The sequence below is a fragment of the Pseudoalteromonas sp. NZS11_1 genome, from assembly GCF_015864275.1.
GTDB classification, from domain to species: Bacteria; Pseudomonadota; Gammaproteobacteria; order Enterobacterales; family Alteromonadaceae; genus Pseudoalteromonas; species Pseudoalteromonas arctica.
This window is the reverse complement of record NZ_JADYXK010000030.1, coordinates 1-46,647: the sequence shown is the minus strand read 5'-3', so window position 1 is coordinate 46,647 and position 46,647 is coordinate 1. Positions and strand designations below refer to the sequence as shown.

Genomic DNA, 46,647 nt, shown 5'->3' with positions numbered 1-46,647 from the left:
CGTATCAAGTAACCAATGACTAAGCATAAAAATACCCTCATAATCAAAAGATGATAAGGGTATTGTGAAGCAACCAAAAGATCGGTCAACCGATCAAAAATACCTTAACTGATCGGTGTTATCACTTTGTGAGGCTTTTTTGTGCTAAATGTATAGGAAATAATAACACCTCAAGCACCTCAACAATGATCAAAACATTTACCTTTTCGTTGCTTAGTGTATTAGCAATTTTTAACGCTAAAGCACAAGAGCTAAAAACCATCGATGAAATTCACAGTGCATATAAAAATAATTCTATTAATGCACAGCAACTCACCCAAAATTATATAGATCGAATTAATAAACTTAATCCACACTATAATGCGGTTATTAGTTTAGAGCCTACAGCTATTGCTCAAGCTAAAACGTTAGATGAACTTGCCGCCAAAGGAACTTGGGCTGGGCCATTACATGGAATACCTGTACTTCTTAAAGATAATATAGAAACTAAAGGCACACTTCCCACAACGGCTGGCTCTTTAGCACTTAAAAATAACGTTACTGATAATGATGCTTTTGTTGTTAAACAACTACGTAATGCGGGCGCTATAATTTTAGGTAAAGCTAATTTAAGTGAGTGGGCAAATTTTCGTTCATCCTATTCATCTTCAGGCTGGAGTGCCTTAGGCGGACAAACACATAATGCGCACGATGTAACACGTAACCCATGTGGTTCTAGCGCAGGTTCTGCTGTTGCGGTAGCACTTAACTTTGCGCCTATAGCATTAGGGACTGAAACAGACGGTTCAATTACGTGCCCTGCCTCAGTAAATGGAGTTTATGCAATAAAACCGAGTATGGGCCAAGTATCACGCTCAGGCGTTGTGCCTCTTTCAAGTAGCCAAGATTCAGTAGGGCCGATGGCGCATTCACTTAAAGATTCGCTGCTGGTTTTATCTGTTTTGCAAGGTGAAGACTCCCTTGATGCGACAACTACAGGGTTTGAATTAAAAACAGGTAATATAAAATCAAAATCGTCACTTATTATTGGTGCACTGCCTAGCGACAAATTTACAGTTGAAACGCAGCGCCTTTATGCCAAGCAGTTACAAGCATTACAACAGGCTGGACACACTGTTATAAATGTAGATATTACTGATAACTTAGATACGCTATTTGTTGATGAATACTATATTTTACTTTATGACTTCAAAGCCGAAATTAATCACTACCTCGCAAACACTCCAACACAAGTGGCTGTTAAAAGCCTAAAAGCACTTATTAATTTTAATATTCAAAATAAAAAAACAGAAATGCCCCACTTTGAGCAAGACATCCTAGTTCAATCGCAGGCTATTGATTTAACCAACAAACAAAAATACCAGGAGACTAAAGAACGCTATCGCACTTTAGCAACGACAGCCATTGTTAATGTATATAAAAACAACAAGCTTGATATTGTTATAGCGCCTACAGTATCCCCCGCCTGGAAAACTGACTTAGTTAATGGTGATAATTTTAATGGCAGTAGTAGTTCGTTATCTGCTATTGCTGGCACAACGCACATAACCCTACCGGTCGGAAAAGTAAGTGGTTTACCGGTTGGTTTGTCCATAATAGCAAATAAAGAGGGCGAGCAAGCGGCTTATGTATACGCAAATATTATTGATGAGGTGTTATCATCAGGCACAAAAAAACCTGAGTAAACTCAGGTTTTTTTAAACTAAACGGCGTTAACTATGACTTTTTAAGTGACAGTTTTTCGCCTTTTAAGCTTTTACGAACGCTTGAAATACGTGAGCGATTTACTGCTCTCGCTTCACCGGTTGCTTGCCCTGATAACTTGTTAGAACGTGTACGGCGTAAATGCGCTGGTTTTTTACCAATTTTATCAATTAGTACTTCACGGTTACTTACTTCGTAACCTTCTAAATATACACGTTTGATTTTCTGGCCGATTAACGTTTCAATTTCAAACAAAGTGTTTTCTTCTTCGCGGCTAACAAATGAGATTGCTTGACCTTGACGACCAGCACGACCTGTACGGCCAATACGGTGAACGTAATCTTCTGCAAGCCATGGTAAATCAATATTAATTACACGAGGTAAACCATCAATATCAATACCGCGAGCAGCCACTTCTGTAGCTACTAATACACGTACTTTGCCTTCTTTAAATTCACGTAAAGCACGACGACGGTTACCTTGAGATTTGTCACCGTGGCAAACGCCCGCCGGAATACCATCAAGGTTAAGCTCTTTAACAAGCTCGTCAGCCGTTTCTTTCATGTTTACAAATACAAGCACTTGTTGCCAGTTTTTCTTACCAATCAATTCAGAAAGTAGCTCTTGCTTACGACGTTCTTCAACAGGGTAAACAACATGCTCAACAGTACTTGCTGTACTGTTAGTTTGATCAACACGCACTATTTCAGCTTGTTTTAATACTTTAGATGCAAATTGTTTAATTGCTGCAGGGAAAGTAGCAGAGAAAAGTAAAATCTGGCGCTCTTCTGCACAGCTTTTAATCACGTTTTGCATGTCTTCAATAAAGCCCATATCAAGCATACGGTCGGCTTCATCAAGAACAAGGTGTTTTACACTTGCAAGGCTTAAGTTACCTAAGCGAATATGATCAAATAAACGACCTGGTGTTGCAACAACAATATCTACACCTTCTTTTAAAGCATTTGCTTGGCCGGCGGTACTAACACCACCAAATAAACTTACGACTTTAAGTGATGTATGCTTTGCAAAATCTCTAAAATTATTTGCAATTTGTTCTGCAAGTTCACGCGTTGGAGCAAGTACTAATGCATGAGGTGCATTAGTTGTGCTGAGTTCAGACTCAACCAATTTTTGGATGATAGGTAAAGCAAACGCGGCAGTTTTGCCGGTACCAGTTTGTGCACTGGCTAAAACGTCTTTACCTTTACGAACAGCAGGAATTGCTGCGCGCTGAATGGGCGTAAGGGTGTGATAGTTAAGTTCGTCCAACGCCTGGATGATTTCAGGAGCGAAACTAAAAGATTTAAAATTCATGCTGTATAACCTACGGCCACATTATCAAGGGTCGCAAATTATACAGTAAAAACGAGCTAACAGTTAGTCATAACTTATCTTTTAACGTGTTTAATCTACTTTATACCGTTTAAATATTAAAGAGGTGTTAATACCACCAAACGCAAAGTTATTACTCATCACGTAATCGGTATTAATCTCACGCCCTTGATGCCTTATGTAATCAAGCTGAGCACATTCGTCATCAACGTTATCTAAATTAATTGTTGGTGCAAACCAGTTATCTGCCATCATATTAATGCTTGCCCATGCTTCTATTGCACCACAAGCACCTAATGTATGCCCCAAATAACTTTTTAACGAGCTAATAGGTTTGCTGCCCAATGCTTTAAACGTTGCGTGAGACTCGGCAATATCACCTTTATCTGTTGATGTACCATGAGCATTAACGTAACCAATTTTTTCTGGTTCTAAATTGGCATCTTGCAGTGCCATTTCTATCGCTAGTTGCATTGTTTTTGATGTTGGTTGAGTAACGTGCTGTCCATCAGAATTACAACCAAAACCAACCACCTCAGCTAATATTGTTGCTCCGCGCGCTTTTGCATGTTCGTATTCTTCTAAAATAAGTGTACCCGCGCCTTCGCCTATCACTAAGCCATCGCGATTTTTATCAAAAGGTCTTGGTGTTTGTTTTGGTGTTTCATTTTTTGTAGATGTTGCATAAAGCGTATCAAATACGGCGGCTTCAGTAATACATAACTCTTCAGCTCCACCAGCCACCATTATTTTTTGTCGGCCAAACTTGATCGCTTCATAGGCGAAGCCTATTCCTTGAGATCCCGATGTACAAGCAGAGCTTGTTGTTATAACACGCCCTTTTAAACCAAAAAAAACACCAACATTTACAGGGGCAGTATGCGCCATCATTTTAATGTAACTCGTGGCTGTTACACCTGACATCGACCCCGTTTCCATCATATTTGCAAAGGCGAGTAATGGCTCAGTAGAGCCAGTAGATGAGCCATACGCTATGCCCGTAGAGCCATCTGTTAGACTTTCGTGCTCGAGTAGTTTGGCTTGTTCAAGTGCGCATTCAGTAGCACGAGTTGACATAAGTGACACTCGCCCCATTGAACGGATTTGTTTTCGTTTGTAATGACCTGGTCGCTCAAAGTGTTTAACTGGCGCGGCTAAACGAGTATTGAGGTTGTCAGCTATATCCCACTCTGGCATAGTAACAACAGCATTTTCGCCTTTAATTAAGGCTTGTTTGAATTCAGACCAATCATCGCCCAATGCAGTGACCACCGACATCCCTGTTACAACAACGCGTTTAATCAAACCATGCCACCATTAACCGAAATCACTTGGCGTGTTATGTAAGCTGCATCATCAGACATTAAAAAAGCGACTGTTCCCGCAACTTCTTTAACGCTCCCCATGCGTTTAAGGGGTATCATTTTCATCATTTCATCAATAGGTAATTCATCAGTCATCGCGGTTTCTATTAAACCAGGTGCCACACAATTAACTGTGATTTTGCGTTTTGCCAATTCTAATGCAAGTGCTTTAGTGGCCCCAATAATACCGGCTTTTGCTGCACTATAATTTACTTGTCCTCGGTTACCTGCAATACCTGACACCGATGACATTGTAATTATTCGCCCACCTTTACGGCTTTGTACCATAGGCATTACAGTTGGGTGTACTACATTATAAAACCCATCAAGGCCTGTACGTATTACACAATCCCAGTCTTCCCCTTGCATAGCAGGAAATGCCATATCGTTAGTAATACCTGCATTACACACCACGCCATAATAAGCGCCATGCTGAGCTATATCTTCTATTATTTGTGCTTTGGCCTGCTCTCTGTCGCATACATCAAATTGTAATAAACTGGTGGCTCTACCTAATGCATTAATTTCATCGCATGTTGCTTGAGCTTGCTCAACACCCGCTCTGCAATGTACTGCAATATCAAACCCTTGCTCAGCAAGTTTTAACGCAATAGCTTTACCAATACCACGGCTTGAACCCGTAACTAAAATTCTTTTTGTCATTGATTTTCTCTTATAAATTCCAACGGGTTTTCAGGCTGAAATACATTAATTTTTGCTTGGCAAAGTAGAGTTTCACACACGAGTATTTGACATTCAAATACACTTAAACCTGACTCTTCTTGATATAGCTTTTTCACTTCAATAGTCAGCTTACTGCCGTTTTTAAAACACGGTTGATAAGTTTGATATTTTCGCGTGCCAATTAAAAAACCAATTTTTACAGGTTTATTTTCATCATTCGCTAACGCACCAGCGTAAGCGGCAATAGACTGCGCCATGTACTCAACACCAATATAGCTAGGTACGCCGTTAATTGCAGGACTAAAAAAAGGGCTTTGCTCAGTGATAGTAACGCCGCATTGAGCTTCATCTTCGCTGTGTGTTAAAAGGCTATCTATTAAAATCATAGGCGCATCATGCGGGACTACTTGCTCTATAGGGTAATTAGTCAACGTTAACTCCCAATATTAAGCTGGCATTATTACCGCCAAACGCAAATGAATTAGATAAGCAGTATTTAAGAGCGGGCTTAAACGCTTGTTTTATTATTTTTATATCAGCCAAATCACTGCCTTCTTTAATCGCGTTATACGGCAGCATATGTTGGCCGCTGTCTTTTAATAATAACCAACATATACCGGCTTCAATGGCGCCTGCAGCACCAAGAGTATGCCCTGTTAAATGCTTACTTGAGCTAAGCGGGGTATTGTTGCCAAACACGCGATTAATTGCAAGTGCTTCCATTTCGTCATTTTTTACAGTAGCCGTACCGTGAGCGTTAATATAATCAATATCACCACAGGATAACTTTGCGCTTTTTAGTGCTTTTTCCATTGAGGCTTGGGCGCCCATCCCATTAGGATCGGGGGCTGACATATGATGCGCATCTGAGCTTTCGCCACTGCCTAATAACATAACGCCGTTATTTGTTATTGGCTTATTTTTAGTCATTACAAATAAAGCGGCCCCTTCACCAATATTAATGCCGTCTCTGGTGCTAGAAAAAGGCTGGCATAAACCCGAGCTTAAAGAAGCGAGCGAGTCAAAGCCATTAATTGTTAATTGGCACAAACTATCCGCACCACCACAAATTACCACATCGGCTAAATCAGCATTTAGCAAAGCTCGGGCGCTAATTAACGCTTTGCTACTCGACGTGCACGCAGTAGAAATACTGTAACAAGGCCCTAGAGCCCCTATTTTATGTGCAATATAATGAGCGGGTGTTGCTAACTCTTGATCACTGTAACTAAAGTCATCAGGCCAGAGTTTTGTACTTTCATAGCTTTTACGCGCTCTTTCGCCATCATGAATACCTGATGTACTAGTACCCATTACAATTGCGATACGCGACTTATTAATATGCGAAAGTTTATCTAAGGTTGGCTTAATCTGCTCTAAAGCTAGATCAATAAATGTATTGATACGTTTATTATTTGATAAAGCAATAGACTGAACTTGCCCGACATACAGCGGAGTTTGCTCAGCACTTAAACTTTTATTTAAAGTTAATAAAGGAGTTGCAGGGTTATATTTATTTAAGCTTGTTGTGGTTGCATCTTGGCCTATGCCCATCGCACTCACAATGCCTAAATCATTCAGCCAATATGTCACTGTTCTACCTTTTTAAATGTTATTTGATACTGATGTAAAATATTGTTCAACGTTGTCGACTCATCACTATAGTCAATGGTGATAAATGTACCCTCATCGTTAAATACCTGCCGATTAGAGCCAACCTGCTCTATTAAAGCACCCTCTAACTGCTTTTGTAAAAATGCTACTGGCCAATGTACTAATGCAATATCCGCCAAAATATAATGAGGGTCTATCCCTTCTACCGCCAGCATATTTCGTGTTTTTACTGGGCCATTTAAAGGTTTTTCAAGCTCCATAATCGGAAAGCTTTGCACTGTCATTAACAATAACTTAATTGCACCTTTGTCATTTATAGCTAATTGGGCAAATACAGTGTGTGTTTTTTGCTGATTCGTAATATACAAAACATGCTGCCAAGACTTATCAAACATTTGTGCTGGCACGCTATTAATATTTAATTGAATATTAGGTGATAGATACACTCTATTTTTAGATGCTGTAAAACTCGTACATGCGCTCAATACAGCAAATATAAATACACTACACACCGCATACTTAATTAATTTTGACATAACTGAGCCAACACATTTAAACGGCGTTCACTTTGTGCAACAAATGGGTTATTTGTATCCCATGCGTAACCCGCTAAAATAGCACTAATCATTTCTCGCACCTGAGTATTTTGTTCAGAGTAAAATATCACATCCTGAAAACGCGTATCGTACCACCCTGTTACAAATGTTCTAAAACAATCGACCCCAGCTTGTAATGGCTGTGCGTAGTGAGCGTCAAAATCGACGACTTCGTTTTTTAAATAGCGATCAACAAGTGGGGCAATTAAATTTGCAGATTTGAGTGCAATTGTTACACCTGATGAAAATACCGGGTCTAAAAATTCCCCCGCATTACCCAATAAAGCAAAGTGCTTACCATATAACTTACTCACATTTGCCGAGTAGCCTTTTATATTTTTTGCTGGAGTTAATAACTCACGCTGTGCTAACAGTGTTTTTAAATAAGGGTCTTGCTCTATAAATTGATTTAGTAAATCGCTAGATTCATCATCATTAAAACGCTCTGACTGCGCCACAACCCCAATACTCGCAGTACCATCACTAAAGGGAATAAGCCAATACCACACGTCTGAATATTGAGGGTGTACGGTAATCAAAATTTTATTTCGATCGAAGCTTGTATCACTAATATTGTCTTTAAAGTGACTAAAATAAGCGCTTCGAACAGGAAAGTTAGAAGGAAGCTCTAAATCTAACAATTTTGGTAATACACGCCCAAAGCCACTTGCGTCCAATACAAATCGGGCATTAACGCGATAAGCTTGCTGCTGCTCATTGTGTACCACTAATGATGCACCATTTGGCTCATCACAGTAGTCAACCACCGTGTGCTTATATCTGATTTCTACGCCTTGTCCTTGTGCTTTGTCTGCTAATAATTTGTCAAAGTCGGCTCTTTTCACTTGATACGTAGTGCCTGGGCCTTTAGTAAATTTTTCAGTGAAATTTATAGTTGTATTTTGCCCTGCCCGATGAAAAGCAGCGCCATCTTTAAACTGAAAACCTAAAGCCGCTGCATTGTCATGTAGTGTATCGATTAAGCCCGCGTCTTCTAAGTACGCCATACATTGCGGCAGTAAGCTTTCACCAATTGAAAAACGTGGAAACACCTGCTGTTCAAGTACCAGTACCCGCCATCCCTTTTGAACTAAAAGACTACTAGCCAATGCACCCGAAGGCCCAGCGCCAATAACAACAACATCGTACTGCTCAAGGTTATTCAAATTATTGTTCCTTTTGAGGCTTTAAAACACTCAGCGGTGATAAAAAGTAAATAGCTAAAATCCCTACCATTACACTCAGCCCAAAGCTAAAAATAGCGGGTGTATCAGATGCACTCAACATGCCAAATACCCACATAGATGACGCAGCCGATAAGCTAATCGCTAACACATTTTTGGGCTCTAACTTATTTATTTGATAAAAAACGAGGTAATCAATTGCTAAGGCAATAACAAGTAACGCACCGAGTAAATTAAATAACGACAAGCTACCTTGAATCGCATTACATACCCAAAGCATGCTCAACACCACAACAGATAAAATGGTCACCTGCAGCAGCGCTATCTTAATCGTAAATCGCCAACTAAAAAGCAGCCAACTAATAAAACCCGCAAACACTAGGCTTAATAGTAAATATTCACGGTAATCACTTAATAAAGCACTAATTTGTTTAGGTTTATTATAAATATAAACACCTTTACTTTTTTCAACTTCATTAATTAATTGATCAGATGAAATACCCGAAATAGACATCCACGTTATCGATTGTTCTGACTCAACAACCATTTGAGAAAGCAGTAATGGTTTAAATGTACACGTGGCGAGTGTTTTATAAGTTAATAACGGTGCCTTTGTACTTGTTAACGCTTGCCCTGTAACGCGCTCTGCAATATCCAAAGTCCCTTTATTTTTAGCCTGTTCAAACAAGGCTTGGTTATCGCTCTGCTTTTGTAAACTAGGCAACCAATGGCTAATGCTATTATGTTTAAAATTAGGGTTTAGTTGGGTTAAGCGTTTTAAAAATTGCTCTTGTTTTTGTAAAAGCGCTTCGTCGCTATCTGCAAACATAAAAACAATTTGGCTATCCCATTGCCCAAGTAATAACAAATGCTTTTTTTCGTTTAGCATTAAATGTTCGGAGCTTGCATTTAATAGCTTTACATCATCATTAAAGCTAATGGGTTTTATTAAAAATAACGCACTTATAAGGGCTAATAACGTAATGAGTATCGGTTTTTTTAAACTATTGCAGTATAAAAAAACCTTAATGAGTTTTTGACTCATCAATAAACTCGAAGGCGATAACCTGAGTGTAGATTGCCACAATGGCAAAACTAAAACTGTAAATAGCCAAGCACTCACTAAACCCGCAATAACAAACACGCCAACTTGAGATAATAACGTTAGTGGCGCACCTAGCAAGCAACAATAACCCAACGTAGTCGTAATAAGAGACAGCAAAAGCGCAGATTGTGTCCCTTTGCTGTAGCCTTTTTCATGCTCTTTTTTGGCTAAATCAGTCATACCATGAAATGCATAATCAATGGCAATACCAATCAAGGTAACTGCAAAAACAAGCGTTAATAAATGAATAGTCTTAAACAGCAACACCATAGCGATAGCGCCGCCAATAAGTGCACTCAGTACGGTAAAGCTTGCTAATAAAATACTGTTTAAACGCCTAAACACCCAAAATACCATAGCAATAAGGGCTAATAAGCTAATGCCACCAAACAGGCTCATCTCGTATTTAGCTTGTTTAGCATTTTCAGCCGTATGAAATAGCACACCAGAGTAAGTAATGCTTAAATCAGGGTAGGTTTTATTAAGTATATTGATCTGTTTAATTATCGCGCCAGCTAAATCAATTGATTTATTAACCCCTAAATTTTCGGGCGCTAAGTTTGCCAAAATGACACGGTATTCAACGCCTTTTAAACGTCGAGTTAAACGACCTTGTTCAAGCGTAAACAATTGGCTTTGTTTTAAGTTATCTTCTATAAATGCCGCTAGGCTCAAACTTGTATCTTTGCTTAAGGTAGCACTTACAAATGGGTTGCCTAACTGATTTAATTGCTCAAGGTAATAATGTTCAAACGTTGTTTTTTTGCTTAATGTTTGCTTGTAAGTATCACTTAATAACGCATGTTTGAAAGGTGAGAATGTTTGCGCTAAATCGTTAACGGACGGAAAGTTAAATGTGCTTTTAATTGCATTATCGTCGAGCCATTTTTGGAAATCATCAAATGCTTTATTTTTATTATTTCCTGCAAACGAGAACATAATACGGTTAGCATTTTGCTGAAAAAAAACATCTTCCGCATGTGCAATTTGGGAGTGCGACTTTGGCAATAAGCTAAACATATCGGCGCTAAACGTTGGTTTAGACAGCCAAAAAGCTGCAGCAAAAAGTAAAATTAAACTGCTAAACCACCCTACAATAACGGTAATTCGTTTTGTCACTGCACTATTCCCTTAATTAACCACTGCATTATTTAAAAACATAATTTTATTTGGAATAAGTAAACTCAATTTTTGTGTTATTTCCTGAGTGCTCATTTAGTGTAATACTGCTCACTTGCTTAGCAGTTTCACATAAAATAAAATCACTAAATAATTGCTGTAGCATCGCTTCTTTTGGTATTAACTGTGTGCAACTGTCTTGCATTTTAGCAATGTCAAAACGTGTTTCCAGAGCACTCATATTTACGCTAAGTAAGTCACTCAGTAATCCTACAAATTGCTCGCTACCGGGTTGTGGTATTAACTCACCATTGGCATTTTGTGCAAGCACTTTGCCGTTTTCTATTATGAGCATACTCTCAACAGGCATTTTCACTTGCCAAATTAGCTTTTCATCAATTAACGAAAAAACACCCGACGAAATAAAAGGCTTAGCAAATCCATTAAATTGCTTATATTGCTTAAACTCACCTTTAATAGCTGCTGCATTTACTACAGAGCAAAACAGTAAAAAGCTAATGGCTATGCTCAATGTAAAACATTTTAAAAAATTCATTTAATCGCCTATAAAATAAAAATTTAATTCAAAACCGCTTTTAACTTATTAAATAAAATAGCGGGTGATTCAAATTGCATTTCTTTGGAGCTAACCTCAACCGCAACTTGCGTGGTTGAGGCTTTAGTAAGGCGCTTATTAGTTAGCGAGTCAGTGATTACGTAATCAATCCGTAGTCGGTTCTCGTATTCTTTTAAGTAAGCCGCTACTTTAATTTTTTGAGTAAATACCGCTGAGGCAACATACTTTATTTGCATATCAACAATTGGCCACGCGTAGCCCGATTCATGCATTTGCGGGTAATCATAATCAAATAAACGCAGTAACTCGCAGCGCGCTACTTCTAAATAACGTGGGTAATTACCATGCCATACAACATTCATTGGGTCGCAGTCATGAAATGGAATTTCAATTTCTACCACATGCGTTAATAATGCACCTTTACTATTCATACAACGCCCAACGTTTAGTTTGAATATACCCTATTGTTTGCCTTAGCACGGCTTCCATTGGTCTATCCTCAGTGAGGTTTTCAAAGTAATCAGTTATATCGGTATACATGTTTTGCATATCTTGCGTTAAAGTCGAAAACTCAAGATCGCCTTGTTTTATACGCAATCTAACACCTTGAATACTGGCTAATAACGTACTTGCTAACACTTGTTCTGTTAGCTGCAAAATACGTAAACAATCGCGAGACGCAATAGTCCCCATACTCACTTTATCTTGATTATGACACTCCGTAGAGCGAGAAAAAACGCTGGCCGGCATGGTTAGTTTTAATGCCTCTGCTGTGTAAGCACTACAGCCAATTTGAACCGCTTTAAAACCATGATTAATATAACGGCGCTCTGGTGCGCTATCAGACAAGTTTGAAGGTAGCCCATTGTTGTACTTAGTATCAACCAAAGAAGCGATTTGTCTGTCGGCTAAATCAGCAAGGTTTGCAACGGCTGTTTTCATGCTATCCATTGCCATTGCAATGTGGCCTCCGTAAAAATGCCCGCCGTGTAATACATGCTCACCTTGGCCGTCAATTATTGGGTTATCGTTTGCTGAATTAAGCTCGTTTTCTATCATGTGCCTAAAAAACGGCAGACTGTCTTGCAGAACACCAATAACATGGGGTGCACAACGGATTGAATACCTATCTTGAAGTCTGTCTGCATTACGAGGGTGATCGTGATGGTTTAAATCGTCTCTTATCCAACGTGCAATTTGCTGCTGCCCAGGATGTGGCTTAACTGAAAATAATATCTCATCAAAATGATGGCTATTTCCTTTAAGCGCTAAGCTTGATAATGCAGTAATACGGCTCGCCAGTTTAGCTAAGTAATTAGCCCTATCAAACGCTAAACACGCTAATGCAGTCATTACCGCTGTGCCATTCATAACGGCAAGACCTTCTTTTGGCCTTAGTGTTAGTGGTTCTAAGCCAACTTCTTTCATAACTTCTGCACTGTTACGTACTTGGTCTTTGTAAAACACATCACGCTCGCCTACCATCGCACCTGCAACGTAAGATAACGGTGTTAAATCGCCACTGGCACCTACTGACCCTTCTTGCGGGATCACAGGCACTATATCGTTATTTAAGTAATCTTTAAGTAGGTGCAGCATTTCCCAGCTAATACCAGAGTAGCCCTGTGAAAGTGATGTTAAGCGGGTCGCTAAAATTGCACGCCCTTGCACTTTATTAAATACATCCCCAAGTCCACAGCCGTGAAAGCGAGTTAAATGCAGAGGTAATTCATCAACTAAATCAAGGGGTACAGCCACCGTTACAGAATCACCGTAACCAGTAGTAACGCCGTAAATTACGCCATCTTCTTTTAAAAGTGTGTCTAAAAAACGCAAAGCGCTATTAATTTTAACGCTAAAATTTTCACAGCTATTTAATTGCACTTGTGTTTTATTAAAGGCAACTCGAACAATATCTTCAATTGATAATCGCTGATTGCCAAAAAGCTGTATATTTTGTTCAGTCACACTTATTCTCCATTGATTGATCGCGCACTACCTGCTGATCACTTTTCCAAAAATCGTAAAAATTAAACCACTGATAAGGATATAAAGCTGCGTAATAACTCAAACGCTGTGCATAGTCAGTAATAATAAGTGTTAGCGCCTGCTGTCGCTCTCGTCGAGGCATTTTTAATGATTGGCTGTAATGTTCAAATATCACTTGATACTTTTTGCTTTTTTTATCTTTTAAACAAAACAAAAAGTAAACAGGGCAATCAAGCAGCGCGGCTAATATAAAAGGCCCCTGTGAAAATGGGGCATTTTTGCCTAAAAATGGTACCTGTACCGACCGAGAAGCCGTTGTTGTGCTTGTTCTGTCGCCAACAATAACGATTATTTCTCCCTGCTCTACTTTTTCTTTTAGTAAAATAGCTAAGTCAGGCCCCATATCAGTCACTTGTATTAAATTAACCGACACATCTGGGTTAATCTTTTTAAGCATTTTATTAAATTCAACAGCGTGATGGGTAAACACCAGTACATTTATTTTTTTACTGCTGCGGTGCTGGCTAAGTGCCCTGCACACCTCTAAATTACCCAAGTGGGAACCTATAAAAATAGCCCCTTGATTTTGCTCATCTAGCTCAGCAAATAAATGCTCATTAGTGTATTTAATATCACGTTGAGTTATTCGCCCAAGCCAAGCATCAATTTTATCTAATGCGCTATCTGCAAAACTGCAAAAGTGCGTTAATTGCATTTTAAACGTAACAGGTTGTTTGCAGCCTTGGTAAACATTAACCTGCGCTAAAAACGCTTTAGATGCTACACGCGCTACTTTTCCTGTTAAAAAAAGATAAAAAACCACAGGAAACAAAACAATCCACAGCCCTTTTCTACCCAGTAATTTATGAGCAAATAACAGTATTTGAATACCTAAGAAATTACCGCGCTCTTGCATTTTAGACCAGTGTTTAGCGGCCATAACGCCTCTTTAATTTATGCCAAATTAACACAGGAGAGCGAATCAACATTCCAAAAAATAAGCGAGTGTGCAACCACGAAATACGCACGTTATCGTGTAATGGCTGAAAATGAGAAAGCCCATTTTCGGGGTAAATTACTTGGCTAGGTAAAAATACAAAAGGCACATTGCGCCAATATAAACGCACTAAAATTTCGGGGTCAAAATCCATGCGTTTTCCAAGCGATACCTCATCAATTAGCTTTGTACTTGGCTCAAGCGGATATACTCTAAAGCCACACATTGAATCTACAATTGTAAAACTTAACGTTTCAATCCATACCCAAACATGCGTTAAATAACGTGCTAAATAACGGTGTTTAGGCACTGAATCGTCATATATTGGGCAACAGCTTATAAGCGCTTTAGGCTGAGCGTTTGAAAGCGCTATTAGTTTTTTAATATCAGATAAGTCATGCTGACCATCAGCATCAACCTGTATCGCATGCGAAAAACCTAGCTTATATGCTTGCTTTAAGCCGGTTTGTACCGCGCCGCCTTTGCCTTGATTATCGTCGTGGGTAACTACACTCAACTGCGCGTGTTTTGCATCAAGCTTACTAAACACATTTTTAGCTTCGACGTTGCTTGCGTCATCAACCATAATAATAGGAAGATTAAATGACGATAATTTGCTCAGTACATCATCAATAACCGTAATGTGATTATAATTTGGGATAACAATACAAAAGTTATTCATTTATCAGGCTATCAAAAATAACACGGCCAGATGCATGCTGTCCTTTGTTTGAATTATACGAAAAGGTATATTTATTCTCTGCTTTTTGCTCTAGCAATAATTCGATTGTTATACCTGGGGTAATCACTACCTGAAATTTTAATACTTCAACATTTTTAACAGGTTGCTGAACATTATAATATTTACAAATTGCAGCCACAGCCCAGTCTAATTGCACAACACCTGCGAGTATTGGGCCATCCGTAAAATGTCCTTTGAAATAATCTAAATCATGAGGAACTAATAAGCTTAATTTATACTTTTGCTCTGCTTTTTCACAAGACAGTAAATCAGGCTGTGTTTTAGTCAACTTTTGCAAAAAGACTCTCCAATGCTTTTAAATTTAACTTTGCCTGTGAGTTGTATGGTAATTGCTCTACAAAACGCCACTTTTTAGGGATACAAATTCGCTCAAAGCGCGCTAATGCATGCGCTTTTAATAAATTATTTGTAGCTAACTTACCGTCACCATTAAAAAACATCTGCCCTTTATGCTTAAGCACAACAATAGCGCCTACAATTAATCGCTCACCAGGCAGGGCGATTACTTTAGCTTCACTTACCCACTCACTAGTACACAAATGTTGTTCTAGCTCATCTAAACTTAATCGCTTTTCTTCTAATTTTATAATTCGGTCGAATCGGCCTAATAATCTAAATTGACCATTTTTAAGTACTTCGCCTCTATCATCTAAAGGGTAATTTTTGTCGCGAACGAGCGGTGAGTTTAAAATTAAACGCTGATCGTCCAAAGCCCGTACTTTAATACCCGAAAATGGCTGCCAAAGGCTAACCTTTTCAAGTGAAGTAACTTGTCGATATGCAATACCACCGGTTTCGGTACTACCAAAAACTTGTGTAACTGGTTTATTTAATTGCGTAAACAACGATACAGCATCTTCGTTTAATAGCGGTCCACCTGATGAAAAAATCCATTGTAAATGAGACTTATCATCCACTAAAACATTATCAATACATAACCGTTTTAACTGCGCTGGGCTTGAAACAAACACTACTTTTTTAAATAACTTGAGCTTTGTAGCTATATGTTCTGGGTAATGCAATAGCTCTGTATTTACAACCTTTCCTGCACGTAATGGCCACAATAATCTAAACAATAAGCCGTATATATGCTGATGCGAAACACTCGCTATAAAAATAGGATTATCAATCAGTGCGTAGCTATTAATTAATGTACTTAATTCTTTATTTATTACCTGCCACGTTTTTACAATTGGCTTTGCTTTACCCGACGAGCCCGACGTGTAAAAAACAATTGTGCCTTCTTGAGGCCATTTAATTGTTTCAATAGATACAAAGTGGGGTTGATTGACTAAGGTTCCTATATCTAAAAAATCAGCCTCTAAATGGGCTACTAATTCAGACTCACCAATAAAAAAAGGTGTTTGTTTAAGCAAGGAGTTTAACGTTGCAGGTTGCCCATTAGGCGGCAAAATCACTGTATTTCCGTGTAGTGCCAAAGCAAATAAGTACACGGCAAATTTGTAGGTGTCTGTGGTGTATAAAACAACCGATGATTTAGCATTTAACGTTGATAGCTTTGCTAAAACTTCGTTTATATCACTAACAAACTGACGCTCCGAAATATCATTATCAGTATGATTAAAACATGTTCTTATCGCATTACTTTGAAAAGCATTAAACACCGGCGTTCCTTTTTACTTTTTGTCTGACTAGCCATTCTATAGCAAACAATGTGCCCATAGCTAAGTAAGCAATAAAACCATTATAAAAAGCCCAGGTTTCTAGGCTACTAAAAATACTGGTGTACAGGGCAATACCACCGTTTAATACAAAAAAAACACACCACACTAGCGTTACTTTTTTTGTATAAATTACACCGTTTTCATCAAGTGAGGGCTCAGTAATGCGCGCAAAGGTTTCAATAATAGAAGGCCCTTTATACAAAGAATACGCAAACACAACTAACATAACTAAATTAATGATTACGGGATACAAACGCAGCCCTAAGTCGCTATCCATTATCTTGGAAATCAAAATAGTAATGGCTGCTAAAAATGTAGCGGGCTTTAACCACGGCATTTTATCAAACAAGGCTCTGCTTAACCAAAGTCTAAGCCCGAGTAAAAATAGCAGTAATACTGTAATAATCTGACTATTAAAACGCGTAAGGCCTACGTACACAATAATAGGGTAGCAAGCCAAGCAAATCATAATTAACGTTGTTAAAACTGCTTTTAACATAGTATTAGTTAACTAACTTTTCTATTTCGGTGACTATGTCTTGCACTGTGCGCACAAGCTTAAAGGCATCAGGCTCAATTTTTTTACCTGTGATTTCTCTTAATTTCACAACTAAGTCAACTGCATCAATACTGTCTAAATCAAGATCTTGGTACAGGTTAGCCTCTAAGCTAATATCTTCTGGGTCTATTTCAAATTCGTTTTCTAAAATGCCGTGTAATACATCATAAATTTCAGCAGCGGTTTTCATCTTTCTTCCTACTTTTATATATTAAGAACGTGCTTGTTCAATAAATTTTGCTAAAGAATTAACTGAGGCAAAGTGCGCTTTAGTTTGATCAGAGTTTGCATCTATTTTCACATCAAATTGCTTCTTTATCGCAAGACCAAGCTCTAATGCATCTATGCTGTCTAGTCCTAGGCCATCTACAAATAAAGCGTCATCATCTTGTATGTCAGCAGTGGTCATGTCTTCAAGGTCAAGGCTTGAGATAATCAGTTGTTTTATTTGTTCTTTTAATTCGCTCATATATTTTTTAGCTCTTGTGTAAAATAATGTTGTAAATCTTTAGTCAATTGGCGTGATTGCATCGCAGGCATATCGCTGTCGTACGTTGCACAATTAAACTGCTGGCTCGCAAGCCCCATTGTAAAATGCGCCTGATATGGCGCGACTTTATACCAAGGTGTGCCTTTGGTTAAAGTGTTTGGCTTCATTTTAATTAAAAAAGTAGTAATGGGCGCATGACATCTAATTGCAATATTTGCAGCGCCTCGTTTAAACTTTAATGTTTTGTGAGGCTCTGTCCGTGTCCCTTCAGGAAATACAATTAAGTTATTACCCTTTTGCAAACTGCGCTCGCATTCTCGTAATAGCTCCTGCGGATCGTCATTACTTATATAGCCGGTGCTTTTAATAACGCCGCGCATAAAAGGATTTTTAAATAAATGCGCCTTTACTACGCAATCTGCATTTTTTACTACCGAAATTAAAACAACAACATCAATTAAAGAAGGATGATTTGCTAATATCAGTTGCCCTTTTAAGCCTTCAATTTTTGCTTTATCGTTGACATGAAATCGAATAACGCCCGTTACATGCATTAAACTAACAAACCATTTGAAGCTGTAATGTACTGTTTTTCGAGCCTTAATCTTTTGTTTAACTGAGTCACTTTGAAATAGGCGCTGAGCAGGAAAAACAATAAAGGCTAATACTAAACCACCAACCCCAAAAACTGAAAAGCAAAATGCAGTAGCAATAATCCGCCAAATCAACCCACATAACCTTTGTACATTTTTAAGCATGGTATGTAAGCTGCCAATCGTGCTCAAGCGTGTTATGAACAAGTAATATATTGCTTCGCTCATACAAAGCTTTAGCGCATTGAATACTCATTGGTAAGTCGCTTTTTTCCATGCCCGTATTAAATACTTTGTTTAAACTAAAATGGGGTTCGCCTTTTTGCGGCGCTCTTATTATTAAACCAATAGAGTGTGCTATTTGCTGTTCATCGGCGTACTGAGCGTAAATATCGGGGAGAGTCTCGTCGGTATGAACTATTAACATGTGTTGCTGATCGTTATCAGCAAGTCTTACAAAGCCATCTACGAGTGCATGAATAAAGCTTTCGGCTCCTGCAGCTATAGCATTTGTAGCACTTGTATTACCCTGTATTATCCCAAAAAGTCCCGATGCGGCATTATGCACACTTAACCCAAAACCAGTGGGCGACAGTGGCTGATCATTTACTACATCAATAAGTAAGTTAGACGTTTTGTGAAAATCACCGTGGCGAGAAGAAAAAACACTCGGTAAATTAACATAGTTACCTTGAGTGCTTACTTGATGAGCACTAAAGAGTGCCATTTTAATAAAGGAAGTCATTCGGCGTCGCTGCATAGCAGGCACCCAACTAAGATTTAATACGGAGGAATCAAACCAATTACTCTCTTTTATTTGTCGCTGTTCGGGCTTTATCCATATAGCGAGTTCTTCAACAACAAATTTCACAGCTCTGCATATTTTATAAGATATAAGGGAGGGAATTTTACCGATTTTAGCAATAGAAGTAAATAATCATTAACAAAAAGCACTGAACTAACACTTTGTTCAGTGCTTGCTCATATTGCTAGGAAAGGAGGGCTATATCGTCCTGCTTTATACACTTAGCTGTGCCGCCAACAACATCGTTGTTATTTAACTCATTAATTAATACTTCGCCTTGAGCTTGCTGCTCATCACTAAGCGGTAAATACGGTAATCTAAATACTGGGTTTACAGCGCCAGTCATCATCAATGCGGTATTAATAGCAATCGGGTTTGGTTCACAGAACAACCAGTTCATCAATGGTTGTAACGACGCATTTAGCTCGCTACTTGGCGTATCCATTAACTGACGGAACAAACCAGGTATAAGGTTAGAAGTAACCGAAATAACACCGTGCGCTTTATGTGTGTGGCGCGCATCGTGACTTTCGTCATCGTTACCCGACCAACATGCAATACCTTGTTGTTCATAATGGGCAATACGTTCATTACCGCCACACTCTTTTACACCAATAAAATATTCATGTTTAGCGAGTGGCTCAATAATATCAGGTGTTAGGTCTTGACCTGTTCGCCCTGCTACGTTGTAAATAAAGGCAGGTCCAATATCAAGTACGCGCTTAAAGTGCTCTTTAACACCCGCAATAGACGTACGTCCGTAATATGGATTAATTTGCAGTGCTGCATCCATACCGCTGGCAAAGCCATATTTAGTTGCTTTAATCGCTTCACGGGTGTTGTTACTACCGGTATTACCGACAATAACCAGTTTGTCACCATGCTTGTTTGCACTGTGCGCTATAAGCATTAAATGCTCTTCCCAGTTCATTAACTGGCCTTCGCCTGTTGTGCCACCAACTACAATGCCGTCAACGCCTGCTGCAATTTGTATTTCTACGAGTTCATCGTACTTTGCTAGGTCTATTTCACCGTTTGCTAAGTATGGCGTTTTAATAGCTGTAATAAGGCTTGCTTGTTTAATTTGGTCTAGGGTGCGCATAAAAAATCATTATTTATAAAACTTGCGCTATTTGTAACATAATTGCCGGTACTTTTGGAGGTGTAAGCCTACATTTAATTATAAAATTTCTTGTGTTATTAAGTTTGGTAATACAAAATGAACAGCTGTATATATGAACAGTATTTTATTTTTAACGATACCAGAGGCTTTATGCGTTTATCTGACTACTTAGCAACTCATTTTTATAACACCGATGAACTGTGCCAAGCATTAAATATAGATGCAGATACACTTTTAGCTTGGCAAGAGCGAAGTGTTTTCCCAAAACCAAGTTACTGTATTAAAAGTCAACTCAGCTGCAGCTCATATTCAGGTTTGTATGAATGCGAAGAGTATGACGACTATTACCCACGCGGCTGTGTTAATTGGGGTCAAGGTCTTTTAAAACAAAAAATAGAATCATCAAGCCATGCTTTTAATTATTTTGCACAGCAATATACTGCAAGCCTAACTAAACTCGCTCAGCAAGGATTTACGTTTAGCGAAGAGCTATTTGGCTGCGAAATAGACGAGCACTTGCAGCAAATTTGGCAACAGTTTTTATGCAGTAAGTACGGCGTGCTTACTCAAAATGGATTAATAGACGAAATAGTCTCGGTAGATATTGGCAGGCTATTAGTTGACGACATTACAGAACTGCGCAGTAAAGCGAGCTTAAACCAAGAAGAAAGAGCGCTACTGCACCCCGCCATGAAGCTTTTAAACAAAGCATTAGGGCATGGCGCCGATCATGAAAAACAACACACATTACGCACCCGCTATATAGATGCACTTATTTTAAAATACGATTTATCTATAAAATAGTTTTGCATTAGTTTGATTATTTATCATTTTAGGATTATTTTACGAAAAACAAGATCTGTTAACTTAATTGTTACGTAAAACATGATTTAAAGGCACTGACTCAATGACAATCAAAACAAAAATAAGTGTAATTTCTGCTGTAATCACTATCCTGTCTTTTAATACGCTAGCTAAAGCTAACAACGAAATAGCAAATGACGACATAATAAAAATGCAGCGTGCAGCACTTGCTAAAAACACTGCGAATAAAGGCTTTGGCCCACAATCTCCACGCAATATTGATAATTATAAAGGCGAAAACACCGTAGTTTTCTCTCATGCCCCAACTTCATCAAATATGAACTTATGTAATATACACTTTCATAAAAATGCTGAACATGCCGGTGGTGAGTTTAGTAAATATGCCGGAAATGGTAATGGAAAAGGCTTTAAAAGTGGCTACTTATATTCAGGCTCTTTAACTAAAAGTGAAAGTAAACCAGCAAAAATTGAAATTTGTCCAAGCGATCACGGCGCGCTTTTAGTTGGCGATACCATTGAGGTTCATAACGTTCATACGTCAGCAATTGTAAAACCAGGCCCTACCTTGGGTAGCTGTTTAAGTGATTCGATTAAAAATCCGCAACTACGTGTTGAAGCTCAAGTATATGTATTAGTAAACGATGCTAACGCACTTGATTTTGCTGAAATAAGCACCGTGTCATCTGTTAATGGTTACTATCAAGCTATTGCTACACCTACAAATACGGGTAAACCGGTTGTTTATAGCGGTTCAACTACTGGTCCTAGTTACAATGAGACAGGCTCTCCTTTTCAAGTAACATGGTCAGTTAAACCAAAAGTAGCAAAGGTTGATATAAACAGTGTTGGCAAATGGTGTGAAAGTAACACCTTTGATGAAGATCATGCTCACGGCGTACGAAATCTCGTAATAAATCCTGCATTACTCTCTAAAATCAATAATTAAAATTTAGCCAAATAAAAAACAACCCGCTAATTAGTGGGTTGTTTTATTATGACCGTTAAAATGAGTATTACGCTTAATGGGATAAAAATGTCACATTAAATGTATCTAAATCTTCATATGTAATACATGTTTGCTGATTGGTATTAAGCTCAACAACACCACAATAAGAGCCTGTTATAAACACTTGCCCAGTTTTTAAATTAATTCCCTTTGCTGATAAGTAATTAACCGCCCAATAAAGTGGAAGCTGCGCAAGTTCTGCAGGATGCACACCTGCCAAGTTTAACTCCAGCTCAGTTTGCTTAACGTTAATATTTACAGTATTTGCGTTATACGCTTTGGCTTTATCTATTTGTGGGCCTAAATACACGCCTTGATTAGATAGGCCATCAGCCAGCTTTTCAATGTGAGTGCTTGGAGTGTCTTCATCAAACCTTTTTTGAATAAGCTCAAGTGCTAAATGGGCGCTGGCAAATGCAGTATCTACGTCTTCATTTGTATAGGTTTTATTACTTGGTAAATCGCTTTGTAAAATAAATGCAATTTCTGGTTCTATCAGCGCTTTGTTATTTGTTGTATACAGTGGGCAATTTTCAGCTTGTTTTATAGGTGCATGTAAAAGAGGCGCTAATATAATTGAGCCATCATCTAAAGGCAGCATACACTTCCAGCCATATACAGTTTGATCATTTAAATAAATCATCAACTTTTGTACTTCTACTGCATCGTCAGTCGTGTCTAGTACTAACTCTTTAGGAAAGTTTGAACACGCTGGATTTTCTTCTCTTTGTGCTAATAAGTGAGTAGCAATTAGTTTTAGCTGTATTGAGTTGTTCACATAAATCTCTTTAAAATACGTTACTGGTTAAGCAGTAAATAGGAAGGATTACATTATTAATTTAGGCATTAGAACATAATGTTAAATGCCTATAATTGGAATTATATTTGAAACAAAGCGCGGTAATTATTTAAGTATCAATAGATTTAAGCGATCGTAAAAATAGTCCTAAGCCGCCAAACGCTAAAATTATAATAACAATCAAATCAAACGATGTCATAGTTCGCATACTAAATCGAACACTCGATATAACGCCAAATATGAGTGCGGTTAACGAACCTAGAGATAGCACCCAGCCTAAAATATTTTTAGAATTGTAAAAAATCAAACCCACACCAAAAATAAATGGGATCATAACCATGCCGCCTGTAACGCCAAAGCCACCTAAAGCATTAACACTATAAATGCGAGAACTTAGTCCAAAATTAGAGATCACCGAAATTGCGTTTAGCAGCATATAAAAGCCACCGCACATCATAATTAAACCAATAAAAAAATGCCCAATACCACCAGAGCTTCCACCAGCGCCTTTCATTATTAATTATTCCTTTTATATTTTTAGCTTAATTGTTTTAAATGGTAATTGCTCGACTATTAACATTGACCGCAGCCTACATAATCAATCTGTGCACCCGCGAAAACACTTATCGCGTAATTACATGCCAAATAACATAAAACCAAGATAAAAAACCGTGCAAAATAGCCCATAACACAGACTCATTAGCACTCCATGAAATAGCAATTGCTAAGGCCGTACCGAAGGATACTCCGTATTTTACTATCTCATTTCTTGAGTTTCTCATTAATTACATTCCTAATTTTTAACTTATACCAATCTGCTTATATATGGGGTCTATTTAACGTTAAGAAAATTACGCTAGAACTAGGCAAAAATTTTTATATCTAGTTGTTCTAAATAAAAAATTTTTAACGACGTTATAGTGCAATTTAATTCGTTAAGTTGATCAAAGATTTATGCAGGCTGGTATTGTTAACTACCTGATTTGCTTACTAAAACCGAAAGCCCTTTACCATCAATGTTGATACTTGCTTCTTTGCCTAGCTCAACAACTAAAGAGGGAGCCATGTGTTTTCCACCTAGCTTCAGGTCAGTTGCTAAACTAACAGTAGAATCATCAATTGGCGTTACTATAAGAGCAAAACTATACGAACTATCAACTGAAACTGATGCCTCTTCATTTGAGTTTACAACTAAAGTAGGTGAGCCAATTAGGTTTTTATTATCATAAAATTTGGCGTTCACTACAAAACTATCATTTGCTTGTGCAAATGAAACAAAGCCTAACAACACTATAATTGCGATTAATTTTTTCATTATTATTTCCATATAAATTGATACAGCTTAAAGCTATTAAGGCTTTATTGGCTATGATTTTTCAGCTAGCAATTCACCAGCTAATGATTAAAAAAACTTATGTTTTAGCTCTGATGACATAACCAACGCCCAGTGGACTAACATAGAACAACACTCCAAATACACTAATATCAATGAGTAGCTTTAGAATGTCAAAAGTATCTGTAAACACAAGATACTCAAAAGCAAATAAGTGAAATATAACTTTGATCCGAAATATGCAGTTAATAAAGGAATTACAAAAATAAGAATAGATTGATTAGATTTATTAATTTCCATACCCATGTCTCCATTATTAGTTTAATTAACTCAGCTGTAAAATAGGTGAATACTGAAGGACGAAAATTGCCAGCGGCTAACCTCCCTTCTCGCCTTAATTACTTATACGGTGCTACCTTGAATTCTCTGCTTTGTAATTCATGGTAGTTATTTATCTTTGCAACTGCATTTTTGACTTGATCAAAAGTTGCACTTTTACAGAAGTATAGAACATATCCTCCCGTAATATCTTTATTAGAACTGAATTCATATTCAAGACCGAACTTTTCACACAATACGTCTTCAATATAATCCTTGTGATCGTAATCAATTAATTCAATTGATGCTCCCCATTCAACGTGTTCTTTAACTTCAATTTTTGACAAGATATATCTGAATTCATCAAACATGTCACGTATACCTTACGTCTCATAATAGAAAGTGGTTAGTTAAAATATGCAGAAGTAAGGAGCCTATTAACAACTACCAGGCTTATAGTTAAATTACTACCTAAGATTTACCCTACTCTAATTCCCATCGTCATAGGTGGATAAACATGTCTGATAACAAAATTTTTTCCATCATTAAAAGTTAGTGTAAATTGATTTACTGCGTCTTCGCCTAAATGATCGCTTTCAACAATGTCGCATATTCGGCTCGGCAGTTTTGAAATATTAAAAGGGTACAATAATTCAATTCTTTCTACAGGTTCTATACTCAATCCTAAACTTGGGTAATAACCAATAGCGTCAACTTCACACGGTTTAATTAAATAAGTTTTGCCATCTTCAAATTCTAAGGTTATTTCATAGCAAATCAAAAAACCTTCATTACTCTTATCTTGCCATGCCTGGTGAACTTTTTCGTGAATATGACTTGATGAAACAGCTATAAGAACTTTTCCTTTCAAACTATTCAAGTCGAACATATATGCTTAATGCCTTAAATTACATCTTTCTATATTTACACCAGAGTACTTTAATGTAAACAACAAATTAAATGTGTTCTTTATTTGGGTGGGTTGTTATACCAAAACGACTTTTAATAAAGATTTAAACCTCTTTTGATTTCGTCGCCTACACATTAACAAAAAAGAGTCCTGATAGGTTTCATTGATATTGGGGAAGTTGAGTATTTAAGTAGGTTGGAGTGTAAGAATAAAAGGTGATGTAAGTTGACAGCACCTGTTTGGGTATTTACTTTACAATATGTAATTTAGCTAAGTATTTTAATACATACAATAATAGGCACTATAAAAAGAATTTAACCAATTGATTTATATACATCAATACTACTATTGGTCAAAAGCCCAGTAACTTGCGTACCAAACGCTTTAAAGTGTGGCTCGTTTTTATGCGCTTCAAAGTGCTCATCAGACGCCCATTGTTCGCTAACTACATAGTCTGTATGTTCATCATCACTTTTTACCGATAATTCATAACGTAAGCACCCTACTTCTTGGCGCGATGACTTTTGTAAGTTTTCAAGTGCTGTAAGCATGACATCTGCATCAATATTCTTGCACGACAGTGCAGCTATAACCGTTAACATGTGTATTCCTTTTTAAAAGTTAAGGTGTAGATAATCTACACCTTAGAATATTTAGTTTAACTTTGCGTTTGAGGTAAGTTTACTGATCCCACTGCGGCGCAAATTCTGGTGTTGCTTGGCGGTCGCCGCAATCAAGACCATCAATACGGGCTATGTCTTCATCATCTAATTTAACGTGGTCGTTAAAGTTATCTTCTAAGTTTTTACGCTTAGTTGATGATGGAATTGTCGTCATGCCATTAGCGTTTACCCATGCTAGAACAACTTGTGCTGGACTTGCATCGTGCTTTTTAGCAATGTCGATAATGGTTTGATCTTTAAGTACTTTACCTACTACAAATGGCATATACGCCGTTACGTGTATATCGTGCTGAGCACAGAATGCACGCAATTTAGTATTAGTTAAGTACGGGTGAACCTCAACCTGATTGGTAAATATTTCACGCGAGTCGAGCGTTTGCTGAGCCAAGTTTAAATTTGCAATGGTGAAGTTTGATACACCAATGTGTTTAGTTAAACCAAGCTGCTTAGCTTTTAGTAATTCAGTAAGGTATTCACTCATTGGCTCGTCGTTAGCAGGCGATGGCCAATGAATTAACAGTAAGTCGACCGAATCAACTTGTAGCTTTTCAAGTGACTTTTTAACGCTTGGGATAAAGTCACTTTTATTTAATTTGTTATTCCACACTTTGGTAGTTAAGAATATTTCACTGCGCGGAATATTACTATCTTTTATGGCTTGGCCTACTTGCTCTTCGTTGCCATAAATTTGTGCGGTATCAATATGGCGAAACCCAACTTCGAGCGCCATTTTTACTGAGTTATAGGCAGTGTCGCCCTCTAAGCGGAATGTTCCCATACCGAGTTCTGGCATTTCTATTACACGTTTTGTCATGGTTTATCCTTATAAAATAATCGGTTTTGAAATACAAACTTCACTGAAGTTTTACGAAATACACCTTTTACTTCTCATTTTGACTGTCACTTAACAATTAATGACATCATAACAAGTATGAGGTCATTAATTTTAGTTTCAAGGTTAACAGCTAAGACTTTATGCTTGCTGAATCTCGAATTTATCTTGTAGGTTATGGTAACGAAGGGCTAAATATTTTATACAGGAGAAGAAGCAACTAAGCTTTAAAACATGCGCCAGACGGTAAGTTACGTATAAATGCAGTAGCTCTTTTATGCTGCATCATCTTACTTTTTTAATTGGCAATTTTGCTAAGCAATACCTGCATAAAACGCTTGATATAACTTCTCACTACAGCATTATTGGTTTACTTGAGCACACAACCGATTAGACAAACTCTATTAGTAATTTAAAAGATTTAAAATTGGCGTTCGTAAACTGGCTATTCACCCAAGTAGATGACTTATTAAATCACACGTAAATACGCAACTAATGATGAATCAGTGTTTTATTCTCCAAATAATCAAAGCCATGTATTATAAAAAATAGTGCGGTATCATCGCGAATTGTGGCTTTTTTAGATTTCATAAAGCCTAGGCCTAGTTTATAAGTTCTGTATATTAATATTGATATGCTTATTAAACGTTTTAACCGATTTTTTGACGCTTTTTAATAATCAAAAAGTATAAATAATAAAAGTAGTAATTAAAGGTATTAATCAAAATGGATTCTTTAACGCAGATAGCATTAGGTAGTGCTGTAGGTTATGCGGTATTAGGCAATAAAATAGGTCGAAAAGCCGTTTTGTGGGGTGCCATTTTAGGCACACTTCCTGATTTAGATGTATTTTTGCCTTATGGCGGCTCTGTAGAAGCGTTTACTTATCACCGTGGCTTTAGCCATTCGTTATTAATACATTTATTAATTAGCCCGCTCATTGTATGGCTAATATTAAAAGTACACGCGGGAATGCAAATTTATAAAGTGCGCTGGTTTTGGCTAGTATTTTTAAGTTTATCTACACATGCCCTATTAGACAGCCTAACGGTATACGGTACACAACTACTCTGGCCTTTTACTGAGTACCCCTTTGCGGTTTCTAGTGTGTTTATTATTGACCCCGCTTACACGCTTCCTTTATTAATTGGCGTAATATGTACGCTAATACCCAAAATAAAAGCAGCAACGGCTTATCGTATAAATGCAGTGACCTTAGTTTTAAGTAGTCTATATTTATTTTGCGCTTTAATTTTAAAAGTAAATATTGATGACAAAGTAAAAACGGCTCTCAACAACAGACAAATACCAGTCAATGCGTATGTTAGTACGCCTGCTCCGCTAACCACTTTGCTGTGGCGTATTGTTGTGATGTCTGACGGACAATACTACGAAGGTTATGCATCAGTATTTGACGCGCCCAGCGATATTACATTAACGGCTTATCAAACAACGCCTTCACTGTTAAATAATATTAGCGATGAATGGGCTATAAAACGCTTGCAGTGGTTTACTAAAGGGTTTTATTCGGTGCGCCAACAGCAAAGCAATATTGTACTTTCTGATTTACGTATGGGCATGGAGTGCAACTATGTGTTTAATTTTGTAGTGGGTCAAAAAAATGATTCAAAAGTGAGCATTGGTAACTTTGAAAAAATAAGTCAAAGACCAAACTTAAACAATCTTCATAAAATATGGAACAGGGTTTGGCAACCAAATGTGTCTTTAGCATCACCCGCGGCAAAAAATGACTGCAATAGCGAATAACGGCATATTATAAGATTCATACTAGCATGAGGAAGTTAAGTGAAGTTCAAGCAGCAATTAAACTAAATAGTTCACTAAAGTGATTGCTGCTTTTTTTGCTGATACATTGCAACATCAGCATCTTGAATCATATCCTCAACTGATTTACCTGTATCGTGTTTAAAGTGTGTTACTCCTACACTGTAATCAATTTTGTATGGCTTGTTTAAGGTATTATTAGCATGCTCTATTGCATCCGCAAACCTTTGTAAAACAAACTCTGCTTTTGTCTCGTCTGAATCGCTTAACATCGCAACAAATTCATCTCCGCCAAGTCGACCTATTACTTCACAATCACGAAATGAACTAAGCATAATTTGTGCAAATTTATTTAATACAAAATCGCCTTCGTGGTGTCCATAAATATCATTAATTTGTTTAAACTTATTGAGATCAAACAAAATAAACGACATTGATACTTTGTTTCGCCTACATACATTTAGCGTATGTTCGGCAAGGTTTAAAAAGCCACGTCGATTAGAGATTCTTGTTAACTCATCAATTGTGGCTAGTTGAATTGATTGAATTTCTCGCTCGACTAACGTGCCTAAATCTCTTAGTAATTGTTTTTCTTCATCATTGAGTTGTCTAGGTTTATTATCGGCAAGGCACAAAGTGCCTATAATGACTCCTTCCCTTAATTTTAAAGGAAAGCCTGCATAAAAGCGTACTTTAGGATCGCCTGTAACAAAGGGGTTATCAAAAAACCTTTCGTCTTGAGCTGTATCTGGGATTATTAATAACTCGTCTTGATTTATGGTGTGGCCACAAAATGAGGTTTCGCGAGGAAGCTCAGGCGCATCAAGCCCCTGCCTTGATTTAAACCACTGGCGGTCTTCGTCAATCAAAGTAACCAATGAAATAGAAACATTAAACATACGCTTGGCAATACGAGTAACACGATCAAAGCGCTCTTCATGAGACGTATCTAGAATTTTTAATGCTCTAAGCGCGTGTAATCGCTCAGCTTCGTTATTTGGAATCTCAGGTTTAATCATTAAAGCTCTATTAATTTTAAATGTTTTATAAATTACGAAACTGGAGCGAATATTTTCGAGTATATAATCCGATAAACTTATTTAAACTATAAACAGTCTGCCTATTCAAACTAGAACATTACCTAAAAATAGCAATAAATAAATATTTATAAATATCAGTAAGTCGTGCCTAAATAAAGATAAGATTCAATCCGCAAAAAATTATGATTTAAACAGGTGGGAGTAGTGGTTGATACAACATAGCTACTCTTTAATGAAAAAGTAGTAGTGGCTATTTAGTTTTATTTAAATAACCACTGGATTTGGCATACTTACAAAAATAAACACTTTAATTTTGGTGCTCATATTGTCCACGGTAAACTTCAAATACTTTTAAAACAGTATGTTGCTCTTTAGTTAGGTTATCAAACCAATCATCAAACAGCTCATCATCTTCTTGCTCGCTTAGTGCCATATACCTTGCTAGTAACTCTACAATATCATTGTGGTTGCAGGTTAAAGGATTTACTTGTTGCGCCAAGGTACTGTGGTCGCGCTCTCTTAGGGTTTCCATCACCCCTTGATCAATTTGTTCTTGTTGTTGTGTTGCGTCACTCATACATAACCTCTGTAATAACTTTATAACCGTATTTGTTAACGTTTTAACTCTTAAATATAGTTATAACAGCCTAAACGCCAATAGCCAGCATTTTTGATTCAAGTGCTTATTTTTTGATTTGTTTGCGCAAATAGCCAGCAATTACGGCCTTTTTGAGGAACATTTAAATAATTTGCAATGGGAGAATAAATACGTTAAATTTAAATGATATATTATCACATATCATTTATTGAGGCGCATTATGAAACCAAATATTCATCCTGATTACCACGTGGTTGCTTTTCACGATACCGCTGCCGATTCTTACTTTATTATTGGCTCAACCATAAAAACGAGCCGCACAATAGAAATAGACGGTAATACATATCCATACGTACCTATTGATGTATCAAGTGACTCGCACCCATTTTATACAGGCAAGCAAAAAACAACCGCTACAGATGGCCGCGTTGCGCAGTTTAATCGTCGTTTTAAAAGTTTATCGACTGTTAAAAAGGAAAAGGTATGAAAGTATTAAGCTCTCTAAAAAGTGCCAAGCAACGTCCGGGGTGTCAAATTGTAAAACGCAAAGGCCGCGTATTTGTAATTTGTAAAAACAACCCACGCTTTAAAGCAGTACAAGGACTGAAAAAGAAATAAGTTAAACGGGGATGCTCAACATATAATTAGGTAGCTTGCTTAAGCTACCTAATTTAGGGGGACTATTTTACCACTACTGAAAACTCTGGTACTGCCTGAATTACTTTTTTTACCGTACAGGTATTAACGGCTGCAATAAGCGCCTTTTTATATTTATCAGGGAAGCCTTCTGGTAAGTTAATCTCAATTGAAAATAGCTTTTTACCGTTGTCATCTACATTTTCGTTATTTTGAGTAAGCGTCATACCTTGCGTTGAAATATCACGCTGCTCGCAAAACTTACGCGCATAAAAACCTGCACATAAAACCATACTTACTAAAAAATAATCAAACGGTTCTGGATACTCTGCATTGCCACCAGCGTTTACGCTTTGATCGCTTATTACTTCTAGGTCGCCAAATTTAGCGCTTTGCTTTTGGCCTTCTAACATTGAAACTGAAATTTCCATTGTGTTTCCTTATATTTATTGCTGCAGATACCTTTAACGCAATTAGCTTAAAAGTAGCTACTAAAGATACATATAGTTTAGGTTTATGCACCGAACAGTAATTCAAAGAACCCTGGAGGCTCGTGTAACTCATGATATTTTTTACGTAAATTATCTATATTTTTCAGTGGTTCTTTTGCCGCACTTAGCCCCTGCTCGTTTGCTGCTTTTTTTGCAAGTTCAGCTTGAGCAATCACTTTATCAAGGCCCTGCAATGACTGCTCATGTTTTTTGTAAAACTTACCTGTTTTACTCACTTTAACCAGCTTTATAAATTCATCAATCGCAGTATTAAATTCACTAAGTTGAGTTGCCTGCACCGCTTGTTTATATGCAAGGCCCGTGTTTTTCATATTTACTTCAAGATCGACTTCTTGCTGCGCAAAAGACATTGAACTAAACGCAAAGGTAAAAATAATAACTAAATACTTCATGGTCAAACCTATTAATTAAAAACACCTAAATTGTATCAAGTTTACGTAGCAAAGTAACTTTACGAGCTGTTATGAGCACTTTGAGCTGTAAAGGGGGTTTACAAATTAATCATTTTAAAGCCGCAATAGTGAAAAATATTCAAATAACGATTTTTTTGAATAAAAAACACCTAATAAAAATCACTTTAAAAGAGTAATAACACACATAACCTTTACAAATAAGTACATATAACACTCGCTGACAACTTCATATAAATAAAAATTTATATATGAACAATTATAAACTGCAAAAAATTGACTTAAAAAACAACTGAAAATTTAACAAATAAAAACCAATGTTAATAACTAAAATATATAAGAAAAACTAAATGTAAAAACACCTCAGTAAATCATTTAAAGGGCCTTTGTAATTAATACCAAAAAACACAATAAAAGTTCTTCAGGTTATTTCAAGTTGCTTATTTTACAGTGAGTTAGCTCCTTTTAATAAAATAATCAGCATGCAATAATCGCCGCCCTCATAAAAAAAGTTATAGGGCTTTATCCAAATACAAACTGCATTTGGATAAAACTACATTGTATTTAATTACTATAAAATGTTCTCTGGGAATCAAATGAAACGTCATAATTTACTTTCTACTAGCATTAAATGTGCATTAATTACTGCTGCTGCAACAGCAAGTAATTCTGTGCTTGCACAAGATGAGCAAGCAACAAAAATTGAACGTGTTGAAGTAACGGGTTCACGTATTTTACGTGAAGGTGCGATTGCGCCTGCACCGGTTACAGTTATCAGTGGCGAGCAGCTAATGAACACTGGCGCTGTAAACATTGGTGAAGCGCTAAATAACTTACCTGCACTTGGCAATACATATTCTATGGCTAACTCAGGCCGTTTTATTGGTACTGCGGGTTTAAATATTCTTGATTTACGTAACATGGGTACAGATCGTACTTTGGTACTTGTAAATGGCAAGCGTCATGTATCAAGCTCTGCAGGTTCTCAATCTGTAGATACCAACACTATTCCAAGTGTATGGGTTGAACGTGTAGAGATAATTACTGGTGGTGCATCTGCTGTATACGGTGCTGATGCGGTAACAGGTGTTGTTAACTTTATATTAAAAGACAACATTGAAGGCATGGATTTTAGCGTTACACGTGGTTTTGCCGATCTAAACAGCTACAACAACGAAAAAGCAACCTTCTCGTACGGCTCTAATTTTGATAACGACCGTGGTAATGCAGCTTTTGCTATAGAGTACTCAGGCCAAGATTCATTAAATGCGCTTGATCACCCTTGGACTAGCACATCTTTTAGAAGCTTACATAATCAAGCACAAACTGATAGCAATAAAGATAGTAGTGCTTTTCCGGATGACATTTTAACGCCGAACGCCGGTCTTTATGCTATTAATAACGCGGGTGTTTACGCACTTGAAAATACTTTATTTACCAATAGCTTTAACCCTGATGGCAGTGCGCGTGACTTATACATAGGCGATAACGTTGATGGCACAGCATGCGCTAACTGTGACTTTTTTAACTTAGGCCAGTTTGAAGAGATTCAGCCTGAGTTTGAACGTTACAACGTAAATTTTAAAGTTAACTACGATGTTACCGACGACTTAAACGTTTACTTTGATGCTAAATATGTAAATAGCCAAGGCGAAAGCATTGGCCAACCAGCATATTTCTACCGCGACGATGAAAACAGCATTAGAATTGACAACCCTTACCTAGACCCAGCCATCAAAGCGCGCATGGAAGACCAAGGTGTTGATTCGATAATGGTTAACCGCATGATGAGTGACCTCGGCCGTCGTATAGAAAACAACACCCGTGAAACAACACGTTTTGTTACCGGCTTAAAAGGCACTGTATTTGATGATTGGGAATTAGATACCTCTATAGTATACGGCCAAACTGATCTAGAGCGTGAAAACGGCGCTAACATGATTTTAGCTAATTACTTTAATGCGCTTGATGCCTTTGAAGATACAAATGGTAATGTTGTTTGTCGTAGTGCAGCAGCCCAAGCTGATGGCTGTGTGCCTGTAAATATTATGGGGTTTGGTGCGCCATCTCAACAAGCCATTGATTACATTAATACGGTATCTGTTGGCACTTCAACTATTAAGCAAACAGTTATTTCTGGCTCACTTGCTAATGGTGCTATTTTTGAATTACCAGCGGGCTATGTAGGTGTTGCATTTGGTGCTGAGTACCGTAAAGAAGAAAGCGAAACTAAAGAGCCTGATAACGCAGAAGGTACGTTTTTCAACGCACTGGGCGAAGATAAGGGCTCGTTTAATGTTCGCGAAGTATTCTTTGAAGCGTCTATGCCAATTTTAACTGACTTACCGCTTATCCAAGATTTAGTATTTGATACAGCAGTACGCCATGCTGATTACAGCACTATTGGTGATGCCACAAGCTGGAAACTAGGCCTTGATTGGACTGTAAATGATGAGCTACGCGTGCGTGTAACACAATCTGCAGCGCTTCGAGCTCCTAATATTAGTGAAGTATTTGGTGCACCGAGCCAAACTTTTTATGGTGTTGACGACCCATGTCGCGCCGAAAACCTAGGTGATTTATCAAACGGAGCAACTCGCACAGCTAACTGCGCTGCATTGGGTGTAGCACAGGATTTTAACTCAGATTACGATTCTGCTTCATTAGATGGTTTAACCAGCGGTAACCGTGATGTAAAAGGTGAAGAATCGACAAGTACAACTGTCGGTATTGTTTACCAACCAGAGTTTTTAGAAAATGCGTTACTTACTATTGATTACTGGGAAATTGAACTTGAAGATGCAATTGACACAATTGACGCGCAAGACATTCTTGATCGCTGTGTAGATAGCAAAACAGGTATTAATAACCAATACTGTAATTTAATTACTCGCGATGCAAGCGGCCAGATTTCACTTATTCAAAACTCAGTGCTAAACGTTGCAGGGCAAAAAGCATCTGGGGTAGACTTTGAACTAGGTTACGATTTTGACGCGCTTGAAGGCAGTTTTAAAACCCGCTTAATTGGTACTTACTTAATTGAACGTAAAGACTACCCATTCCAAGACGATCCTAGCTCGTATATCGAGTATGCAGGTACGACCGGTGAAGCTAAATGGCAAACTAACCTGTCAGTAAGCTATGTTATGGATAACTTTTTCTCAACAGTTGAAACACGCTTTTTAAGTGAAGTAGAGCTATACACTAATGTTGAACTTGATAGCAACCCTAACCCAAGTAATCAAATGTCTTACGGTAAATACTTTATTACCGATATGACAGTCGGTTATAACTTCGATAGCGGTTTAGGCGTTAAAGTAGGTGTTGATAACGTATTTAACCGTAAACTTCCGTACGGTTCACGTGGTACAAGCGCGGGTAGCGCAAGTTACGATAACATTGGCCGTTTTGGCTACATTAACTTAAGCTACAGCTTATAATTAGTAACAACGTTATTGATTAAATTAAAGGCTCGCACTGCGAGCCTTTTTATATCAATCCTCTTAATTAAGTGATCAATTTTGAGGATTGGTATTATTGCGCCTTATTTAATATTACTCAGCCACACGCTTTGGTATGGTTCTAGCTCTATTGTTAATTGGCTTTCTTCAATCGTTTTATCTGCCACCAAATCAAACCACTTTTGGGTGTTAATTAAGTTTAAGTCGGCCAATGTGAGCGTTTGTGGTTTATCGCTAATGTTATAAACACAAAATATGCTTTGGCGACGGTCTATACTTTGTCTCCAAAAACCAAACAACCCACCCGCTAAATGCAAAGTAAATTGCGTTGCGTTAGGATGAAAAGCCCCCTGCTTTTTACGTACTGCCAATAAGCCTTTTATGCCATTAAACACTTTATGATGATGACTATACTTTTCACCAATTGCCGCCAGTAACTTTGACTCTTGCCAACGATGGCGATTTATAGCACGGTTATGCTGTGAATTTTCAAAACGTTCGTAATCGTTAGTTGTACCCAACAAACTGTGAATATAAAGCCCTGGGATACCTTCAAGCGCAAACATAATTGCGTGAGCACACATAAATCGCTCAAGGCCAAACTTGTCGGGGCCATTATGCGTACCTTGCATTGCATCAAATAACGCAATATTTAGCTCGTATGGTGTATGTGTGCCATCGTTACTGGTACGCATAGATACACGACCACCAAACTGCATGGTTGTACTTACTAATGACGCCACTTCGCTAGGTTGTAGTAAACCTTCAATTGGTCTGAGCCCTATTCCATCGTGCGAGGCTATAAAGTTAAAGTATGCCGTACCATTTTGCGCAGGCGGCATACTCATCATCCAATGTTTGAGCGCTGCACTATCACCACTTAATAATGTATGTAGCAACAATGGCGGCAAGGCAAAGTTATAAATACTGTGCGCTTCATTAGCGTTACCAAAGTACGATAAGTTCTCTTGGTTTGGAATATTAGTTTCGGTAATAATAACTACGCTTGGCTCTGTGTGCTCAATAAGTGTTCGCATTAGCCTTACTGCTTCATGTGTTTGCGGTAAGTTAATGCAACTTGTATTGAGTTGTTTCCATAAAAAAGCGACCGCATCGAGTCTAAACAAACGTACGCCATTGTCTAAATAATGACGAATTATTCCCACAAACTCTTTAAGCACATCGGGATTACCAAAATCAAAATCGACCTGATCGTGACTAAACGTACACCATACGTGCTTTTCGCCGCTTGGCGTTGTTACAGTATTTAATAACGATGAGGTTCGCGGACGTACAACTTGGCTTAAATCATCCGTTAAACTCGCCGTTTTAAAGTAGTCTTTACCCGGGTGTAAATCGTTTAAGAAGTTCTCAAACCATACGCTTCTGCTTGAGCAATGGTTAATAACTAAATCTGCCATTAGCTTTACGTCTTTAGCGATATTTTGAATATCACCCCAATCACCTAATGACTCATTAACTTGCACGTAGTTCATTACCGCAAAGCCTTCGTCTGAGCTGTACGGGTAAAATGGCAATATATGCAGGGCATTAAGCTGCATATCACATTGCTCTTTTATAAACCTGTGTAGCGTTTTAAGCGGCGCTTCTATTGGGCTTGATACTGCAAATTCACTATCATCGTGTTTAATAATTGAGTCGCCATAGGCAATCAATACTATATCTTGCTCATCCCATCGGTTTGTATGGGGTGTAGGGTCGCGCAGTGCATTGCTACCTAATATAATTTTAATAAGTTGCTGAGCAAGCTCAGTAACCGATAAAGGCAGCTCAACACCTTCATAAATAATATGAAGATGTTGCTCTACTCGTTGTAAAAATAATTCGCTAACTGAAATCACATGCGCCCCTAATATTTATTGTTTAGACTTATAGGCTAGTTAACCTGCGCGCAGGTTAACTATATTCTTCGTTATCTAGCTCTACGGCTTCTTTTAAGCGCTCAAGTACGTCTGGCATTGCTGATACAACACGGTTCCAACTTGGCACAAATGGCGCTTCCATTGGGTTTTCTAAAAAGTGTTGCCCTGCTTCCATAATATTTTGCGCAAACATTTCTACTGCTTTTTCTTCTTGGTGTACATCAAGCGTTAGCCCGTTCATTAACGCATCGTTGTGATAGGTTTCAATAAAATCTAGACCGATACGGTAGTAAGTCGCTTTTAATGAACGAATTGTTTCGCTGGTAAAGGTAACGCCTTGTGTAGCCAGCTTTCTAAATAATGCCTTAGTAATATCAATCGACATTTTAGACAAGCCTGCGCTTTGGTCGTCAAGTGACAGTTCTTGGTGCTTATGATCATAGTTATCAGCGATATCTACTTGGCACAAGCGGTTATGGGAGTAGTTACGATACATTTCGCTAAGCACGCCAATTTCAAGGCCCCAGTCACTTGGAATGCGAATATCATTTAATACATCGCGTCTAAACGAAAACTCCCCTGCTAATGGGTATCTAAACGAATCCATGTATTCAAGGTAGTCTGTATTACCTAAAATTGTTTTAAACGAGCGAAGTAATGGCGTTACTAATAAGCGTGATACACGGCCATTAATTTTTCCATTAGCAGTACGCGGGTAAAATCCTTTACAAAATTCATAGTTAAAACGCGGATGCGCAACAGGGTAAATTAAACGCGCAAGTAAGCTTCTGTCGTAGGTTAAAATATCGCAATCATGCAGCGCGATAGACTCTACTTCTGCTGTTGCTAATTTATAGCCCATGCAATACCAAACATTACGGCCTTTACCAAGCTCGCGAGGTGCAACCCCTAGCTCTTGTAATTCTTTATCGAGTGCTTGTAAGCGTGGGCCATCGTTCCATAATACTTTGTGGTTTTGGTTTAGCTCTTTAAAAAAGCCAAGTGCATGGCGGTACTGTGCTTCGTCGGCTCTATCTAAGCCTATAGTGATTTGTGATAAATAAGGTACTTCACGCAACTCACTAACTATATTTTGCAGCGCAGGGCCTTCAAGCTCACTAAATAACGAAGGAAGTATTAATCCCATTGGGCGCTGCTTACTAAAAGTAAGTAGCTCTTTTTCTAGATCTTCAATTGGTCTGTCGGCAATGTTATGTAATGTAGTAATAATGCCATTTTGATAAAAATCAGCCATGAGACTTTTGCTCCTCAGAAATACTTAAAATACTGCTAATGCACGGCAACGATGTTATTTCTTCAATCCAGCCCAGCGGTGCTGGCGATTGAGAGTATCGTGCTTTGTTGTGCGACAATTTAACCGGCTTTTTACTCGCCGGGTTGGCGATAATAATGGCGATATTTGCATGCTCTAACATTTGCTTATCGTTATCGCTATCACCAAGTGCAATGACCGTGAGAGGCTTTCTGAAATGATGGGTAAATTGTTTAACTAACCACTGCTGTGCAGCGCTTTTATCGGTATTTTTAGCAATATGAATGAAGCGCCCACCAATTTTTATATCGTAACCGAGTGCTTCTACATCATTTACAAAGGCGGTGAGTAATTCGTCGTTGCCATACCAATAAAGAGGGTCTGAATAATCGCGTGTTTGTGCACGTCTTGCTTGTGCATCGTCTAGCCCGGTAAGCTCTGATATTTGCTCACTCGATAAGTCGCTAAACAATTTGTAATGCGCTTTGTAATCGGCATTTAAGGTATTTAAATCCTGTAATAAACTCGATAATGGCTTTGCCATAGCATAACACCAGTAAGCGCCTACTTTTTTACAACCGATAGGCTTAAGTTCAAAATAGTCTTCTGGAATAAATACTGCTGCGCCGTTCTCTACAATAAAAGGCTGTTGAATATTTAAATCATTTTTAAGCTCAATGACTTCGCAAAAAGTTTTACTGGTATTAAACACCACCGGAATATGCGCATTTTGCAGCTGCTGTAATAACTCACTGATATTATTTGTATTATAATCAGCGTGATCGAGTAATGTGCCATCCAAATCTGTAAAAATAATTGGCTGGAGGGTGTCATCACTTGTTAGATGCATACCGCTAATATCGCGGTTGCTATCAAGCTCAATTAAAGCGTTTGCTTTAGCGCTCAGTGTGTTTAAGTTCTCACGCGTAATACGCTCAAAATGAGAAATAAAATACACCAATTGCTCGTTAGTCATGGTGCCTGAGCCTTCACCTTTTTTGGCTATTAGCTTTTGTTCTTGCTCTTGTCGCCATGTAAAAACATCACTAAAACTCGGTGCTTTTAGCATAACGGTATAATCAATTAGGTTAAAAACGGCTTTATATTCGTTTGCTAAACAGCTGTTTATACAGCGGCGCCAAACGCCTTCTTTATCAAATTGTTGCTCTAATTCGTTAAGCGGTTCACTCAATGAAAACAGTGGTTGTGGCTCACTACCTACGCACCACCCTTCTAAAATAATAATATCAACGGGCTTTTTGTTTGTCAGCCAATCACTTGCTGGCACGCAGTCGTCTTCGTGTTTATTAAAACGTGGAAGCGGTATGTTTACCTCACCTGCAAGTAAGTTAGTTATTGTGCTATTCATTAACGCTACGTCGTGAGTACCCGGTACTCCGCGAGTAGTAAAAAGAGGATGTACATCTTTGGCAAGCTCAGTACGTGCTTGTTTTGCTAAATAAAAGTCATCAATCGACAATGCAACACTATTAAACGGGGTGTTTTTAGAAAACCAGGTAACTAAAAAATCAGCGAGTGTTGTTTTTCCTGAGCCTTGGCATCCATTTATGGCAACAAAAATAGGAGTATTTGTTTTTTTAGATTCGAGGATGTCATGCGCGAGCGGAACAAAATATTGCTCACTCAAATATTGATACTTTAAAGGCAGTTGGTGTTTTGCTAAAAACGGGGTTATATCCACAATATTGGCCTCTGACATAGTTACTCCTTTGCATACAATGCGTCTGGGAGTTAAATGCAGGTACTAGACCATTATTATTTTTATATATTTATTAATAGGTTAAAAAAATAGCGCATTCAAAATGCGCCATTATGGTGCAATCTATTTACCTAATGTACAAAATTAAACTTTTTCAGGTTCTGCTTTTGGTAATACTAAGTTAAGTACTATTCCTAAAATAGCGCAGAGGCTTACGCCCTCTAAACTAAATTGGCTGCCACCAATATGCATACCACCAATACCGCACACCAAAATAAGTGCAACAATACTTAAGTTACGCGGCGCAGTTAAATCATCGCCCGACTTAACCAGTGTATTTAAACCCACTACAGCAATAGAGCCAAAAAGTAGGATCATAATGCCGCCCATTACAGGTACAGGAATAGTTTGCAAACCAGATCCCATTTTAGCTACAAACGCTAAAATAATGGCAATAACGGCTGTCCACATCATTACTTTAGGATTGAAGTTTTTGGTAAGCATTACAGCGCCCGTAACTTCTGAATATGTAGTGTTAGGCGGGCCACCAAATAATGATGCAGCAGACGTCGCAAGGCCATCACCAAATAAAGTGCGGTGAAGCCCAGGCTTTTTCAAAAAGTCTTTATTGGTTACTTGGCTAATAGCCATCATGTCGCCAATGTGTTCAATTGCAGGTGCTATTGCTACAGGTACCATAAACAAAATAGCCTGCCATTTAAACTCAGGCCAAGTGAAGTTTGGTACAGCAAACCACTGCGCGTTAGTCACTGCGTCAAATTGCACAACGCCCATACCAAGCGATAAACAATAACCCGCTACAACCCCTGCTAATATAGGTATAAGCTTAAATACGCCTTTTCCCCATACTGCAAAAATAAGCGTAACCACTAACGAGAACAACGATATATAAATAGCGCTAGTGTAATCAATAATTTGAATACTGCCGTCGCCACTTTTACCCATCGCCATATTTACAGCAACAGGCGCAAGCGCAAGACCAATAACCATAATTACTGGGCCTACAACAACAGGCGGTAAAATTTTATGAAGCGTTGCAACACCTTTAAATTTTACTAATAAGCTTAAAAGCATATAAGCAAAGCCTGCAACCATTAAGCCGCCCATAGTGGCCGGTACGCCCCACATTTGCACAGCGGCAATAATAGGAGCAATAAAGGCAAACGATGAAGCTAAAAATATAGGCACTTGGCCTTTAGTCACTACCTGAAACAGCAAAGTACCAATGCCTGCGGTAAAAAGCGCAACATTAGGATCCAAGCCCGTTAAAAGCGGCACTAATACCAGCGCACCAAATGCTACAAACAGCATTTGCGCGCCCGTTAAAATAGTTTTTATTGAAAAGGTGTCATTATTTTGCACTTAAGACTCCTAAACAGTACCGAATATTTTGTCGCCCGCATCGCCTAAACCAGGGATAATATAGCCCTTTTCGTTTAAGTGGCTATCTACTGAGGCTGTAAATATTTCTACATCTGGATGTGCTGTAAGTGTTTTTTCCACACCTTCTGGTGCAGCTACTAATACAATTACTTTGATTTCTTTACAGCCTGCTTTTTTAAGCATATCGATTGTGGCAATCATTGAGCCACCTGTTGCAAGCATAGGGTCAATAACTAAGCTTAAGCGCTCATCAATATTACCAACAAGCTTTTCAAAATATGGTACTGGTTCTAGTGTTTCTTCGTTACGTTCAAGACCAACCACACTTACTTTAGCCGCTGGTAATAACTGCATAACACCGTCCATCATGCCAAGACCAGCGCGTAAAATAGGCACTACGGTAATTTTTTTACCTTTGATATGCTCTACTTTTAATTTATTGCCATCCCAGCCTGTAATTTCGTTATCTTCTAACTGTAGGTTTTTAGTTGCTTCGTAAGTTAATAAGGTTCCAACTTCAGAACATAATTCACGAAAGCTTTTAGTACTAATACCATGCGCTCGCATTAGGCCTAGTTTATGTTGAACAAGAGGGTGAGAAATAACGTGAATTGCCATGATATAAACCTACTGATACAAGAATTTGCAGTATTTTATATTAAAAAAGGTCATTTGACCTGTAGTTTTAAAGAGATTTTCATACATCGTGCCAAAATGTATTGTTTTGCCTGATATTTATGCAAGCAATCAACCCGTTGTGTTTATTAAATGTTACTCGCTAACCAGCTATTTACTTGCTGTTGCATATAACTATTTATTTTTTGGTGCTCGGGGCTCCAGCCAGCTAAAAATCGATAAAAGTCAGCCCATGCAGCAGGCCATAAAGCGAGCCAATCTTCAGCTATTTTAACTGCTGGTGCTGTAGGATGATAAGTAGTAATAGCAGCCTTTAAATTATCAAAATAATACGCAAGATACTCATCAGCGCACTCGTGTAATTGTGCATCACTTAAGCAACTGGTCATAAAATACATTACATCAATTATCCCAGAACCTGCACCTATATACTGAAAATCATAACCGAGTATTTTATCGTGCTCATTTGCTGCAAAGTTAGCAAGTTTTGCATCGCCATGAATTAGCGTTTTATACGCACAACTTTGTAGTTGCTCATCTATTTTATGTGCAGCATTTTTAATATCGGACTTTTTATCAAGGTTATCTTTTAGTTTATTAAACTCATCTGGGCGCGTGCTTAAATGCCAGTAGTTGCCTTGCTGCCATAACCCTTCAGCGGGTTTACTTAAGTTAAACGCATGAAAGTGTGCAAGCCACTTTAATATAGCTTTCACATGTTGTGCCCCTGCTTGAGCAAACCCATGTTTGGTGAAATCCTTAAACACCAGCGCATATTCATCATCTTTATTAATTGCACCTATACATTCAATACTTTGCGCATGTACTGGTAAATACTGGCTATAAAGCTTATAAAAAGTGTATTCAACACTATATGAGTGCTGCTTTCTTTTAAGCGCAAATTCGCTTTGTTTAATTTTAGGATGGTGTATATAACTGGGTATTTTAATCGCTTTAATAACGCAGGCTTTATCATCAAGCTGGCACTGCACAATACTGCCACATCCACTCCAAAGTGATGTAAGCGTATCGCCAATTTCAATGTGCTTAAAGTGAGGTTGTAATAAAGGAATATAAAATGCCATAGCTATATTAAGTAATTAAGTTTTTTGTAGTTTAACATTAGTGGACGTTTTTAATAAAACTAAGGCATAAAAAAGCTCCACTTGGTTTTATACAAGTTTGTATTTAAATAGTGGCCAAAATCACTATGCCACTACACTTTGATTTTAAAATTAACTGGATAAAACCATGTCTTCCTAGGTTGAGTATATTTAGGCATTTTAGCCTCTTCAAAGTGATGAGGAGGTGTCCACTAAAACGGGTGAGGAGCAATGTCCTGCTTGAATGGTTTGTTATGTAACCTTTATACCACTTTCCTCAAAAAACTTTTCTAATTTACTTTTATTAATGTTTGATAGAAAAGCAAAAGATCTAAAGGTAATACCGACTTTAGATTTAAAGTCTATTAGGTGACCCAGCGGACCAAGATTATAGGAGCGTATTTCTTGAAGTGAATCAAGTGCAATGTCATCTTTAAAAAAGCCATAACCGTAAAAGTACAACCTATTTTGATGAATTTGAAAAACAGGCTTACTTAAGGCTCTAATAGACCAAACCCAAAAGATAAAACCAACACCAAATAAAATAATCAAAGTAAAATCTAAACGATAGTTAAGCAAGCTAAGTAATAATTCATCATCGCTCCTATTACGAGCCTCTAAGAAATAAACACCTAAAAAGGTTCCTATCGGAACTCCAGGTATTACCCAGATGTACATTAAGAATGCTTTCCACATTGGATAATGTTCTGTGGACGAGTTTCTCCAGAATTTCACGATTCTTCCTTGGTTACATAACGCTTTTCTAAGCGGCTAAAAATGGCTGGCTATAATAGCGAGGAACGAGCACAGCCAGCTGTTTGTGTCCGTTTAAGCAACTTGTTATACGTTTTTGCACATACTCTCTTCATGACTTCCGCTTAGATTCAGCTTGATATCCTTAAGCGTAGGTTTAGCATTTGAGATTGCCAAATAGGCATTAGCTAGAGTTTCTGGTTCTGCACAATAGTCTACATCTATGAGCACTGTTGAAAAATTTAATGACTTCAATTTCTTCTTTAGCTCAGCAAATGTTAGTTCTGTTTTGGAATTGCTAATTAAGTAATTTGATTCTTTTACATAAATAGTGATTGCTTCATCTGCAATTGCAGTAAAGGGCATTAACAAAAGCAGCGTTAATCCAAGAATGCTACGCATAAATCCTCCATGACGTATAACGCCGCCAGCGGTTTGGCTGTCCCTCTGGCTGGCTTTGTTATGGTTACGTTGTCTTATACACATACCAATTTCCAACGATATGCTCAATATAGATATAGTTATCGTCTGACATTATTGGCACTTCAGTTCCAGTTGGCACAAACAAATAACCAACTGAATTATCCAAAATTCCGCCTATATTGACGTCAACGATGCCACTAGTTGATTCGTATCCTACAAAATTAAAATTTAGATGTTTGGCAGATTCAGTGGCCTTTTCCTGACTCGTTTTAGCCTCCAACGCTATCGTATTTAGGCTATCAATATTCTTATGTAGAAACTCTTTAAGCTCGGAATCCAATTGCAAAGTAAGTAGCATATTCTGATATTGGTGCTCCTCTTCTTTTGTTCGATTAGCTTTGCTTTGAAACTCTTGCAAAGCCATAAAGAACAAACCTGGTAATGCTAGATTTCTGACGGCTGAAATTTTCCATCTGTTTTGGTCATATACTAAATAGATATACCAGTCTTGAGAGCTACCGTCCTTTGAGAGCAATACAGCATAAATCTCCCTTTTCGGATTTTTTTCAAGCGCCCTCACGCTAACCTCGATACCTTTGGGCAAACTCTCGCCCAAAGTAGGTTTATCTAGATAATGCTCCAACATTTCACCGGCATACACTTCTCTTTTATTTTTAATTCCATCTTGGCCAAAAAACTGTTTTACGAGACTAGACTCGTCTGCTAACGCAGCCAAAGGTAAAAACAATAGAACGATTAGAATTCGCACCAAACTTCCTTAGTATCCATAACGCCCGCCTAACACGCAATGTGTTGGCGTGGCTTTTTGCGTTGTTTGCCAAAACCATGACAACTTTACATTGTCGGAGTTTAGGCGTTTGTTAAGTGGCTGATACTCTTGACTTTACAGAGTCAAAACTTTCAACGCTAGTGTTAATTTTACCACCTAAATATATTATAACTTCTCTTGCTCCTGAACCGGCAGCGAGCTCCCGTAGTACACGGTCTTCTATAGAAGTTAAACCACCTTCAACTTTTTCAAGTTGGTGCATAATGATTCTTGGTGCAGGTCGAATTCTAGATTTATGGATTTGATATATTCCATGTTGAAGAATTTTTTCAGCAAGCATAAAGTCTGCAACAAATGATCTAGGGTGCTTAAAAGGGTTAGTTACTGTGATATTGGTAGCAGTTTCCCGTTTTGCTTCTGTTCCTATTGCCTTTATAACTTCACCTTTTTTTGTGTTTTCTACAGCGATATATGGCTCTTCTTCAAACTTTATAGCTGACGAAAAAACCTTAATTGAAATTTTGCTTTCACTTAACTCAACAAGTAAATCATTCGAGAAAAGACTTCTAAGATATGTGAACGATACTCTCGGCCTCCGAGCCACTTAACACCCACATAAGGGGCAGTAATGCGTGGGCTAAAATTTGGAGCGAAGCGACAGAGCCCACGCGTTACTGTCCCAGGGAGCTTGCGACCGACTTAATGTGATTGTTATACGCAAACACTATATGAGTCGAAAAACAGACTTTATTTGCTCATTGGATAATGGACCATACTTATCCTCACACATAAAACAGAAATGAGCACCTGCTGATTTACCAAGCTCTTGAAATAACCTTAACTCGGACGTCGTATAGCCGCCTTCAAAAGTTGGAATCAAATGGATAAGAAGAACTGGCTTATAAATTTTATGAATTAGCTGGCAATGTTTACTTAATACCTGCTTTAGAGAGCTTTCTAATGCCCTCCAATCACCGAGCAATGTTCGTGAGTTTGATAATTCATTGCACGAAGTAACTTCTTCATGCTCTTCACCAAATATTCGGCTCACAAATCGGTCTTGATAAACTTTAATGTAAATTTTTCTACGAAACTTCATCTTTGCGTATAACACTTTAGTATTTATGCGACACGCAGTTTGTGTTGCATAATCGCTTGTTGGACTGAGGCGCTACCTGCTCGGTGTGTCAGAGTTGGTGTTGTTTATGCTATGGGAATTTGCTTTTTA

The 46,647-nt window shown here is 38.0% G+C and carries 49 protein-coding genes; 7 read left to right on the top strand and 42 right to left on the bottom strand.

Features of this window, described 5'->3' with window-relative positions:
* The first annotated feature begins 185 nt into the window (after positions 1 to 185).
* A complete protein-coding gene (locus I6F44_RS17090; RefSeq protein ID WP_197174246.1) occupies positions 186 to 1,685 on the top strand; it encodes an amidase family protein in 1,500 nt (499 codons plus the stop codon).
* A 31-nt stretch (positions 1,686 to 1,716) separates the two neighbouring features.
* On the opposite strand, the gene I6F44_RS17085 is transcribed toward I6F44_RS17090, so the two are convergent.
* From I6F44_RS17085 to dapA, 21 genes are all read right to left on the bottom strand, one after another.
* A complete protein-coding gene (locus I6F44_RS17085; protein ID WP_002958629.1) occupies positions 1,717 to 3,021 on the bottom strand; it encodes a DEAD/DEAH box helicase in 1,305 nt (434 codons plus the stop codon).
* 90 nt (positions 3,022 to 3,111) lie between these two features.
* Positions 3,112 to 4,341 carry a beta-ketoacyl-ACP synthase gene (locus tag I6F44_RS17080; protein WP_197174247.1) on the bottom strand — a complete coding sequence of 410 codons (1,230 nt, stop codon included), beginning with the start codon at positions 4,339 to 4,341 and terminating at the stop codon, positions 3,112 to 3,114.
* Positions 4,341 to 5,066, bottom strand: coding sequence for a 3-oxoacyl-ACP reductase FabG (gene fabG / locus I6F44_RS17075; protein WP_007580797.1), 726 nt, complete (start codon positions 5,064 to 5,066; stop codon positions 4,341 to 4,343). The genes I6F44_RS17080 and fabG overlap by 1 nt, the downstream gene beginning before the upstream one ends.
* On the bottom strand, positions 5,063 to 5,518 hold the full coding sequence (locus I6F44_RS17070; RefSeq protein WP_024591752.1) for an ApeP family dehydratase: 456 nt from the start codon (positions 5,516 to 5,518) through the stop codon (positions 5,063 to 5,065). Before I6F44_RS17070 ends, fabG begins: the two co-directional genes overlap by 4 nt.
* The gene (locus tag I6F44_RS17065; RefSeq protein ID WP_197161309.1) at positions 5,511 to 6,680 is read right to left on the bottom strand and encodes a beta-ketoacyl-ACP synthase; all 1,170 of its coding nucleotides are present in this window, start codon (positions 6,678 to 6,680) and stop codon (positions 5,511 to 5,513) included. The genes I6F44_RS17070 and I6F44_RS17065 overlap by 8 nt, the downstream gene beginning before the upstream one ends.
* Positions 6,677 to 7,237 (bottom strand): DUF3261 domain-containing protein, encoded by a 561-nt coding sequence (locus I6F44_RS17060; RefSeq protein ID WP_197174245.1) that lies wholly within the window; start codon positions 7,235 to 7,237, stop codon positions 6,677 to 6,679. Before I6F44_RS17060 ends, I6F44_RS17065 begins: the two co-directional genes overlap by 4 nt.
* The gene (locus I6F44_RS17055) at positions 7,225 to 8,463 is read right to left on the bottom strand and encodes an NAD(P)/FAD-dependent oxidoreductase (protein WP_197161315.1); all 1,239 of its coding nucleotides are present in this window, start codon (positions 8,461 to 8,463) and stop codon (positions 7,225 to 7,227) included. Before I6F44_RS17055 ends, I6F44_RS17060 begins: the two co-directional genes overlap by 13 nt.
* 1 nt (position 8,464) lies before the next feature.
* Positions 8,465 to 10,705, bottom strand: coding sequence for a transporter (locus I6F44_RS17050; protein WP_197174244.1), 2,241 nt, complete (start codon positions 10,703 to 10,705; stop codon positions 8,465 to 8,467).
* A gap of 46 nt (positions 10,706 to 10,751) precedes the next feature.
* Positions 10,752 to 11,261 carry an outer membrane lipoprotein carrier protein LolA gene (locus I6F44_RS17045; RefSeq protein WP_101216993.1) on the bottom strand — a complete coding sequence of 170 codons (510 nt, stop codon included), beginning with the start codon at positions 11,259 to 11,261 and terminating at the stop codon, positions 10,752 to 10,754.
* Between the two features lie 23 nt (positions 11,262 to 11,284).
* Positions 11,285 to 11,713: an acyl-CoA thioesterase gene (locus I6F44_RS17040; RefSeq protein WP_007580812.1), complete on the bottom strand. Its 429-nt coding sequence runs from the start codon at positions 11,711 to 11,713 to the stop codon at positions 11,285 to 11,287.
* Entirely contained in the window at positions 11,706 to 13,250 is a 1,545-nt protein-coding gene (locus tag I6F44_RS17035) for an HAL/PAL/TAL family ammonia-lyase (RefSeq protein ID WP_180961396.1), read from the bottom strand. The genes I6F44_RS17040 and I6F44_RS17035 overlap by 8 nt, the downstream gene beginning before the upstream one ends.
* A complete protein-coding gene (locus I6F44_RS17030; protein ID WP_101216995.1) occupies positions 13,243 to 14,211 on the bottom strand; it encodes an LpxL/LpxP family acyltransferase in 969 nt (322 codons plus the stop codon). Before I6F44_RS17030 ends, I6F44_RS17035 begins: the two co-directional genes overlap by 8 nt.
* Positions 14,201 to 14,950: a glycosyltransferase family 2 protein gene (locus I6F44_RS17025; protein ID WP_121954587.1), complete on the bottom strand. Its 750-nt coding sequence runs from the start codon at positions 14,948 to 14,950 to the stop codon at positions 14,201 to 14,203. The genes I6F44_RS17030 and I6F44_RS17025 overlap by 11 nt, the downstream gene beginning before the upstream one ends.
* Positions 14,943 to 15,308 (bottom strand): ApeI family dehydratase, encoded by a 366-nt coding sequence (locus I6F44_RS17020; protein ID WP_121954599.1) that lies wholly within the window; start codon positions 15,306 to 15,308, stop codon positions 14,943 to 14,945. The genes I6F44_RS17025 and I6F44_RS17020 overlap by 8 nt, the downstream gene beginning before the upstream one ends.
* Positions 15,292 to 16,656: an AMP-binding protein gene (locus I6F44_RS17015; protein WP_197174243.1), complete on the bottom strand. Its 1,365-nt coding sequence runs from the start codon at positions 16,654 to 16,656 to the stop codon at positions 15,292 to 15,294. Before I6F44_RS17015 ends, I6F44_RS17020 begins: the two co-directional genes overlap by 17 nt.
* Positions 16,649 to 17,215 carry a hypothetical protein gene (locus I6F44_RS17010; protein WP_121954585.1) on the bottom strand — a complete coding sequence of 189 codons (567 nt, stop codon included), beginning with the start codon at positions 17,213 to 17,215 and terminating at the stop codon, positions 16,649 to 16,651. The genes I6F44_RS17015 and I6F44_RS17010 overlap by 8 nt, the downstream gene beginning before the upstream one ends.
* 4 nt (positions 17,216 to 17,219) lie before the next feature.
* Positions 17,220 to 17,465, bottom strand: a complete 246-nt coding sequence (locus I6F44_RS17005) for an acyl carrier protein (RefSeq protein WP_002958648.1) — start codon at positions 17,463 to 17,465, stop codon at positions 17,220 to 17,222.
* Positions 17,466 to 17,486: 21 nt separating this feature from the next.
* Entirely contained in the window at positions 17,487 to 17,744 is a 258-nt protein-coding gene (locus I6F44_RS17000) for a phosphopantetheine-binding protein (RefSeq protein WP_007580830.1), read from the bottom strand.
* The gene (locus I6F44_RS16995) at positions 17,741 to 18,523 is read right to left on the bottom strand and encodes a lysophospholipid acyltransferase family protein (RefSeq protein WP_180961397.1); all 783 of its coding nucleotides are present in this window, start codon (positions 18,521 to 18,523) and stop codon (positions 17,741 to 17,743) included. Before I6F44_RS16995 ends, I6F44_RS17000 begins: the two co-directional genes overlap by 4 nt.
* Positions 18,516 to 19,229, bottom strand: coding sequence for a beta-ketoacyl synthase chain length factor (locus I6F44_RS16990; protein WP_197174242.1), 714 nt, complete (start codon positions 19,227 to 19,229; stop codon positions 18,516 to 18,518). The genes I6F44_RS16995 and I6F44_RS16990 overlap by 8 nt, the downstream gene beginning before the upstream one ends.
* 118 nt (positions 19,230 to 19,347) lie before the next feature.
* Entirely contained in the window at positions 19,348 to 20,265 is a 918-nt protein-coding gene (gene dapA / locus I6F44_RS16985; protein WP_197174241.1) for a 4-hydroxy-tetrahydrodipicolinate synthase, read from the bottom strand.
* A 171-nt stretch (positions 20,266 to 20,436) separates the two neighbouring features.
* On the opposite strand from dapA, the gene I6F44_RS16980 reads away from it, so the two are divergent.
* On the top strand, positions 20,437 to 21,090 hold the full coding sequence (locus I6F44_RS16980; RefSeq protein ID WP_024591738.1) for a DUF6058 family natural product biosynthesis protein: 654 nt from the start codon (positions 20,437 to 20,439) through the stop codon (positions 21,088 to 21,090).
* Between the two features lie 103 nt (positions 21,091 to 21,193).
* A complete protein-coding gene (locus I6F44_RS16975) occupies positions 21,194 to 22,057 on the top strand; it encodes a delta-class carbonic anhydrase (protein WP_197174240.1) in 864 nt (287 codons plus the stop codon).
* 73 nt (positions 22,058 to 22,130) lie between these two features.
* On the opposite strand, the gene I6F44_RS16970 is transcribed toward I6F44_RS16975, so the two are convergent.
* The 7 genes from I6F44_RS16970 to dkgB all read right to left on the bottom strand — a co-directional run bounded on the left by I6F44_RS16970 (position 22,131) and on the right by dkgB (position 26,974).
* The gene (locus I6F44_RS16970; RefSeq protein ID WP_197174239.1) at positions 22,131 to 22,895 is read right to left on the bottom strand and encodes a 2-keto-4-pentenoate hydratase; all 765 of its coding nucleotides are present in this window, start codon (positions 22,893 to 22,895) and stop codon (positions 22,131 to 22,133) included.
* Positions 22,896 to 23,025: 130 nt separating this feature from the next.
* On the bottom strand, positions 23,026 to 23,430 hold the full coding sequence (locus tag I6F44_RS16965) for a hypothetical protein (protein WP_197174238.1): 405 nt from the start codon (positions 23,428 to 23,430) through the stop codon (positions 23,026 to 23,028).
* A gap of 456 nt (positions 23,431 to 23,886) precedes the next feature.
* Positions 23,887 to 24,231, bottom strand: a complete 345-nt coding sequence (locus I6F44_RS16960) for a hypothetical protein (RefSeq protein ID WP_197174237.1) — start codon at positions 24,229 to 24,231, stop codon at positions 23,887 to 23,889.
* 416 nt (positions 24,232 to 24,647) lie between these two features.
* Positions 24,648 to 24,938 carry a hypothetical protein gene (locus tag I6F44_RS16955; protein ID WP_024599901.1) on the bottom strand — a complete coding sequence of 97 codons (291 nt, stop codon included), beginning with the start codon at positions 24,936 to 24,938 and terminating at the stop codon, positions 24,648 to 24,650.
* Between the two features lie 107 nt (positions 24,939 to 25,045).
* The gene (locus I6F44_RS16950; protein WP_197174236.1) at positions 25,046 to 25,456 is read right to left on the bottom strand and encodes a hypothetical protein; all 411 of its coding nucleotides are present in this window, start codon (positions 25,454 to 25,456) and stop codon (positions 25,046 to 25,048) included.
* Between the two features lie 335 nt (positions 25,457 to 25,791).
* Positions 25,792 to 26,079 carry a putative quinol monooxygenase gene (locus I6F44_RS16945; RefSeq protein ID WP_002958660.1) on the bottom strand — a complete coding sequence of 96 codons (288 nt, stop codon included), beginning with the start codon at positions 26,077 to 26,079 and terminating at the stop codon, positions 25,792 to 25,794.
* Positions 26,080 to 26,158: 79 nt separating this feature from the next.
* Positions 26,159 to 26,974 (bottom strand): 2,5-didehydrogluconate reductase DkgB, encoded by an 816-nt coding sequence (dkgB, locus tag I6F44_RS16940; RefSeq protein ID WP_197174235.1) that lies wholly within the window; start codon positions 26,972 to 26,974, stop codon positions 26,159 to 26,161.
* Positions 26,975 to 27,718: 744 nt separating this feature from the next.
* Here dkgB and I6F44_RS16930 point away from each other — a divergent pair.
* Positions 27,719 to 28,759, top strand: coding sequence for a metal-dependent hydrolase (locus I6F44_RS16930; protein ID WP_024591731.1), 1,041 nt, complete (start codon positions 27,719 to 27,721; stop codon positions 28,757 to 28,759).
* Positions 28,760 to 28,833: 74 nt separating this feature from the next.
* Here the strand turns inward: I6F44_RS16930 and I6F44_RS16925 are convergent, their stop codons facing one another.
* Positions 28,834 to 29,796 carry a sensor domain-containing diguanylate cyclase gene (locus tag I6F44_RS16925; RefSeq protein WP_007580860.1) on the bottom strand — a complete coding sequence of 321 codons (963 nt, stop codon included), beginning with the start codon at positions 29,794 to 29,796 and terminating at the stop codon, positions 28,834 to 28,836.
* Positions 29,797 to 30,124: 328 nt separating this feature from the next.
* Positions 30,125 to 30,394, bottom strand: a complete 270-nt coding sequence (locus I6F44_RS16920; RefSeq protein ID WP_007580861.1) for a hypothetical protein — start codon at positions 30,392 to 30,394, stop codon at positions 30,125 to 30,127.
* Between the two features lie 241 nt (positions 30,395 to 30,635).
* On the opposite strand from I6F44_RS16920, the gene I6F44_RS16915 reads away from it, so the two are divergent.
* Both I6F44_RS16915 and ykgO read left to right on the top strand, forming a co-directional pair.
* On the top strand, positions 30,636 to 30,902 hold the full coding sequence (locus I6F44_RS16915) for a type B 50S ribosomal protein L31 (RefSeq protein WP_024591730.1): 267 nt from the start codon (positions 30,636 to 30,638) through the stop codon (positions 30,900 to 30,902).
* Entirely contained in the window at positions 30,899 to 31,033 is a 135-nt protein-coding gene (ykgO, locus tag I6F44_RS16910; protein ID WP_121955552.1) for a type B 50S ribosomal protein L36, read from the top strand. Before I6F44_RS16915 ends, ykgO begins: the two co-directional genes overlap by 4 nt.
* 62 nt (positions 31,034 to 31,095) lie before the next feature.
* Here the strand turns inward: ykgO and I6F44_RS16905 are convergent, their stop codons facing one another.
* Positions 31,096 to 31,482: an OsmC family protein gene (locus I6F44_RS16905; RefSeq protein WP_024591728.1), complete on the bottom strand. Its 387-nt coding sequence runs from the start codon at positions 31,480 to 31,482 to the stop codon at positions 31,096 to 31,098.
* Between the two features lie 83 nt (positions 31,483 to 31,565).
* On the bottom strand, positions 31,566 to 31,955 hold the full coding sequence (locus I6F44_RS16900; RefSeq protein ID WP_197174234.1) for a cytochrome b562: 390 nt from the start codon (positions 31,953 to 31,955) through the stop codon (positions 31,566 to 31,568).
* 614 nt (positions 31,956 to 32,569) lie between these two features.
* Between I6F44_RS16900 and I6F44_RS16895 the strand changes: the two genes are divergently transcribed.
* The gene (locus I6F44_RS16895; RefSeq protein ID WP_121955207.1) at positions 32,570 to 35,413 is read left to right on the top strand and encodes a TonB-dependent receptor domain-containing protein; all 2,844 of its coding nucleotides are present in this window, start codon (positions 32,570 to 32,572) and stop codon (positions 35,411 to 35,413) included.
* A gap of 104 nt (positions 35,414 to 35,517) precedes the next feature.
* Here I6F44_RS16895 and I6F44_RS16890 read toward each other — a convergent pair whose 3' ends face one another.
* The 10 genes from I6F44_RS16890 to I6F44_RS16845 form a co-directional block, all read right to left on the bottom strand.
* A complete protein-coding gene (locus tag I6F44_RS16890; protein ID WP_121955208.1) occupies positions 35,518 to 37,296 on the bottom strand; it encodes a sugar phosphorylase in 1,779 nt (592 codons plus the stop codon).
* Between the two features lie 55 nt (positions 37,297 to 37,351).
* Positions 37,352 to 38,572: a glycosyl transferase gene (locus I6F44_RS16885; protein WP_002958673.1), complete on the bottom strand. Its 1,221-nt coding sequence runs from the start codon at positions 38,570 to 38,572 to the stop codon at positions 37,352 to 37,354.
* On the bottom strand, positions 38,565 to 40,310 hold the full coding sequence (locus tag I6F44_RS16880; RefSeq protein WP_121955209.1) for an HAD-IIB family hydrolase: 1,746 nt from the start codon (positions 40,308 to 40,310) through the stop codon (positions 38,565 to 38,567). Before I6F44_RS16880 ends, I6F44_RS16885 begins: the two co-directional genes overlap by 8 nt.
* Positions 40,311 to 40,454: 144 nt before the next feature.
* On the bottom strand, positions 40,455 to 41,693 hold the full coding sequence (locus I6F44_RS16875) for a uracil-xanthine permease family protein (protein ID WP_007580880.1): 1,239 nt from the start codon (positions 41,691 to 41,693) through the stop codon (positions 40,455 to 40,457).
* A 9-nt stretch (positions 41,694 to 41,702) separates the two neighbouring features.
* Positions 41,703 to 42,332 (bottom strand): uracil phosphoribosyltransferase, encoded by a 630-nt coding sequence (gene upp, locus I6F44_RS16870; protein ID WP_002958676.1) that lies wholly within the window; start codon positions 42,330 to 42,332, stop codon positions 41,703 to 41,705.
* Positions 42,333 to 42,478: 146 nt separating this feature from the next.
* The gene (locus I6F44_RS16865; RefSeq protein ID WP_121955210.1) at positions 42,479 to 43,435 is read right to left on the bottom strand and encodes an oxidoreductase family protein; all 957 of its coding nucleotides are present in this window, start codon (positions 43,433 to 43,435) and stop codon (positions 42,479 to 42,481) included.
* A gap of 270 nt (positions 43,436 to 43,705) precedes the next feature.
* A complete protein-coding gene (locus tag I6F44_RS16860; RefSeq protein ID WP_197174233.1) occupies positions 43,706 to 44,188 on the bottom strand; it encodes a hypothetical protein in 483 nt (160 codons plus the stop codon).
* A 105-nt stretch (positions 44,189 to 44,293) separates the two neighbouring features.
* Complete coding sequence (locus I6F44_RS16855; RefSeq protein ID WP_231612867.1) at positions 44,294 to 44,692, bottom strand: hypothetical protein; 399 nt, start codon at positions 44,690 to 44,692, stop codon at positions 44,294 to 44,296.
* Positions 44,673 to 45,398, bottom strand: coding sequence for a hypothetical protein (locus I6F44_RS16850; RefSeq protein ID WP_121955212.1), 726 nt, complete (start codon positions 45,396 to 45,398; stop codon positions 44,673 to 44,675). The genes I6F44_RS16855 and I6F44_RS16850 overlap by 20 nt, the downstream gene beginning before the upstream one ends.
* Positions 45,399 to 45,510: 112 nt before the next feature.
* The gene (locus I6F44_RS16845) at positions 45,511 to 46,023 is read right to left on the bottom strand and encodes a rod shape-determining protein (RefSeq protein ID WP_197174232.1); all 513 of its coding nucleotides are present in this window, start codon (positions 46,021 to 46,023) and stop codon (positions 45,511 to 45,513) included.
* Between the last annotated feature and the right edge of the window lie 624 nt (positions 46,024 to 46,647).

Excerpts from the sequence above, each read along its gene's own strand:
- I6F44_RS17090 (WP_197174246.1), top strand. The coding sequence starts at position 186 with ATGATCAAAACATTTACCTTTTCGTTGCTTAGTGTATTAGCAATTTTT.
- I6F44_RS17085 (WP_002958629.1), bottom strand. The coding sequence starts at position 3,021 with ATGAATTTTAAATCTTTTAGTTTCGCTCCTGAAATCATCCAGGCGTTG.
- fabG (WP_007580797.1), bottom strand. The coding sequence starts at position 5,066 with ATGACAAAAAGAATTTTAGTTACGGGTTCAAGCCGTGGTATTGGTAAA.
- I6F44_RS17060 (WP_197174245.1), bottom strand. The coding sequence starts at position 7,237 with ATGTCAAAATTAATTAAGTATGCGGTGTGTAGTGTATTTATATTTGCT.
- I6F44_RS17045 (WP_101216993.1), bottom strand. The coding sequence starts at position 11,261 with ATGAATTTTTTAAAATGTTTTACATTGAGCATAGCCATTAGCTTTTTA.
- I6F44_RS17040 (WP_007580812.1), bottom strand. The coding sequence starts at position 11,713 with ATGAATAGTAAAGGTGCATTATTAACGCATGTGGTAGAAATTGAAATT.
- I6F44_RS17030 (WP_101216995.1), bottom strand. The coding sequence starts at position 14,211 with ATGGCCGCTAAACACTGGTCTAAAATGCAAGAGCGCGGTAATTTCTTA.
- I6F44_RS17025 (WP_121954587.1), bottom strand. The coding sequence starts at position 14,950 with ATGAATAACTTTTGTATTGTTATCCCAAATTATAATCACATTACGGTT.
- I6F44_RS17010 (WP_121954585.1), bottom strand. The coding sequence starts at position 17,215 with ATGTTAAAAGCAGTTTTAACAACGTTAATTATGATTTGCTTGGCTTGC.
- I6F44_RS17005 (WP_002958648.1), bottom strand. The coding sequence starts at position 17,465 with ATGAAAACCGCTGCTGAAATTTATGATGTATTACACGGCATTTTAGAA.
- I6F44_RS17000 (WP_007580830.1), bottom strand. The coding sequence starts at position 17,744 with ATGAGCGAATTAAAAGAACAAATAAAACAACTGATTATCTCAAGCCTT.
- I6F44_RS16995 (WP_180961397.1), bottom strand. The coding sequence starts at position 18,523 with ATGCTTAAAAATGTACAAAGGTTATGTGGGTTGATTTGGCGGATTATT.
- dapA (WP_197174241.1), bottom strand. The coding sequence starts at position 20,265 with ATGCGCACCCTAGACCAAATTAAACAAGCAAGCCTTATTACAGCTATT.
- I6F44_RS16980 (WP_024591738.1), top strand. The coding sequence starts at position 20,437 with ATGCGTTTATCTGACTACTTAGCAACTCATTTTTATAACACCGATGAA.
- I6F44_RS16975 (WP_197174240.1), top strand. The coding sequence starts at position 21,194 with ATGACAATCAAAACAAAAATAAGTGTAATTTCTGCTGTAATCACTATC.
- I6F44_RS16965 (WP_197174238.1), bottom strand. The coding sequence starts at position 23,430 with ATGAAAGGCGCTGGTGGAAGCTCTGGTGGTATTGGGCATTTTTTTATT.
- I6F44_RS16960 (WP_197174237.1), bottom strand. The coding sequence starts at position 24,231 with ATGAAAAAATTAATCGCAATTATAGTGTTGTTAGGCTTTGTTTCATTT.
- I6F44_RS16955 (WP_024599901.1), bottom strand. The coding sequence starts at position 24,938 with ATGTTTGATGAATTCAGATATATCTTGTCAAAAATTGAAGTTAAAGAA.
- I6F44_RS16950 (WP_197174236.1), bottom strand. The coding sequence starts at position 25,456 with ATGTTCGACTTGAATAGTTTGAAAGGAAAAGTTCTTATAGCTGTTTCA.
- I6F44_RS16945 (WP_002958660.1), bottom strand. The coding sequence starts at position 26,079 with ATGTTAACGGTTATAGCTGCACTGTCGTGCAAGAATATTGATGCAGAT.
- dkgB (WP_197174235.1), bottom strand. The coding sequence starts at position 26,974 with ATGACAAAACGTGTAATAGAAATGCCAGAACTCGGTATGGGAACATTC.
- I6F44_RS16930 (WP_024591731.1), top strand. The coding sequence starts at position 27,719 with ATGGATTCTTTAACGCAGATAGCATTAGGTAGTGCTGTAGGTTATGCG.
- I6F44_RS16925 (WP_007580860.1), bottom strand. The coding sequence starts at position 29,796 with ATGATTAAACCTGAGATTCCAAATAACGAAGCTGAGCGATTACACGCG.
- I6F44_RS16920 (WP_007580861.1), bottom strand. The coding sequence starts at position 30,394 with ATGAGTGACGCAACACAACAACAAGAACAAATTGATCAAGGGGTGATG.
- I6F44_RS16915 (WP_024591730.1), top strand. The coding sequence starts at position 30,636 with ATGAAACCAAATATTCATCCTGATTACCACGTGGTTGCTTTTCACGAT.
- ykgO (WP_121955552.1), top strand. The coding sequence starts at position 30,899 with ATGAAAGTATTAAGCTCTCTAAAAAGTGCCAAGCAACGTCCGGGGTGT.
- I6F44_RS16905 (WP_024591728.1), bottom strand. The coding sequence starts at position 31,482 with ATGGAAATTTCAGTTTCAATGTTAGAAGGCCAAAAGCAAAGCGCTAAA.
- I6F44_RS16900 (WP_197174234.1), bottom strand. The coding sequence starts at position 31,955 with ATGAAGTATTTAGTTATTATTTTTACCTTTGCGTTTAGTTCAATGTCT.
- I6F44_RS16895 (WP_121955207.1), top strand. The coding sequence starts at position 32,570 with ATGAAACGTCATAATTTACTTTCTACTAGCATTAAATGTGCATTAATT.
- I6F44_RS16885 (WP_002958673.1), bottom strand. The coding sequence starts at position 38,572 with ATGGCTGATTTTTATCAAAATGGCATTATTACTACATTACATAACATT.
- I6F44_RS16880 (WP_121955209.1), bottom strand. The coding sequence starts at position 40,310 with ATGTCAGAGGCCAATATTGTGGATATAACCCCGTTTTTAGCAAAACAC.
- upp (WP_002958676.1), bottom strand. The coding sequence starts at position 42,332 with ATGGCAATTCACGTTATTTCTCACCCTCTTGTTCAACATAAACTAGGC.
- I6F44_RS16865 (WP_121955210.1), bottom strand. The coding sequence starts at position 43,435 with ATGGCATTTTATATTCCTTTATTACAACCTCACTTTAAGCACATTGAA.
- I6F44_RS16855 (WP_231612867.1), bottom strand. The coding sequence starts at position 44,692 with ATGTGTATAAGACAACGTAACCATAACAAAGCCAGCCAGAGGGACAGC.